Genomic DNA, 56,521 nt, shown 5'->3' with positions numbered 1-56,521 from the left:
GGCTGGCGCTATAACCAGTCTGTGCCGGGAACTGGGCAGCCGCCAGGAAGAAGGCATCGCCTATCTGCTTGAAGCTCATGCCAGATTTGAACTGAGTGATCCAGTAATCCAGGCCGTCCGCATCAGGCACACGGTTGAAGTAAGCCACATACAATTCTTCCAGCGCCTTCAATTCCCCGGTCTTGATGGTGTGGGCATTGTCATACACCGTGGTATTCACGATGTAGTCAGTGAACTGAATTTTTTCTACATTGTGGGCAGCCCAGTAAGCCGCATTCTGATTACCCAGCAACATGGTGTTGTTGCCGATTTCCCAGACAAAATAACTGCCGCCACCTGTACCCAGTTTGGCGTTGATGACCAGGGTGTCGATACCTGCGCCGCCATCAATATAGTCATAACGCACAGACTCAGGCGCACTCAGGCCTATCGTATTGTTGCTGCCATCAAACTGGAAGATAGTGTTGTTGCCATTCAGGCTGCTGGCGGCACCGCTGACATTGACGATAGTTTTGTCCAGCGTGGTGGTTTCAGTCTGCTGCGTGCTGCTGAGGTTTTTGCGTATGTAGCCGGTACTGTCTATGGTCGTCAGGCTGAGGCTGGCGCCAGCCTTGTAGGCACCAGAGCCATAGGCATCAAAATAGACTTTGTCTGTGGTATTGACGGTGTTACCGCCTATCTTCCAGGTATAGGCCAGCAAACTGCTGTCTGGCACCGATGGCTGATAAACACCGGGTATGCTGGAATACAGATCCAGATAGTCACCGATGGCGGCATAATATTTCAGCGCAAAGGCTTCTTTTTCAGGAGCGCTGAACGCCACGCCCAGATGATTCATTTTTGAATCCTGGGTTGCGCGCCAGATACCCGAGCTACGGTAATAACCGCCCTGATAAGTGCCGACGACGCCTAGGTCACCATCCTGGTAACCCAGCCATGCGGACCAGGGTATGCGGCTCAGCGAATCAGTGACATGGGGGCTGGCCAGGAAACCAGGATCTGTCGTTGGGTAGTTGCTGGAAATGGATGTGTCGACGTACTCATCCTGCAGACCGGCAAAGCTGTGGCCAATTTCATGCAACACTACTTCAGCAGACGACAGGTTACCGGCAGATGCCCAGGCAATCGAGCCGCCAGCGCCACCGTACAAGGCGGTATTTACCAGCACCACCACCAGCTCGTGCGCATTGCTGGCGACGGCACTGTTGACGACCGTATCCACTTTGGAAAAGTCACCATACAGCAAACGCCCGTCACTGCCGTGCTGGGTGGCATCGAAATAAGTATTGACGCTGATATTCTGGTTAGGCTGGTCAGTGCCTGATTGTGCAGAGGCGACAAAAATGGCGCTGGCATTGAACAGGTTTTTGTACGATGAGAATGGCGCATTCAGTTTGGCATTCGAATCACCGAGCATACTGTCGAGAAATTTTTGTGCGTCAGTCAAGAACTTGGCACGCTCGGCTGCGGTATAACCTTCGGCAACAAAGACAATATCAACGCGGTTCTTGCTGCTGCCAGTATTGAGTATGGTGGTGACGTCTGCCATGATGGGTGAGCCCTGTTATGAGTACGGATTTCAGCAACACTATAGCGCTATAGCCTAGCATTGCCGTGTCAAAAATAAACCCGTAAATATATTAACAAAAACGGGCAAACGCTATCGTACAACAATGTATATGAAAAAAGACATGAATTTCATGTAGGGAATTGCAACAAGTGTTGCAAAATTGAATTGCGGTACGGACGTTCTATTTCCTGATGATCCCAGTTCAATCAGGAAAAAGCGTCCTGCGCCTAATACACATCCCGTCTGTACAGCCCCAACTCTGCCATGCGTTCCAGTTTATCCAGACCCAGCAGATTACTCAAGGTCTGGTGCACATCTTCTGCCATGCCTTGCAGACTGCCACAGACAAGAATTGCAGCACCTTGTTCCACCCATTTCAGGATGTCTGCCTGCTGCTCTTGTATGGCATGCTGTACATAGCGGCGTTCAGCCTGGTCGCGCGAAAAGCACAGGTTCACTTTATTGAGTACGCCATTGGTTTGCCAGGCCGCAATTTCTTCACGATGGAAAAAATCATGTGCTTCATTTCTTTCACCAAAAAACAACCAATTGTGTAATTGACCATGGGCTGCGCGTGCCTTGATGTGGGCGCGCAAACCCGCCAGTCCGGTTCCGTTGCCGATCAGGATCAGTGGGCAGTCTTGTGCTGGCGTATGGAAGTTGCGGTTCTCGCGTATGCGCAGTTTGATGCGCTGTCCGATTTCAGCATAGGCTGTCAGCCAGCCCGAACCTATGCCCAGGCTGCCATCAGGTCTATGCATCTGGCGTACCAGCAATTCCAGCTTACCATCGGCGGGCAAGGACGAAATGGAATATTCACGATGTGGCAGGGCAGGGCGCTCGGCCATATTATTGACTGCATTAGTCTCTGGCGGATAATCAGGACCAATTTCAGCAATATCACCCGCCTGCCAGAGATAGTCAGCACTGCCAGCATTTTGCGCCGGGATGCAGGCGATCCGATAAGCAGGCCCACCCAGGCTGCCGGGATTGAGCAATTCTCTTTCAGTCAAGATCCAGTCCTGGTAACCAGGCTTGCTCCAGTCTGCCATCTCGGTATGGCCACTGAGCAGACCCAGATAATGCTGCCAATGGCGTAGCGCACCTTCATCGCCATTGTCGACTTCTATCATGTCGAACAGACTATGCGCCTGCTGGTGTTTTAGCCACAGATCTACCCTGTGCGCAAAGGCACAGAATTGCTGATAATGCCTGTCACCCAATGCCAGTATGGCGAAATGCAAATGGGATAAATCGATTTTATGGTTCATGACCAGGCGGGTGAAGGCCGCTGCATTGTCGGGTGCATCGCCTTCGCCGGTGGTGCTGAGAATAAATAATATGCGGCTGGTCTTGCTCAGGCTTTCAGGTTTGATAGTTGCCAGGCTGCTGACGGCAATGCTCATGCCGGCGTCTTGCAAATGCTGTGCAGTTTTGATGGCGATCTGTTCGGCAAAACCGGTCTGGCTTGCATAGGCAATCAGTACACTTTGTGTATTGGCTTGATCCAGCTCAGCACTAAAGCCATGATGTTGGGTGGCTAGTTCATCTTTATGCCTGCGCATGGTTTGCAGGCAAAAACTCAGGTAGCTGATAGCGACCAGTGCAGTGCTGAATTGTTTTTGTGCTGGCAAGGGGAGAAAAAAGCTGGCGACGCATAAGAGCGTCAGGGCCAGGCTGATACGGTTCATCCAGCTTAAAGAAGGCAGGCGCATACGTGATTAATCCAGCATGGCACTCAAAGCCTTGCTCATTTTTTCTTCGAAACCAGCAGCCGTTCTTTGCAGGAACAAGGCAGCGATCTGATGTTGATTGGCATACTCCAGACCTGCTGCGCAACCCAGCACTGTCAACGCAGTTGCCATGGCATCTGCCACCATGCATTCAGGGTGCAATACTGTGACCGAGGCAAGATCACTATCTACCGGATAGCCAGTGCGCGGATCAAGCGTATGCGCATAGCGGCGGCCATCCTGTTCAAAATACTGGCGGTAATCACCGGAAGTAGCAATCGACAAGCCGTGCAGGGCGACCAGATATTCCTTGTCCAGCTTTTCATGAGTATTGGCCGGGCTTTCTATCCTGACCCACCAGGGCGACTGGTCTTTTTTCATGCCCAGTCCGCGTAACTCGCCACCCAGTTCTATCAGGTAACTGGTGATTTTATTCGCATCAAGATAGCGGGCGATCTGATCCAGCGCAAAGCCCTTGGCAATCGACGATAAGTCCAGCGCGATGCTGCTGGTGCCCGTGCCAGTCTGGCGCAGGCGCTGGTTCACATGGTCCAGTTCCAGTGACTTCCAGTTGCCAGCTTGCAGGGCAATGTTGATTTCAGTTTCTGTTGGTGCACTATCGCGCTTGCCTGTGGCACCAAAGCCCCATAGATCAACCAGCTTGCCTGCCGTGATATCGTAAGCCCCGGCAGTCTGTTGCGACAGGTACAAACTGTAATCCACCAGCTTGAAAAATTCCGGCGGCAAGGATTGCCAGCTATGCGCCGGTGTACGGTTGAACTCACATAAATGCGAGGCTGGGTCCCAGGTACTCATTTGCATGACGACCTGGTTCAACTCTGCCTCTATGCCCGCCTGCAATTCCTGTGCGTCGTGATGCGGCAAGAGTAGTAGCTGCACAGTCCAGCTGGTTCCCATGCTTTTGCCACTAAGTACATAGCTGATGGCATGGGCAGGCGGGATTTGTGGTTCCGCCACATCCAGCGGTATAAAAACACGACGCATATTTACAAAGTATTGATAAGGATTATTGCGGCAAGACTTCCAGTGTTACTACATAGCTGGCAACTCTGGATTTAGCCGGAGCTTTGACTTGTTTGTCATCCTTGATTTCTGCTTCCATCCAGTACAAACCGGGATTGGCCCAGGTGATGCTGAACTTGCCGTCGCTGTCAGTGACGAAAGTTTTTTCATCGAGCTTTTGGCGATAACGCAAGCCGCCAGCAATCAGCGTGACATTGACTTTGGCTGCAGGTTTGCCATCCAGCGTCAGGCGGAACTGGGCAGTTTCGCCAGCGACCAGATCGTTAGGATGGGTGGCACCACTCAACTCCAGGCCGTTGCCGGTGATATCCATGGACTTGCCACCGGGTTTGCCATTGGTGACAAAAGTTTCAACGCGGCCACTGCGTTGTGTGACTTGCAGTTCTTCGGCATTGGCGGGCACTTCCTTGGCAAATGTTTCTGCCGTACCGCGCCAGCGTTTGACCTTGCCTTCTTCTTTATAGCTGGCGAACAGGCCTTCATTCAACAGGCCTATCTTGTAGCTGCCAGTCTGGCCAAGCTTGACATCAAAGCTGCTGCGGAATTTGCCTGTGCTGGCATTTTCCGGTTTCAGCGATGTGCCATCTGGTGCGGTGATGAACAGGTTATCGAGCTTCAATGCATTGTGATCAAAAACAAAGACGTCGGTGGCAGCAGCCGCATCAACCGTGACCCATGGCGTGTTGCCAGCAACGATGGTCGACGATGGCACCAGAAACGCACGGTGCGCCTGGGCAGTGAAAGCTGCGCAAGCCAGAGCTGAGAAGAGGGCGATTTTTTTTAAATTTTTCATGACGGTCCTTGAGCCTAGTTTACGTGTCTATGAGCGTGTCTATGGGAGTGTCTATTAGCGCATCTATTATTTAATGGTGACGGCAATCGCGCCCAGTTCACTGGTGCCCTGAGCTTTCAGGTTTTGTTCACCTTTGGCCTGCCACTGGAATGGCAGCTTGACGACTTCACGGCCTCCGCCTTCACGCGCAGCTTCGACGATGAGTTGATAGTCACCAGCTGGCAATTTGGCCAATACACCTTTGTCACCCGCAAAGCTCAGGGTTTGCTCGCCCGTGGTACGGGTAGCACCGCTGACGCCTTCGACCGGCATCTGCAATTCACGGCCACTACGACGCCACCATTGGCGCATGTCCTTCAACCACTTCGTGCCTTCATTGTCGCGTTTTTTCAAGTCATACCAGATCGCCAGGTTGCCAGCAAATGTCTGGTCTGGTTTTTCCAGCCAGATTGCCACATAGGGTTTGTGATATTCAGCCACATTCAGACGCGGTACTTCGACTTTCAAAGTCAGGTCAGCCGCGACTACATTCATGGCCGGGACACCCAGCAAACTGGTGATGGCAAAAGGGAGCAATTTACGCATGGATATACAACCTTATTAAGAACAAAGAGTGAACGGTTTAAATCTTTTAAATAAGCAAGGACTTACGCAAAATTGTCCCAGCAAGGCGCAGCGACGAAGACAGTACTTTTATAGTACGGCTAGGAGCTGCAACGCAGCTGGGGCGGTTTTGCGTAAGTCCCATAATCAGTGGATGAACATCAGGGCGAGTATGAGTGGCAATACCAGGCCAAATACCACCACTGGCCAGGTACTCGGGCGTTTGCCTGCATGCATCTTCAGCAGGAACAGGCCAGTCACACAAAAAATCAGGCAGACCACGGCAAATACATCAATAAACCAGTTCCAGGCGGTGCCGGTGTTGCGGCCTTTGTGCAAGTCATTGAAATATGCAATCCAGCCACGGCTGGTCAGTTCATATTCAATCTCACCATTGTCCAGAGCAATACGCAACCAGGCATCGCCACCGGGGCGGGGCAGGCCGACATACACTTCTTCTGGCGACCATTCTGGTACCTGTCCACTGAGCTTGACACCCAGGTCTTGCGCCAGCCAGTCGCTGACGTCGTCGGGTATAGGCGCATCATCGGTATTTTTCAGTGCATTCAATTGCGACAATAAAGCCAGCGGCAACCTGCCTTCTTTCTTGCTCACCACAGGGTGGGCTTCTATCTGTGCAGAGTGATTCAGAGTGATGCCGGTGGCAGCAAACAGGATCATGGCAATCAGACAAAGTGCTGAACTGATCCAATGCCATTGATGTAAATGGCGCAACCAGAAAGCCCTGCTTTGTTGTTGCGATAAATTGTCCGTACCTGCTTGCATGAATTTATTCTTGCTCATTCTAAATGATAATTATTCTCAATTGTACATGGAGTCGTGCCGGAAAAGCAGTAGGAATTGTACATTTTTGTTTCCAGTACATAGTGCAATAAGCAATTTGGCAAGTCTGAGGTAAATCTTTAGCAAGTCTTTCATAAAGTTCAGCAAAGCTGCACGTGATAAACTTTTGTGGATTTCAACTTATATTCACCTACTATGAACGTCGTCATTCTTGCTGCAGGCATGGGCAAACGCATGCAGTCTTCTTTGCCCAAGGTTTTGCACACGCTGGCAGGCAAGCCTCTGCTGAACCATGTGATCGCCACTGCGCGCCAGCTGCGGGCCAGCAATATTTGCGTGATCTATGGTCATGGTGGCGAACAGGTGCCAACAAGCGTTGCTGCCGCAGACTTGCGCTTTGCACTGCAAGAACCCCAACTGGGTACCGGCCATGCCGTCGCCCAGGCTTTGCCTGTGCTGGATGTCAACCAGCCTACCCTGGTCCTGTATGGCGATGTACCATTGACTACCCCAGCCAGCCTGGCACGCCTGATCGCAGCAGCTGGCAAAGACAAGCTGGGCATATTGACGGTGGACATGGCAGACCCGACCGGTCTTGGCCGCATCGTCAGGGACGAAGGCGTCATCAAACGCATCGTCGAACAAAAAGATGCCAATGAGACTGAGCGCCAGATCACAGAAACCAATACCGGCATCATGTCCATACCAACTGCACATCTGCAAAAATGGCTGGGCAATTTATCCAACAAGAACGCCCAGGGCGAATACTATCTGACCGACATCGTCGCCCAGGCAGTGGCCGATGGCGTGGAGGTCGTTTCAGCCCAGCCAGATGCAATCTGGGAAACCCTGGGCGTCAATAGCAAGGTACAACTGGCCGAGCTGGAACGCACACATCAAAAAAATATCGCCCTCAAATTACTGGAGCAAGGCGTGGGCCTGTATGACCCGGCGCGCATAGATGTGCGTGGTAGCCTGCAATGTGGGCGCGATGTTTCTATCGATGTAGGCTGTGTCTTTATCGGTGAAGTCCATCTGGAAGATGGCGTGACGATAGGCCCGAATTGCGTCATCAAGGATGCGCGCATTGCTGCAGGCAGCACCATCAAGGCCTTCTGTCACATAGAAGATGCGGTAGTCGGTGCCAAATCACAGATAGGCCCTTATGCCAGATTGCGGCCAGGGACTGAGCTGGCAGAGGATGTGCATATCGGTAATTTTGTCGAAGTCAAAAACAGCCAGATCGCTGCGCATAGCAAGGCCAATCATCTGGCCTATATCGGTGACGCCACCATAGGCAGCCGCGTCAATATCGGCGCAGGCACGATTACCTGCAATTATGATGGAGTGAATAAATCCCGTACCATCATCGAGGACGATGCTTTCATCGGCAGTGATACACAACTGGTGGCACCAGTGCGGGTAGGCAAGGGCGCGACACTGGGTGCGGGTACCACACTCACCAAGGATGCACCTGCAGGCAAGCTCACCGTATCACGTGCAAAGCAAATCACCATAGATGGCTGGCAACGACCAGTCAAAATCAAGAAGTAAAAATAGTGGTGTAGCGGCCAGTCGTAAGCTGGCCGCATCCACGAAGTGCATCAAAAAGTCCGTCAAAAAATCAGGACAATGTTTGCAATAACTGCGCAGCTTTCTGGGCTTGCGGTGCATTGTTTTTCAATATCTCATTCAGATATTTTTTCGCTTCATCGGCACGATTTTTCTCTGCTGCCAAAGTTGCAGCACGCATCCACACAGCACCACGGAAGTTCACATCAGTCTGCGCAAACTGCTGGGCATCGATAACATCTTTGAGCAATTGCTCACCCTTGTCATGACGATTCATGGTTTTTGGCACAGCCAGATAAGTGCTTGCTGCAACAAAGCGTACTTCCAATGCAACCGGCACGCTACCATGCATGGCCTGGCTATTGTTGGCCAGTTGCAGTGCCTGCTCGACCAGGGCAGTACCATCTTCCAGTGCCGTGGTTTTTTCACCTTTGGCGAATTTATCCAATGAAGACTTGGCAGTCGCCGCACCAGCATATGACATCAACAAAGGATTACCTGGTTCCTGTTTCAGCAAATTGTTGAAGGTACTTGCTGCTTGCAGGTTGGCTGTTCTGCTGGCATCTATTTCTGCTTGTGCCAGCGAATTGATGTAATCCTGATTCAACCAGGCGCTGACTGCATTGGCGACATATTGTTCCTGGCTGATGATTGGTGTGTTGACCAGTTGTTTGACGGCAGACTTGAATTCAGTTTCCGAGAAAGCCATGGCATTGCTGGCAGTAAGAGTGGCAATACTGGCGGCAAGCAATACGGTTTTGATCGTGGTTGTAGTAAAGAGGTTTTTCATGATGGACTCCATTAAGTTAATAATCTGTGTGTGTTTGTTTGTGTGTTGTCTGGTACGGCAATGTCAGATTAAGGCCTGGTCGCGCAAGTCACCACCGGTATGAGATCAGTGGCAGAAATTTGGCGTGAAGCCTGAAAAAACTGGCGTGAAATGAGTTCTGGAAAAACAGAAAATTTCTGTCTATGGTGTATGAGGGCCGCAGTGAGCCATAGCAAGCCATAGTGAACCGTAGCGAACCATAGCGAGCACACCAGGAGGCAATTTCACAACAGTATAATGCCGATTTGATAAGTGAGTCCGGCTTAGAAAGGCAACTGAAAGCTTGTACTCCTTAGCATGTGAACCGACCACATGACACGCATGTTGTCTGCAAAACAAAAAATTTCTATAGGAGAACACCGATGAAGAAGTTACTCGGCGCGGCCACACTGGCATGCTTGGCAACTGCAGCGCATGCGCAAACCAGCGTCACTATCTATGGCCTCATTGATGCCAATATCACTTACAACAACAACGCTGACGCGAACAAGGGCAGCCAGTTCAAACTCAATAGCGGTGGCATGAACACTTCGCGCTTTGGCTTGCGCGGCAGTGAAGACCTGGGTGGCGGTTTGAAAGCCATCATGCAACTTGAAGGCGGCGTCTTGCTCGACACTGGTGCTTCAGATGGCGATATCTTTGGCCGTCAGGCCAATGTCGGCCTGCAAGGTGATTTTGGCCGCATCATTGCTGGCCGGTCTTACAGCACTACCTATGATTTCATCTTGCCATTTGACCCTATGGGTTATGCACCGCAATATTCCTGGGCAACCTCTGCCGGTGCCACTGGCAACCGCAAAGACGGCATGCTGACTGGTGTATCCAATTTGCTCAAGTATCAATATGACGGCAAAGGCTACAAACTGGGCGCAACCTATGGTTTTGGTGAAGTCGCTGGCAATACCTCAGGCAATGCCAAATACATCGTTGCTGCAAGTGCATTTGATGGCCCATGGGCTGCAGTTATCACTTACGAGCAAAACAATAGCGCACCGATAGCCAATGGTTCTTACGACCAGGCCAAGGTATTGCACCTGGGTGGGTCTTATGATTTTGGCCCTGCCAAAGTATTTGCTGGCTACCGCAATTTCAAGAAAACCCTGGCAACAGGTGCTGCAGATCAACGCAGTGACACACTCTGGTTGGGTGCGAATTATTCAGTCACTCCAGATTGGACTTTGACTGGCGTCTACTACTATCAGGACATCAAGAATGTTGCTGCTGGTGCAGATGCTGATCCGGGCATGCTGGTATTGCGCGCCAAGTATGCGATGTCGAAACGTACTGATATCTATATCGCCACAGGCTATGCCAAGGCCAGCAATAACAAGCTGACTGGCGTGTCACGTGATGATGCAGGTTTCGCGACAAACCAGACATCGGCGACAGTTGGTATACAACATCGTTTCTGATTTTTTGATTTGATGAGAAAAAGCCCTGAACTGCCAAGCAGTTCAGGGCTTTTATGTTTGGACTTGGCCAGATCAGTGTGGCCTGACTTCCTTCTTCAAAGCCGCCATCGCCATCTTTTCGACCAGGCCCGGTGCTATCAGTTTCAGCCAGCGTCCCAGCTTGCCCTTGAAGCTCATGACCACTTCACGGTCGCCACGCTCGTAGCCACGGATGATCAGCGATGCGCATTCTTCTATCGACATGGCATCGTCTTCTTTCAAACCGCTCTTGCCCGCTGCTTCACCCGCCGCGTTATAGCCGTTATAACGGATCTGGGTAGCAACCACGCCTGGATAGGCCAGCGTCACCTTGACGCCAGCTTCTTTCAATTCAGAACGCAGGCATTCAAAAAAACCGCCCATGGCAAATTTGCTGGCGCTATACGCAGTGCGGCCAGGCACACCGATCAGGCCAGCCAGTGAAGATACGGCGACGATGCTGCCACGCGATTTTTTCAAGTGAGGCAGGGCGGCATGGGTACACCAGACACTGCCCCAGAAATTGATACGCATGAGTTCCTGGTACCAGCCCAGGTTATCCACCTCTTCCAGCAGCGCCTGGGCTGACTTGCCAGCGTTATTGATGAGCACATCAATGCTGCCAAATTGTTCTACTGTTGCTTCTATCAGATGGCGGCAATTGGCCTCTACACTGACATCAGTCTTGACGACCAGAGAGACAGCGCCAAAGGCCTTGCATTCGGCAGCGACTTTCTTGAGTGCTTCTTCATTGCGTGCCGCCAGCACCAGTGCCAGGCTGGGGCCATATTTCCTGGCCAGTTGACGCGCTATTTCTGCTCCTATTCCATCTGAACTGCCGGTAATGACAACGACCTTGTGCTTTGCCTTCATAGTTTATAGCTTTCATCCATGCGATCGAGTTTGCGTATCAGGGAGGGCCAGACAAAGGCACCACCCAGTCCACCTGTCTGTACGCGCATGGCTTCTGACACCCCTTTGACAATGAGGGGATTCACATGGACCAGTTCCCCACCCGCCTGCGCTGCCAGTTGTATCTGGCAAGTCGCTTCAAAGGTGTACATGGACAGGAAGGCGTCGGCGATCGACTTGCCCGCTGTCAATAAACCATGATTGCGTAACATCAGGAAGTTAGCCTGTCCCATGTCAGCTTGCAAGCGTGGTTTTTCATCTTCCCTGAAGGCAACCCCTTCATAATCATGGTAAGCCAGCGACGCCAGCACAAAAGTTGATTGTTGCGACAGCGGCAGCACACCACATTTTTGTGCACTGACGGCAACACCGGCCCGTGTATGCGTATGCAAAACACATTGCACATCTTCACGCGCAGCATGCACGGCACTATGGATGACAAAGCCAGCCGGATTCACTGGAAAGGGGGAGTCAATCACCTTATTACACTGCTGATCCACCTTCACCAGAGAGGACGCCGTGATTTCATCAAACATTAAACCATAAGGGTTGATAAGGAAATGATGCTCAGGCCCGGGGATGCGTGCACTGATATGAGTGAATACCAGATCGCTCCAGCCATAAGCAGCAACCAGCCGGTAACAGGCGGCCAGGTCAATACGTAATTGCCATTCTTCTGCGCTGACCTGATCCTTGACTGAGGGAATATGCATATTGTCTCCAGTGTTGTTTTTTTGTGACTTGGGCTTATACAAAACCGCCCCACTGCGTTGCGGCAATTTTGTGTAAGTCCTTGTGATTATTTGTCGTTGTTGGCGCTGACAGCTGCTTTGTAGATGGTATTACGCGGCTGGCTGAACAGCTTGGTCAGCATGGGTTCAAACTCAACCAGCGGAAAAGTCTCTGCATGCGCATCAAAAGAAGGGTTGTCGTACAAGGCGCAAAACTCTGCCGTACGTTCAAAATGCGGGTGCGCCCGGAATTGCTCGCGCATGTCCCTGTCCATGCCTATGTGATGGAAAAAGTAATTACCCTGGAATATGCCATGGTGTTGCACCATCCACAGGTTTTCTTCGCTGACAAAAGGTTTCAGGATGGCGGCGGCGATATCAGGATGGTTGAATGATCCCAGCGTGTCGCCTATGTCATGCAACAGAGCGCAACAGACATATTCATCATCACGGCCTTCCCGCAAGGCACGTGTGGCGGTTTGCAGCGAATGGGTAAAGCGGTCTATCGGGAAACCGCCGTAGTCCCCCTCCAGCAAACGCAGGTGTTGCATGACCCTGTCAGGCAATCCCTGGACAAAATGCTTGAACTCGCCACCAATGATTTGCCAGTCTTCCTGGGTACTGTCCTCCATGCGGACAAATTGCGCGCGTTGTTGCATTTGAATACTCCCTGATTAGACGTATAGACTTAATAGACATACCTTAAACGCAGTTTTCAAGCGTAACTGTCAAATACTTTACAATTCACCTCATCTATTCATACGGGCGACGATTCTTTCATGGCATCACAAGCAAATTTGATGAGCATCCTGCTGGCCGATCCCTGGTTCGCCAGCCTGCCTGTGACAGACCGTAAGACCATGTTAGTCTCTTGTGAACATTTGCGCTTGCGACCCGGTGAAATGTTGTTTCGCCAGGGGGATGAGCCCAGCGGTTTTTATGCCTTGCTCAGTGGCAGCATCAAGATGTCCACCCTCAGCGCAGAAGGGCGTGAAGCCATACTCATCTTTCTGGAAGCAGCCACCTGGTTCGGTGAAATTTCTCTTATCGATGATTTGCCGCGCACCCATGATGCAACCGCATTAACTGAAGTGGAGTTGCTGGTGCTGGAGCCGCAAGTTTTCCGCAGCCTCATGCAGCGCAATTCCTTTGCCACCGCGATTACCCGCATGCTGGCAAGACGCATACGCCTGCTATATGGCATAGTCGAAGATGCTGGCCTGCGTTCGGTACGTGCCCGGGTGGCGCGTCGTTTGTTGCTGCTGGCTGAGGTGGCAAATCGCCAACAAGATGGCCATGCCATGGTACCGGTTACCCAGGAAGCGCTGGCCATGATGCTGGGTATGACACGCCAGACTTTATCGAAAGAATTAAGATTTTTCAGGCAAGATGGTTTGATCCGCCTTGCTTATGGCAAGATAGAAATTCTCTCGGAAAGCAGCTTATTTGCTTTATGTGACAAAGAGTGACTTTTTTGACCGTAATCGTGCTTGCCGTAAAGCATCTTTATGATCTATCGTGTACTGGTTCATGATCAAGGTGAATCTTGATGAGTATGCTGACAAAGTGCCATGCTGTGCGTGTTGTCCTGGTGTTGTTACTGAGCCATTTGTCTTTGCATGCCCAGGCTGCCTGTTCACGTGTTATCAATGCGCCTGTCACATCGCTGGGTTTTAGCGTGATCGTCAATGGTGATAGTGTCACGGGTATTTATCCTGATATCTTTCGCAGCCTGTCTTCCAAAGAAACTTGCCAGTTTCAATTCTCAGCCGTACCCCGTGCGCGCCTGGAAGTGATGTTTGAAAACGGCCAGGCGGATGTACTGTTCCCTGCCATACGCACTCCCAGGAGGGATGAGCTTGGCTTTTTCATTCCCCTGATCTATACGCGTGCCACCCTGGTTTCCCTGCAGTCTGCGCGTCCTGTCATACATAACCAGCAAGAATTGCTGGAACAAAAGAATCTGAAAGTTGTTGTCGTGCGTGGTTTTGACTACGGCGAGGCATATCAGGCCATCATCGCAGAACTACAAAAACAGGGCAGGCTGGTTGTCGAGTCCGATACCGTATCTGCAGCCCGGGTATTAAAAGCGGGCATGGCTGACCTTTCCATCATGGCCCCCTATATTTTTGCCGGTGCGGTGCAAGGAGATGTCAGGGTAGAAGACATGGTCGACAAACTCAGGTTTGACCCCCTGCCTGAATTACCCTGGAGCGATAGCGGCATCTACCTGTCAAAGAAAAGCCTGAGCCAGGATGACCGCAATGCCCTGCAAGACATGATGGAGCGCGCAGCCCGTTCAGGCGTGGTATGGAAAGGTTTTTTACGTTACTACAAACCAGAAGTGCTGAAAGAAGGAAATCGCCCGCGTTAGACAAGTAACCGGCGTTTGGAATGACTGCTTTTATAGTATGAACATGAGTGTGCAAATATTGATGAGGTTGCAGATGCATACTGCTGTAATACGGATAGTATTGTTTGCTGTTCTGCTTGCTTTTGCAGCGCAGACTTTTGCAGCCTGTTCGCGCGTGATCAATGTGCCCGTCGCCCCGACAGGGCGCAGCGTCATCATCAATGGTGAGCAGATTGACGGCATTTATCCAGATATGCTGCGCAGCCTCATGGAAAAAGAAGCCTGCAAATTTGCCTTGTCTGCCGTACCCAGAGCCAGGCAGGAACTCCTGTTTGAAACCGGCCGGGCAGACTTGTTGATCCCCGCTGGCCGCACCCCCAAGCGTGACGAACACGGCATTTTCATCGCCATGATTTATAACCGCGCTACCATTATTTCCATTGATGGTAATCGTCCTGCCATCACATCGGCACAAGACCTGCTTGACAAGAAAGACCTGAAAGTTGCGCTGGTACGGGGATTTGACTATGGCCCCGCCTATCAAGACATTATCAAAGAGCTTACCAGGCAAGGAAGGCTATACCTTGATACCGACGTTGTGTCGGTCGCACGTTTGCTTAAGTCCGGCATTGCTGACCTTACCATCATGGCGCCATCCATCATTGCAGGCAACATCATGGACGACGTGCGTGTGCAGGATATGCTCGATAAATTGCGTTTCGAACCTATTCCAGAGCTGCCCTGGAGCGACAGCGGTGCCTATATTTCCAAAAAATCACTGAGCGTGGAAGACACAGCATCACTCAAAGACATGCTGGAGCAGGTCGCCAAGTCTGGCGCAGTCTGGAAGGGCTTTCAACGTTACTATCCGGCGAGTGTATTAAAAGAAAGCATACGTCCTCGTTGAAACCTTCCCCGGACAATTTCGTATAAGTCCTTATAGAGCGATTGCCGTCTCAAACTTGCTACGCAAGATAGAAAAAAAACTACGCACATTACGCACATTCGCATGCGTAGCAAACAGCCTGTGCGCCAGCGCATGATAAGCCGCCATGTCTGCCACCTGTATCACCAGCACAAAATCCGGCCCCTGCGACACGCGGTAACATTGCTGCACCGACCCCTCCTGCGCCACCAACTGCTCAAATTCCACCAGCTTCTCCGTGGCCTGATGGTCGAGCGTGATTTCGACTATCGCAGTCAGGCCCGCCCCCAGCTTGCTGGCATCCAGCAACGCCACCTGGCGGCTGATAATCCCTTCATCCGTCAGCCGCTTCACGCGCCGCAGGCAGGTAGGTGCAGACGCATGCACCCGCAAGGCCAGCTCATGATTGGTCAGCGAGGCATCTTTTTGCAATTGCTGCAAAATGCGTTTATCCAGTTCATCCAGCTCATTGATGGTCAACATGTGATTGATAATTCCAAATTTTCTTATATATTGAAATAATAGTTCAAATAGAAAATTGATGTCCTATAAATTTCAATAATAAGTAAATTTTGAAAGAAAATATCAAGCTATCTGCTTTAGCATGAACACATATTCATTCTTTATCAGAGGTCACCATGTGCGGTATCGTCGGCGCAGTTGCTCAACGCAATATCACTCCCGTTTTGCTCGAAGGCTTGAAGCGGCTTGAATACCGTGGCTACGATTCGTGCGGCGTTGCCCTGCATGTCGACGGCAACTTGCAACGCTCACGCAGCACCTCCCGCGTGGCCGACCTGCAGGCACAGATAGACCAGTCTGGCCTTGCCGGTTTCACTGGCATCGCCCACACCCGCTGGGCCACCCATGGCGCACCTTCTTCATCAAATGCCCACCCGCATTTCTCGCGCGAACGCATCGCCCTGGTACACAACGGCATCATAGAAAACCATGAAGAACTGCGCGCAGAACTGACACAGGCTGGCTATGTCTTTGAAAGCCAGACCGACACCGAAGTCATCGCCCACCTCATAGACCACCTCTACAGTGGTGACCTGTTCGAGACCGTGCAAATCGCCATCAAGCGCCTGACCGGTGCATTTGCGATTGCCGTATTTTGCCGCGACGAACCCCACCGCGTCGTCGGTGCACGCCAGGGTTCCCCTCTCATCGTCGGCGTAGGCCAGGGCGAAAACTTCCTCGCATCCGACGCCATGGCAATCGCAGGCACCACCGACCAGATCATCTATCTCGAAGAAGGTGATGTAGTCGACCTGCAATTGCAAAAAGTATGGATAGTCGATAGCGAAGGAAAATCCGTCCAGCGCGAAGTAAAAACCGTGCACGCCCACAGCGGCGCAGCAGAGCTGGGCCCATACCGCCACTACATGCAAAAAGAAATCTTCGAGCAACCTCGTGCAATTGCCGATACGCTAGAAGGCGTCATCAGCATCATGCCCGAGCTGTTTGGCGACGGTGCCTACAAAGTCTTCAAGCAGATAGATTCTGTATTGATACTCGCCTGCGGCACCAGCTATTACGCTGGCCTGACGGCCAAATACTGGATAGAAGCAATAGCAAAAATCCCCGTCAATGTAGAAATCGCCAGCGAATACCGCTACCGCGAAAGCGTGCCCAACCCCAATGCTCTCGTCGTCACTATTTCGCAAAGTGGCGAGACAGCAGACACCCTGGCTGCGCTGAAACATGCACGCAGCCTGGGCATGCTGCACACACTCACAGTCTGCAACGTCGCCACCAGCGCCATGGTGCGTGAATGCGCCTTGTCATACATCACCCATGCTGGTGTAGAAGTCGGCGTCGCCTCCACCAAGGCTTTCACCACACAACTTGCAGCACTCTTCCTGCTGGCACTGTCCCTTGCACAAAGCAAAGGCCGCCTCAGTGAGACAGATGAAGCAGAACACATACGCGCCCTGCGCCACCTGCCCGTCGCCATCAGCGCCGTGCTGGCACTGGAACCGCAAATCATTTCCTGGGCAGAAGAATTCGCCCGCAAAGAAAACGCACTCTTCCTCGGTCGCGGCTTGCATTACCCCATCGCCCTCGAAGGTGCATTAAAACTCAAAGAGATTTCCTACATCCACGCCGAAGCCTATCCCGCAGGTGAACTCAAACACGGCCCCCTGGCCCTGGTCACCAAGGAAATGCCCGTCGTCACCGTCGCCCCCAACGACACACTGATAGAAAAACTCAAGTCCAACATGCAGGAAGTCCGCGCCCGCGGCGGCGAACTCTACGTCTTCGCCGACGCCGACTCCCGCATCACCTCCAGCGAAGGCGTACACGTCATCCGTCTGCCAGAACACTACGGTCAACTGTCACCGATACTGCACGTAGTGCCGTTGCAATTGCTGGCTTACCACACTGCACTGGCAAGAGGGACGGATGTAGACAAGCCAAGAAATTTAGCCAAAAGCGTCACGGTTGAATAGGGCAGGACATTGCCATATTAGAGAGTTAAAAAATGTTTAAATGGCTGAATAAACAGGGTGTAGAAAGTGATGAGGGCTTCATTGTTCAAGTGATTGATCGTTATCATGTTGAATATCGAGAGGGAGAAAATGTATTGACTTTGAAAATTGATATCGGTTTTGTGGGAGGCGTGTACCCTTGTGTTCTTTTAGAAAAGAATGTTATTCAACGATGGAATAGCGAGCTTTCTTCATCAAGTTTTTCTGACGAAAAAAAGCAGCAAATTCTCAACAGATTTATTGCTGCGATGATGTTTCAAGATATGGAGGTTTCCATAGAGTAGTAGGGAACCTCGCTCCTATCGTATCGCCTCCCAAATTTCCATTGCACGATTTTTGTAAAATTGAATCGGGATTGGCATGTTCCTGTCAAAAAAAGGGGCATGCTGACCCTTGAATGATACGATGACGTCGGCTAACTTTTCGACCAACTTTATTCGTTGTAGTCATAACCGCAAAATTCTTGGAGAAAGAAGATCATGGCAAAGTATCTCATTTCATTCCCCAGCGCTGCAATGAAGGTACCCGATAGTGAGATGGAGGCGGTGGGGCGAGATGCCCATGCCGTGATACGCGAGACAAAGGAAGCAGGCGTCTACGTTTTCGCAGGTGGCATTGATGAAACAGCACCGCCCGTTCTGGTGTCAGCCAATGGCGCAGTCGCTGAAGGCGGCTATCCGTGGGCACCTCCACTCAATGGCGGCTTCACGGTACTTGAGCTTCCCTCAAGAGAAGACGCCATCGCCTGGGCCGCACGTATCGCCAAAGCCTGTCGATGTGATCAGGAGCTTAGAGTATTTGGGTTTGATCCAGAGTCGTGAGGTCGGAGTGTTGCTGTACATTTTACTGGCTTATAACCCGAAAGCTGGAGTCGGCGATTCATTATTTCGGCTATGGTAGCCAACACACCAGCATTGCCTTTGGCGACCGCTAAATAGGCGTGCGCCCATCAAAGGAGCTCTCGGGGACATCTACCTTACCTGTTAACAGATTAAGCAGCAAGGTTCGTAATCTTCATTGAAATTTCATGTTGCTTTTCACTTGGTAGTTGAATTTTTTTACTAAAAAACATGACTTCAGAACCCTCGTACCTTCGTTGTGCGGTGTAATTCAGACCATACGTTACGGATTGCGCGTATGCGTACATATCATGAATTGCAACTACATTATCATAAGATACAACCCATGGGCGCCGAAAACGTGAACTAGCTAAAAGCTTCGCAATCTTCACATGGTCATCATGCTTATAGAAATTGCGATATAGCCCAGCACCTTTAACGTAGTAAGGGGGATCCAAATAAACTAAGGATCTGAGCGGTAAAAAGCGGTGGCACTCTAGTAGCAACTGATGTGCATCCTGCTCGTAAACGTTTATCTGTTTTGCATGCGACCTGATACGCTCAAGGCGAACACAAAGCTCCTCGCGCATGAATCGTTCCCCTACCTTGTATATGCCAGCTTGATCTTTGCCTCCGATCACCCCGCCTTTCAAGATTCCAGAACGATTCGTTCGGTTCATAAAAAGAGTTGCAAACCCTTTTTCAAGGTCGGAACTTGGCGTTTTGCCTAACATAACGTCACGCCAATGGTGCCAAGCATCCATTGTGACTTGTTCTGTACTTATCATTTTGATTAGTGTTTCAGGCTCCTGTGTGGCAATTCTCCAAAAAATTGCAATGGCCGGATCCGCATCGTTGATGTGGATTTGATCGACGACTCCTTCAAATAATAGGAAGAGAGCGACTCCTGCACCGCCTGCGTAAGGTTCGAGGTAGTGACCGCCATCTAAACCGCTTGCCTTCATTACAGAAGCAATCAGCGGTGCAAAGCGTGCTTTGCCGCCTGGGTAGCGCAGAGGGGTGTATAGCTTATTGGAATACATAGCTTGCGACCTTGAGGTCGCTGGAAAGAATGGTTAACTGTACCATTTTACGTGATTCGCTTAGCGGTAGAGGCAACGGCGGCTTCGAAATTGTCTATAAACGCAGCTACTTCTTTCGGATAGCACTTTGCCCATTGGTCGAGTACTCTCCAGGAAACCAATCTTTCCCAGTGGTCCTTCCACCAACTTTTGCTACTGTCCCGGTTGTTACCCAAATCAATTCCGCTGCCAAAAAAGGTGTTTGTAATTTTATCGCTACTAGGATTTTTTATATTGAAATTTAACATTGCATCGTAAAGTGGACCCTCCGAAGCGTTTGCAGCTTCACGGAGGAATTTCTTGATTGTATTTTCAGGAGACCGATCTGTTCCGCTAGCACCTAAAACACATGGAAGCTTAAGTGTATTTCCCCTCTTAGATGCCTTATTTGGAATAGAAGTATCCGCGTCGACTATGAGTACACGGTCTTTGAATATTGGATCCTTGTCAGGTAATCCGATCAAATTGGAGCCACCAACGCCAAGCGGAACTAACTTTATTTGCACACCATGCTTTTTACCTATGGCACCGCGCTTATGACCAGAAATTAGTGCATCGCAAAACTGAGCGCCTTCAGCGTCTTCGAAGTACACGCACAAAGCAGGTTTTCTTCGTGGTGGTGCGCTAATGTCAGATTGCATTAGCGCCATATCTCCAAGAATTGCATCCAAAGACTGATCTTCTGCCAAACGAGGATGTCTGGTATCTACTAGATAAATCACTTTGTCTGGAGATTTTGCGATTCCCGTTCCTTCAGGGTGGATTGCAGCAATTAGTTTAGGTGAATGAGTTGTGGCTACGATCTGTAGATTAAGTCGGTTAGCAAATGTTTTTAGGGCTTGTGTTAGTCTGTCAATGGCATGGGGATGGAAGCCTACATCAAGCTCGTCAATAATCAATATTCCGCCTTTGTACTCGTCCCCCAGCTCTCGCTTCAATCGATTGAATGAAGCCAGTGCAGTGCCGATGCTTCCTAAGCTATCTTGCCCCATTGATATTGCGAGTGCGGGATGAGATACATATCCTGGCTGTGCGGTTTTTTTGCCAGACCCTTTTATAGTCTGATGAGTTATATTGTTAGTGACGTCGCTGCCTAATATGACAGAACGAACAAAGCCTGCCAGAAGTTCTTTGTCTTCTAGATGCATTGACATTGACTTACTTGTAACATCTTTCTCAGGTGCTTCACCTACGGATGCTAAGCGTTTAACGCCGAGAAAAATTAGTGGAAGAGGTACTTTTGCATCATTTCCCACTGCTTGTGCTTGCTCAGTGTCAGAGCTTCTTAATTTATGATCTTCTACTGTCCTTGGTACAACTCGTGCCCGGTGCCATTCACTTCGATGCGTCATAGCGCACCGTTTGCTGATAGATACTCCAGCATAGGTTGCGGTGACAATTGGGGCTGACGCAGGATGTTCTTTCGCCTTGTCAACTTCACTCATGTCCAAGTATACGATTCGCTCAATATTGGCGTAAAAGGGATCTCCGAAGTAACTCTTAGGACCTCTAGGTAGGCCAAATGTATTTGAGACTAAACCGAGTATTGTCGACTTGCCGATGCCGTTGTGGCCTGCAATAACAGTGAAACGATCTGCGAATACGATAACCGTTTTCGAAAGTTTTCTGAACGGAGGAGCAAAAAATTCAATCGATTCAAGCTTGTTGCGCGACGATACTGGAGGCATAGAGTTTTCCCAAAAAATATGAATTTATCTAGCAATGCGATTTATCATAATCGAAAGTCGGTTCAATCACTGGAGGGGTTTTATTTTTACCCTTGATTTTCGGAGCGACGATGGCCGAAAGATAATTCGTCTTTTTTTGCAAGCACAGTGTTCGGTTGATTTTGGTTTTGGCTCCGCTGAGTTCTTCGTCGAGCCGAATAAATATCCCACAATTGTTCCAGCCAGAGTGAACATCGCGGTAAAGCCTTTGTCAAAAATCTGCTTGCCCGAACCTGTTTCACCACCAACGTAATAAAGCACAGACACGAAAACGAACAGCATCGTAATGCCAGTGAAAGTGGCAGCAGCAAAGCGCAATTTTCGGGCTTCGAGATCGGCACTTTCTGGTGTCTTCAAGATGACCCAGGCACCTACAATCATGACAGCAACAAGAGAAAACAATGCAAAATAGATCAGTAGGTCAAAATCATTTTTCATGCTTCGCTCTCTTAATTTTTTGGCTTTATTATTTGGTTAGCATAAAGACGTGATTGGCAAATATGTGTGGCTAAAAATCGCTACAAAGGCTTCAGAGGAGCAAGGCGGGATACAGTCGAAAAAAGACTTAAGTTCGGTTGGTCAAACTTCGTGTTGAGCTCACTCTAATTCCACACTAACTATTCAGTCAACTTGACAATTCAACATTAACAATTGTTTTCAAAATTGCATGTAAAGTAACTAATGATTATGGATTTAGTGAGTTGGGCAGTGGATTTGAGCGGATTGCGTCGAACGGTTTAGCAGCATCAAGTCAGGCTTAGGCATGTAGCTGGTCAACAATCTATGCTGCATGGCTAAAACAACGGATAATACCGCCTACATGATTTTGAACATTATTTTGGAACTCCCCCATGGAAATTAAAGTTAACTTTCTCGATAAGCTTCGTCTTGAAGCCAAGTTCGATGATTTTACGGTGGTGGCTGATCAGCCTATCCGTTATAAGGGGGATGGTTCTGCGCCTGGTCCTTTTGATTACTTTTTGGCTTCGTCGGCCTTGTGTGCGGCTTATTTTGTGAAGTTGTATTGCAATACCCGCAATATCCCTACTGAAAATATCCGGCTGTCGCAGAATAATATTGTTGATCCGGAAAACCGCTACGCGCAGATTTTCAAGATACAGGTGGAGTTGCCTGCGGATATTGCTGCCAAAGACCGTGAAGGTATCTTGCGTTCCATCGACCGTTGCACGGTCAAAAAAGTGGTGCAGGCCGGGCCGGAGTTTGTCATTGAAGAGGTTGAGAACCTGGATGCTGATGCGCAGGCCTTGTTGACCTTGAACCCGAGCGCGGATGCGGCGACCTATATCCTGGGCAAGGATTTGCCTCTGGAGCAGACCATCGCCAATATGTCTGGCTTGCTGGCGGGGCTGGGTATCAAGATAGAGATTGCGTCGTGGCGTAATATTATTCCTAATGTGTGGTCGCTGCATATACGCGATGCGCATTCGCCCATGTGTTTTACCAATGGCAAGGGCGCGACTAAAGAGAGCGCGCTGGCGTCAGCCCTGGGTGAGTATATCGAGCGCCTGAGTTGCAACCATTTTTATGCGGGCTCGTTCTGGGGTGAAGACATCGCCAATGCGGCCTTTGTGCATTACCCGGAAGAGCGCTGGTTCAAGCCTGGCAAGAGAGATGCGCTGCCTAAAGATATTCTGGATGAATATAGTCGGGAGATTTATGATCCTGAGGGTGAGCTGCGTGGCTCGCATCTGATCGATACCAATTCTGGTAATGCAGAGCGTGGCATCTGTTCGTTGCCTTATGTGCGGCAGTCGGATGGTGAGGTCGTTTACTTCCCTTCCAATCTTATCGAAAACCTGTACGCCAGCAATGGCATGAGTGCCGGTAATACCCTGGCTGAAGCGCAGGTGCAATGTCTGTCCGAGATTTTTGAACGTGCCGTCAAGCGTGAAATCCTGGAAGGTGAGATGGCCTTGCCGGATGTACCGCAAGAAGTGCTGGCGAAATACCCTGGCATCCTGGCTGGCATACAGGGTCTGGAAGAGCAGGGCTTCCCCGTGCTGGTGAAAGATGCATCGCTGGGTGGGCAATATCCTGTCATGTGCGTGACCTTGATGAACCCGCGCACAGGTGGTGTGTTTGCTTCTTTCGGCGCACACCCCAGCCTGGAAGTGGCGCTGGAACGCAGCCTGACAGAATTGTTGCAGGGCCGCAGTTTTGAAGGTCTCAATGATTTGCCCCAACCTACCTTTGTCAGCAATGCGGTGACTGAGCCAAATAATTTTGTTGAGCACTTCATCGATTCCAGCGGCGTGGTGTCGTGGCGCTTCTTTAGTGCCAAGGCTGATTACGAATTTGTTGAATGGGACTTTTCTGGTCAGGGTGAAAACTCGAATGCGGATGAAGCCGCGACCTTGTTTGGCATACTCAAGGAGATCGGCAAGGAAGTTTACATGGCCGTGTATGACCACCTGGGTGCTACTGCCTGCCGTATCCTGGCGCCGGGTTATTCTGAAGTGTATCCGGTGGAAGACCTGATCTGGGATAACACCAACAAGGCTCTATTGTTCCGTGCTGATATCCTGAATCTGCATACGCTGGATGAAGAGCAACTGGAAGACTTGCTGGAGCGTCTGGAGAATAATGAGCTGGACGAGTACAGCGACATCGCTACCCTGATAGGTATAGAGTTTGACGAAAACACGATCTGGGGCCAGCTCACGGTTGTTGAATTGAAGCTGTTGATCAATCTCGCTTTGCAGGACTTTGAAGAAGCAAAAGAGCTGGTCGAAACCTTCTTGCAATACAACGACAATACGGTTGATCGCGGCTTGTTCTATCAAGCCCTGAATGTGGTGCTGGAAGTGACGCTGGATGACGATTTGGAACTCGATGATTACCTCGTTAACTTCCGCCGCATGTTTGGCAACGAGCGTATGGACGCGGTGCTGGGTTCAGTCGATGGTAGCGTGCGCTTCTACGGCTTGACCCCAACCAGCATGAAACTGGAAGGGCTGGACAGACACCAGCGTTTGATAGACAGCTACAAGAAATTGCATGTGGCGCGGAGTAAGGCGGCTGTATCCTAGTGGATGGGAAATTATGCATGCACTGGTCAGTGCATGCATAATCTTAGATCACCTTATAGTTTGTAACTCGCTCGCACATAAAACGAACGACCTATCGGATCTCCGAACCTCGGGTCATAGCCGGTTTGTGCATTCGGCGTTTGATTCGAGAACGGTGGATTGGTGTTGAGCAGGTTCTTGATGCCAGCCGACAGTGTCAGGTTCTTGAAGCCGGTATAACTTGTTGCCAGGGTCCAGATAGAATTGGCTGACACATCTCGCTTGAACTTGTCTTCCACCAGGTTCTGATCGGTATAACCGCCAGAGTAACGCTGGGACAAGGTGGCCGACCATGGACCTTGAGACCAGCGGACAGCGGCATTATGGCGCCAGCGTACCACGCCGTTATAGACGCCTATGTTGTCAGGCGTTTCTCCGTCTATGGTTGTATATGTATCCTTCAATACATACGAGCCATTGAACCAGCCGTCGATAGTGCCGAAGGAGAATGGTGCGAGACGCCATTGCGCTGTCAAATCCAGCACCTGCGTCATGACTTCTCCCGAATTACCTAGCGATGACACATTGATGTAGTCAAGCGCGGTGCCGGCAGCATTGTAGTGATAGCGATCGCGGTACTTGTCGAAGTCATTCAGTATCATCTGTTCGTACAGCACTTCGCCGATTTGATCGCGAATTGAGATCTTGGCATAGTCCAGCGATACAGTCAGTTTTGAATTTGGTTCAAATACCATGCCCAGCGAATACGACTTGGCGCTTTCGGGTTTGAGATCCCGGTTCCCGCCGACGTGTGTGGGCAAGTTCATGTTGCAGGAGATATTGGGATTCACGCCAGCTTTTGCTACACCGCCCGGACACAGCAATGGGTCGTTGTACTGCGTAGACGTAATGCTGCTGACGACAGGACCATTCAACTCGTAGAGCGTAGGCGCGCGAAAACCTGTATTCATAGAGCCGCGCAAAAGCCACATTTTGGAAGGCTGATAGCGGAAACCAATCTTGGGATTGAAGCTGTTGCCCGCATCGTTATAGCGATCATAACGCGCAGCGACCTGTGTTTCAAGTTCACGGGTGATGGGAATATTGACTTCTGCAAAGACCGCTGAAAGACTGCGGGAACCGCTGGTATCCTTGGCTGCAACCAGGCCGCTGGCACGGGATATCATCATCTGGTCCAGGGGGCCACGCTTGACAATAAATTCCGAAGTCTCGCGCCGTCCCTCAACTCCTACAGAAAAGCCCAGTGGACCGGCAGGAAGCTGCAGCAGGTCGCGCGTTGCACGCATGTCGAAACCGGTATTGCGGGCAGTTGCGGCAATGACCTGGCCGCGTACCTGTGAGCTTGCCAGCAAGCTAGCCCCGGCAGCATCTTGCGGCCCGAAGGGATTCAAGACGCCGTTATTGATGCCGTTTTGTATCGCCTGGTCATTCAGATAGCCTGCGCTTAAATCTTCGGTCACTCTGGTGCGCGCAGTGGTGATGGAACCACTGAGTTCCCATCCTGCTACCGTACCTGAGAGAGATGCCACCAGACGATCAGAAACACCGAGATTGGTCGCTTCACGACGGCCACCTTCGACCGTGCGCCAACTGACGGTCAGGTCTTCGCCAGTGAGGCCAGCAACGGCTGGCGTACCACCTGTGCCGCCTGGGTACCATTTGCTGCTGGAATGCATGATCAGGCCAGTCATCGGTGGTGGCGCGATGCGATTGATATTGGTACTTTCGCTATGGAGCAGCTCCAGGCCGACTATGCCATCCTCGCCGATTTTCAGTGCAGCCTTGCCGAGAAAGCTGCTTTGCTTGGTTTCTGGAATGTCATCGACAAAGCGCGCGTAATCCTCGCGACAGGTCTGGTTTGTCGTGCTCTTGATGGCATCGGGCAGCAGGCAACCAGACGCAAAACTTGGGTTGCCTGAAATGCCTGCGGTGGAAAAGAAGTTGGCCGGAAAGGTCGTGCCGCTGGTCTTGCTGATACCTTTGTCGGGCAAGATTCCGGTTGCTGAAAATGCGCGCTCCGTCGCCATCAACCGCGCCTGTTCATGATGATCAATCGCGCCGAATACATTGTAGCCATCTTTGTCGAGATCACCGAAACCAGAAGTGATGCTGAAGCGCTTTTCCCTGGCGCCGCTTTGTTGTGGCGTGACCGCTTCCAGCGTCACGGTCGTGCCCTTGACCGAGCGCTTGGTGATAAAGTTGATGACCCCGGCAATCGCATCGGTGCCATAGATATGCGAAGCTCCATCGCGTAACACTTCTATCCTGTCGATGGCCGCAAAGGGGATGCTATACAAGTCTGCGCTGCTGCCGTCATAGGGGTGATTGGGCAGACGATGGCCATCCAGTAAAATCAGCGTGCGCCCATCGCCAAGGCCACGCATATTGGCAGAAGATTTACCGCCGGTTTCTGCGCCGACGTTACCAGCAGCTACCGTGGTTTGCTGGTTCATCGACAATGAGGTCATTACTTCTTCTATTGTCGTCATTCCTTTTTTAACGAATTCATCTGCCTTGATCACAGTCACTGGTAGTGCTGTCTCGGCATCGATACGTTTGATTGACGATCCGGTGACGGTAACGCGCTCAATCTTTTCTTCTTTTGGCTTGTCGGCTTCCTGTGCTGATGCGTTGACAGTCATGCCGCCCAATAGCAGAATTGCACTGCCATAATGTAAACTTTTCTTAATCACTGCGTCTCCAGTCTTCTTGCTATTTGAGTGAATCACCGGCACCTCTTGGTGTGCCGGGATATCGCTGCGGTGATGAAGACGATGGTGATGCCAATGATTATTTTGCCGATTGAATGCATCGATCAAAAATTGCGATTCAACATCACGATTCAACATCATTTACGCAGATACGATGGAGTCGAGTATTGCCGCGGGAAAAATTTTCTGCTTCACATTTCTTGCTGAAGTTATCGAAACCTGCTCAAAAAGCTTTAGTCAATTTATAGAGTTACTTGGCAGTGATGTGATGCGAGTTTGGTAGGGTGCGCCATGCGCACCATTTATTAACGCAGGCATGAGCATTTGTGGATAAAGCCATACATCTCCAGGGATGTTTGACGAGCAGGGCGGTGCGCGCGGCGCACCCTACACATTCAACTCGCTATTTTGCTTCAATACTATCTGTGATGTCGGCGCTTGCTTATTTTAATTTCGTTACATCCTGTGCGCGTTGCATAAAATAGTCCTGTCCCATCGCGCCACCACTCTGCTCCTGTAGAAAACGGATCATGAAACGGTGCTTGCTGGCGAGGGCAGCGTCATTGGCAGTCCATTGCAGCACGCGATGGGCATAGCCTGGGGTCATCATCCAGCCAAACATTTCTGCCTTGTCTTCTTCCGGGCCATACAGCGCATAGCGGCTCACCATGCCAGCGGCAGGATGCCCGAGGTTGATGAAGCCTTTGCCATACGCCGTTGCGCCGCCATTGCCATATGACACGTCAGCAGGATTAAGGGCTAGCCAGAAAGGATCGCGGTAGTAAAAGTCAGCGTATGTGCGGTGTTCGATAAAGTGATAGAACTCGTGATGTATGCGTAACTCCATCCCCGCGAGGCAGATGTCTTCATCGTTATCAGAATAAACCACACTGGCAGTCTGTGGTGCTGGCATGGCACGCCGCCGCTGACCGTCCACGCTCAGGTTCTTGACCAGGGCGATATCACTCAAACGCATGCGCTCAAACAGAACAGCAGGATAACGTTCCAGCGCAGGCAGCACGACACTGAGCAGGCGTTGCAGGCGCAGCCTGTCAGCTTCGCTATCGATGAAGGTTTCAGCTTCAGGTATGGTCCATACAGCCTTTAAATGCAAGGCTGCCAGACGTGCTTCTGCCAATGCTTTTAACTCGGCCAGCGTGGCTGCCGCTGGGGCAGCCGCGCCATAGCGAACTTCGATAGGGCACTCGGCACGCAAGCTGTCGGTTTCTGGCTGGCTGGAATTGCCAGCCGTTGTTGCCAGCGAGCTGCAGCCTGAGATAAAAAGCGAGGCGACAGCAGCATAAAAAATTGGCAAGCGATGGCGCATAGGGTTCATTCTTTCTTCGGGCGTTAGTGCTGGACGAGGAAGATCTTATCCGGAAAGCAGTAGCGAAATGCTCAGCTTTGCAGCGTGAGAATTTTATCCGAATAAACAGCCTGCCGCATTGTGCAGGGGCAAGCTCGCTGCCATGCTACAAATCCTGCCAAAATTGCACAATCCTGTTGCAATAAGCGCACCATGAGTCCCCCGTGCCTGTCAGGCGCAGCTGGAATGATTGCGCCGGAAATTGGCAGGGGGGATGCCATAGCGCATGGCAAAAGCGCGCGAAAAATGACTGACATTATTGAAGCCCTGAGAAAAAGCAATATCAATGATGCGGGCGTCGCTTTCGAGTAAAGCCAGGCTGGCGCGTTCCAGTCGTAATTTCATGACGTACTGATGAGGCGGAAGCCCGACAGCTTTGCGGAACTCCCGCGAGAAATGCGATTCGCTCATGGAGCAGGAGTCAGCCAGGGCGGCAATCGATACATCCTCGGCCACACACTCAGAAATATGCGCAAGCACTTTTTGCAAACGTGTGCCGCAAAGGCTGCTAGGCTTTTGCCCAGGCAGGGGTTGGGAATAATTCTCCAGCAAATAGCTCGCCAGTGCGGTAATCATGCTGTCGCAAAACTGTTGCGCCAGAGGCCCGGCCAGCATCTGTGCATTGAGCAGCTTCCAGACCAGATCCAGGACCATGCGGTCTGGCGTGAATGGGATGTCTGCCAACGCGGATGGTGTTTCGGAATCACGCAAGCGACCCAGGGCGCTGATGGCGTTGGTGGGGATGAAGATATTGACTATGTCGCAGCTACTCAAACGACGCCAGCGCCCTTGCGAATCAGGCGGGCAGATACGAAAACGATTCGCACCTATCATGCCACCGCAGACTGCGCGTTCACCATTCCAGATCTGTGATTCCAGGGGTTCCAGCAAGACCGCAATGCGATAATTGTCCGCGTGCGCGCCTATGGTCTGTATCGACGTATCTGGCGTGTCGGAAGACCAGCGCACGATGGATGCTTTGGACATAGGCAGAGGCCCAATGCAGTTGCGCAAGGGGCCTGTGACGCCACCACGCCGGAACCAGTCAACCAGACCTTCTGGGTTATCAATAGTTGGTTCTGACATGTTAAGACCCCCTCTCAGGTATCAATTGCGGCAAGTCTGATCATTTCTAAAAACACGCTGAATAAGAACTTTCTTGCATTGCAAGGCGTTTTTCATGTGCTGAACCAGTATTGCAGCAGCATTGCCGCACGTCTTGATTATTCCCGATAGTTTCGATGACGAAATCAGCATAGTGATGCCACTGGCCGGGATGGTGCAGTGATTGTGCCGATTTCCCGCAAATATGTGCGAACAAGCATCAAGCCCTTTTTCACGCCCGATGGTTAACTTTGCTGCATTTAAGGAATGCAAGCGATTTGCGCTCTCCATTATTAAGCCATCATCAGGAAATATTTCAATGACAATAGAAGCAGTTCTCGACGTACTTGCCAGCTTGCGCTTTGCTTCCGACCTTTCTTTTAATAAAAATGGCGATGCCGTGTTCGCCAGCATACGAAACGCCAGCAGCGAGGCCGGAGTGCCTAATCCCAGCCGTATCTGGCGATTTGATGCGGCAGGTGCGCAGCAACTCACCGATGGCCCGCACACTGCCATACTTGTCAGGCCTTCTCATTGCGACGACAGGCTGGCATTCGCTTCGGATCGTGATTGCGCAGGCAAATTTGCGCTCTTCCTGCTGGATACTTCCGGCGAAGTAAAAGGTATAGGTCAGGTCCCAGGTACGATCGAGGATTTACGCTGGTCTGCAGATGGCAGTTCTATCGTCGTCCTTGCTGCCGACCGTGGCTTGAATGGCGGTGCGACGCGTGCCGCCACCAGGATTTGGTGGGGCGATGCGCAAGAGCCTGAAATCACGCCGGGTGATACGATACGCCGTCGGCTATTTCAGGTCAGACTAGCTTGCGGCACAACCGAAGAAGTCGGGCCGTGCGAACACAGCGTATGGGAATTTGATCTGGTGCCAGGTGGCGCAGTCGCCATTGCTTCGCGCGATGCCAGCGAACGTGGCTGGCATCATGCGCAGTTGCTGCAGGTTGATTTTGACAGCCGTGAGGTGACAGTCTTGCATACCCCTGTCTGGCAATTGCAGGGACTTGCGGCCAGCCCCGACGGCAGCAAGCTCGCTTTTGTGGAAGCCTGGGCCAGTGATCGTGGTCTGGTGGCAGGTGAAATGCGCATACTTGATCTTGTGACTGGACAGGTGACAGTTCATGGCCACGACCAGCAATCCAACCTGACTTCTATCCATTGGCTGTGTAATAACAGACTCTGGTTTACCGGCTGGCAACGGTTGGGAACAGTGTATGGCGTGATGTCAGTTGATGGTGATATAGAGTGGCAACAGCAAGAAGATGCAACGCTGGGTGAAAATAGCTATACGGCCCGCATTGCAGTATCCGCCGATGGCAAGATGATTGCTACCATGCGCGAAACTACTGGCATGCCGCCGGAAATTTACTGGAAGCGTTTGCATGAACCTGAATGGACGCGCATCAGTGACTTGAATCAACAAGTGATTTCTGCGCTCCCTGATTATCCGGCAGTGCATCACGTCGCATGGCGTGGCAAGGATGGTCTGGCGCTTGAGGGGCTGGTTTTATTGCCGCGTAATCGTGGTGATCAAGCATCGGCACCTTTGCCGATGATAGTCGATATCCACGGCGGCCCCAGCTATGCAAACAAATACAGTTTCAATCCCGGCAGTGCTTTGCCTTATGTGCTGGCTGGTTTTGCAGTTTTCCTGCCCAATTATCGTGGCAATGCTGGCTGGGGGCAAGAGTTCGCCCGCATGAATCTGGGTGATCCAGCCGGTGCCGAATTTGATGATATTCAAGCCGGTATCGATCATTGCATCGCACTTGGGTTTGCCGATGCAGAACGTCTGGGAGTTACCGGTAGCAGTTATGGTGGCTATCTCACAAATTGGGCGGTGGCGACCACCCAGCGTTTCAAAGCTGCCGTGCCGGTTTCGTCGATTTCCAGCCATGTCAGTTGCCACTATACCTGTGAACATGATTTTCACAACTTCATCAATGGTGGACCATTGACGGAAAAAGCCAATATGCATATCGCCCTTGAGCGCTCTCCGCTAATGCAAATACGTGATTCTATAACCCCCACATTATTGATACATGGTAGCGATGACCGTTGCACGCCAGTGAGCGAGGCGCAACAATTTTACGCAGCCTTGCGCGAACGTGGCGTCACCGCAGAGCTGGCGATCTACCCGCGTGAAGGCCATGGCAGCTTCCGTGAACGTGCTCACCGCATCGACAGCTGGTTGCGTCGCATTGCCTGGTTTGAAAAGTATTTGAAATTGGATGGGGTAGCTGCATGAGCAGGATTTTGCAGATGTTGAAGCACATGCAGATCGCGCGCGTGCTTGCGCTGACTGTGTTAACCATGCTATCGCTATGCTTGCCTTCGGCCGCATCCGCACAATCGACATTAAATGTGAAGCTGGAGCAGGCTGTATTCCAGGGGCTTACTGGCATCAAGCTACGCAGCAGCGTGCCATTGAGCGGCATCACTGCTGCCGATATCCTGGTCAGGCGCGCCGATGGTTTGATCGTCGCTGCCAATGATATTCTTGATGTCAAGATCAAGGGTGACGAGTTAACTATCTCGCTCAGTGCCTCTGTTTTTGCCCGCATCAGCGCTAAAGGTACAACCGTCGCGAGTCGCTCATTTGGCAAGTTCGCGGCGACCAGGCCTATACCGGTATTGAAGACAGGTGAGCCAACTGAAAACGGCTATCTCATAGGCACCAGTGGCTGGACTGATGAAGGTTGGAATACTGTCGTCACTGATCCAACATATGTTGATACGCTGACCGGGCAACGCGGCATGTATCGCTTCAGCAATACCAGGCCAGATCGCGACACTGGCGGACACCTCGTCGCAAAAAATGCTGCAGCGACAAGCACACCCACCCTGCGCACGAAAACCATGCTGGTCTTGTTTGTGGAATTTCCCGACCGCAAAGCTGCCGATGCAGAAGCACAATACAAGCAATTCAGCCAGTTCGGCCCCTACCTGAATTATTTGCAACCGGCAGCTAACTGGTTCAACACTTCGTCTTATGGGCAGTTGCAACTTAAACTGGTTTCACCTCAGCATAACCGCAAGCTGGACTGGCTGATGCTGGGGAAGAACGCAAAGGACTATAAATGGGGCGGCAATACGGAGGACACCGGTGACATGTTTCACTACGCCCACGATGTTGCGCAACTCGCCTATGAGCGCTACGGTATTCGTGTTGATGCCTATGATTTGCTGTTGATCATACCCGCGCAAGGCAAGTCCGGTTTACCGAACGGACCAGCCACGATCAACGACCAGTATATGGGACAGACGCAAGTGCCGTCGCGTGTGGTAATGGTCGAGCGTGATGGCAAGGCTCACACTCTGGGCACCTTCGTCACAGCCGGGAATGATCTGTTCATCTGGGGTTATCGCTGGCTTATCCACGAGACTGGCCACACTTTCGGCCTGCCTGATTTATATATGTACAAGCCTGAGATCAATGGCAAAGAAGTTGATCGTTTCTTCTATGTCGGTGGATGGGACATGATGGGCAATATAGGGGGACAGTCTCCGGATTTTCTTGCCTGGCATAAGTGGAAAATGCACTGGATACGTGACGATCAGGTGGATGTTGTCAGCCATGCCAGCGAGCTACCCAGTCATCATGTCATCAGTCCGGTTGAAATGCCAGGTGGCAGCAAGATGGTCGTGATACGCACAGGTTTGGCGACAGCTTACGTTGCTGAATTCCGTACCAGACTAGGTGTGAATAGTGAGAACTCGCAGGCAAAGCAGGCAGGCGTGTTGCTGTACAGGCTAGATGCATCGCTGCCTGAAAGTGGTGAGAAGCCCGTGTTACAGATCATATCGAGGCAGTATTACCATAGCCCTGAGGTAGGTGGCGAACGTAATCTGACGGGCGTATGGCGTCCGGTCAACAAGAGTCTGGATGGCTATGAGCAGGGGGCGACCTGGCAAGCTGGCGATGTTTTTTCTGATCCGGCAACGGGAGTAACTATCCGTATAGACAGTATTGCCAATAGCACAGACACGTCGAAAGCTGATGGCCGTATTTATACGGAAGAAGATACGGCATCAATAACTGTCATCAAGCGCAGCAGTGCTCAATTGAACCGGAAGATGATATTGGCAAATGCGACTCTGCGCAAGCTCAGGCATTTGCATTTTACGGTTGACGTGGAGCAGGCGGCAGGTGAGCCAAACTGGTTTGTTCTTCAGCGTTCACGCCTGAGTGCAGAGCATGTCTTGCTCAGGCAAGCCAACGGAAAAGTCATCCCTGCTGATCAGATAAAATCATTGAAGATCACAGATCAGGAAGTAGCCATTGAATTTAAACCCGGGACTTTCACCAATCCAAAGATGGCCCGTGGCTTGCAGTTGGCGACCAGGCCTTATTTCAATATCGGCGCTGCTATCGGCATACCTGTGCGGATGGAGCCTTAAAGCTGCAATGATAGAAAGATGAGACATGGTTTATGTCTTGTAGGGTGCGCCATGCGCACCTTTTTTTGACGTATATGTATGTTACTGTGCATGAAACCTTGCACCTCTGGAGTTTTTTCAGGAGGTGCGGTGCGCACGGCGCACCCTACAAATATTCAGTCTGGACTCAGTTCAAGGCTCTTTCCCCGGCGCGCAGTGTCAGAACCTGCACGCCGTTTTTTGTGACCGCCACGGTATGCTCGAACTGGGCGGATAATTTCCCATCTATGGTAACTACTGTCCAGCCATCATCCTCGGTCTCGACGTCATGACGGCCCTGGTTGATCATGGGTTCTATGGTGAACACCATGCCTTCCTTTAATATCATGCCTGTGCGTGGCCGTCCCCAGTGCAGCACTTGCGGTGGTTCATGCATTTCACGGCCTATGCCATGCCCGCAATATTCTCTCACGACCGAGTAACCGTTTTTTCTGGCATGGCTTTCAATGGCATGGCCTATATCCCCCAGCCTGGCGCCAGGCCGCACGGCCTTGATGCCTTTCCACAGGGCTTCATAAGTCACTTGCACCAGCCGTTTGGCAGATGCTGTCACTTCGCCGACCAGATAGGTTTTGCTGGAGTCGGCGATAAAACCATTCTTTTCCAGGGTGATATCGAAATTGACGATATCACCATCCTGCAGGATTTCTGTTGCCGATGGTACGCCATGGCACACCACGCTGTTGCGCGATGAGTTCAAGGCATAGGCATAGCCGTACTGACCCTTGCTCGCCGGGCGAGCCTTGAGTTCATTGACGATGAAGCTGTCGACCAGGTCATTCACCTGCATGGTGGACATGCCGATCAGGTTCAATTGATCCAGGTGGGCAAATACAGTCGCCAGCAGCTTGCCTGATTCTGCCATCAGGGTGATTTCTTCTGGTCGCTTGGTCAAGTTAAGGCTCCTCTGAATGCCAGCGGTTCTACACCTGCGGCCCTCAGTTCGTGTACCACAATCTCATTGAAAGACATGGTCGGGTTCATTTCGCACAACATGCCTATCTTGATCCAGAAGGCAGCTTGCGCATTGATGGAGCGGCAGGCCACAGAGCTGGCTTTGCGCAACTGGTCGTGCAGGTCATCATCAATGTTGACTATGCCCATATGATATCCTTATATACGAAACGTATACGAATTATATAGTCACTTTATGTGGTCGCGCAAGGGACTTTGTTGGAGTCGGGTTTTGCTGTCTTTGTAAAGTCACGGCGTTTGGGAATGCTGCTCCCTCTGCCGTGTTGTCGAACACGCACCAAATATGCTTTCCCTTTTTTAATAAAGTAGCAATACGCAGAGACAAGTTTTCCAGATAGGCTTGGTTGTAACTGGATTTATACATGTGTGGACTGCCATGAAGCCGCAAATAGACAGTGGACGCTGTGATGGGGAAGTTATCCTGTAGCACTTCATATCCTGCAATACCTGGATCTGCTGCGACAAGGCAAATTTCATTTTCAGTTAGCAAGTCGAATGAAGCAGGCTCAAACCAGCTTGCATGACGTGGTTCCAAGGCAAGCGGGGTTTCACAGAGCTGCTTTATCTGACAAAGAAATTTGTGCACAATTCCATAGTCGAATGGCAAGCTGGGAGGAAGCTGTATCAACAAACATCCTAATTTTTCTTCCAGTCTGGAAGTTTCGAGAATAAATTTTTGTAATTCATATTCACAGTTCTTTAAGCGCAGAACATGAGTAATGGCTTTGGGCACTTTGACTGAAAAACGAAATTCTGCAGGGACGCTATTTCGCCATCGTGCATAGGTCGATGGCAGATGTGAGCGATAAAATGAAGAGTCGATCTCAACGCCCATCAGGAATTGTGCATATCGCTCTAAATGCGTCAGTGTAGATTCCGTATCTTTTGAGAAATTTATTTCGTCCTGCACCTGAGCTAATGATGGAAATTGCTCTAATAATTCCTTATTTATCAGACTTGGTACATTCCAGCCTGCACAAGCGCAAATAAGGGACGGCGTTAGCGGTTGGCTCATATAGGCGCATGAATGAAATAAATAATTAAAAATGGTAAGACGAAGGTGCTGCTTGTATAAGCAGCCGTGTCTGAAAAATATGTAAGAAAACAAGCCGTCTCAGTTTTCGATATTTTGCAGAGACTGAACTGGGCGATGCAAAGGCTGGATTCTTCGCTTATCAAGTTTTCAATGCGGTTACTCAGGCCAGTGACTGATAGATAGAAAACAGATTGCCACTGATGTGCAAAATGATGGGCGGCCAGATTGATCGTGTTTTATAGCGTGCCATGCATAAGAATATGCCATCGATGATGAGTATGATTTGCGTCGAACTATCATATTGAAGGTGTAATGGTGCCCATATGAGTGATGGCAGGATGATAGCTGCGGCGGCTCCCAGCTTCTTGTTAATCCAGCTAAAGAAAATGCCTCGCCAGGCCATTTCTTCAGATACTGGTCCTATCACCCCAATTGCCAGTGTGCGTATCAGCACTACAGACAACGGCATTGCGGGCCAATGCCTGGCCTGGGCGAGATTGAACAGGCCACTTATCACTTCTTCCAGAATGATCAGCAATACCCACAGAACCAAGAATACAGCGGCAGTGGATATGTTGAAGCCCCGAAAACCAAAATCTTCACGCAATGAAAATTGACGGTAATGTGCAATCAGCAGCATGGCCAGGATGCCTGTAACAGGAATGGCCAGCTTTGTCAGCGCCGACATCCAGGTTTGATCAATCATGGGAAGTGCCTGGAAAAGTGAAGAACTATGGATTTAAGTGTGGCTATAACCAGCCTGCATCACTGGCAATCCTGTAGGCCTCACCACGGTTCCTGACATGCAGTTTGCCTATGGCATCCGACAGGTAATTACGCACTGTGCCTTCGGATAAATGGATTTGTCTGGCGATGTCGGCATTGCCAGCGCCAGAGCCTGCCAGGCGTAGTACCTGGCGTTCGCGTTCCGATAAAGGATCGTGCGGGCCGTTCCAGCCCTCCATGGCGAGTTCTGGTGCAATCACGCGGCCACCTGCCTGCACAGTGCGGATTGCGGCTGCCAGGCTGTCTGAGGGCGTATCTTTCAGGATATAGCCGCGCACGCCGCTGGCAGTGGCGCGGCGCAAGTAGCCAGCGCGGGCGAAGGTGGTCAGCATGATGACTTTGCAAGGCAATTCTTGCTCTGCAATACTGGCAGCCAGTTCAAGTCCTGTCATGACAGGCATTTCTATATCGGTCAACAAGATGTCAGGGCAATCTTTGTAGCAGACTTCCAGCGCCTGCTGTCCATTCTTTGCCAGCGAGATGACTTGCATGTCTGGCTCAAAGCGCAGCAGGGCAGCAAGCGCGCCTGATACAAGTGCATGGTCTTCTGCAATCACGATGCGTATCATGCCGTACCTTTGATGGGGAGCAGTATTTCTATACTCAGGCCATTTGCATGACGGAGGTTGATTATGCCTTGCAGGGCATGAACGCGTTCTGTCATGCCATTCAAGCCACTGCCTTTCCTGATACCTTTATCTGCTTCTTTGGCAAGTCCATTGTCAGCAACGATCAGTCTGATATGGCGGGAATCAGAAGACAGTGTGATTTTGCATTGGCTGGCTTTGGCGTGCCGGATAATATTGGTAACGGCTTCTCTTAAAGACAGCGCGATAACATTTTCTAGTGGCTGTGGAATGTGGCATTGTTCTATCAGTGAAATCATGTTGATTTCTGCCGCGTGCAATGCTTTTTTTGCAGTACTCAATTCTGCATTTAAATTACTTGCACGGCAGTTGCGTACGGTGGTGCGCACTTCTCTCAAAGTGTTGCGGGCACTGTGTTCTATATCGATTAATTCATGGGCGCAGGCGCTCAGGTCAGTCTTGATCAGCTTGCGTGCCAGGTCAGCCTTCAAGGCGATGACTGATAGCGTATGGCCAAGCACATCGTGGATGTCGCGTGAAATTCTTTCGCGTTCGGCGAGACGGGCATGGTTTGCTATCTCTTCCTGTGTACTTAGAAATTTTTCATCTGTGCGTGCATATTTTTCCAACAGTATGCTGGCCAAGCCAACCGGTATGCAAAACAGCAGTGTGGGTATAAGAAAATCAGCGGGCAACTGCCACGCAGCGTTGGCCATCAATAGCATTGCGCAAACTATATACAAGACTGCATAGGCAGTGCGAGGATTTTTAATGCGCGAGCACATACCGACACCGACTATGACAAATGCGGCAGCACCTGCATTGCAGGGTGCCCACAATATGCCCGTGATAGTGGCAGCGATAATGCAGCTCATCAGACGGCGGTCATCACCTCTTAAGCTGTATTCAAACAATAATATGAAGCTGGCCAGTGTCGCGATCACCATCAGCAGCTCGCCAGTGTGTGGAATGGTTTTTGTATATTTCAACAAAAACCAGGCTAGCAAAATCAACCAGAAAAAAGACGTGGTGTTATCTCTGACATTATCCCTGGCATTTCCATCATCCCCTGCACGGTTTGATAGTGTCATTGACGCAGGGATAAAATCACCAGTCTTTCCAGATGCAAAGTTCACTTTGACGTTCCTCTTAAAAAGAGTACAAGATTTTTCTTCAAGCGGCGACAGTGGCTCGTGATGCCGTAATCATCACATTTGCCATCACACCATACACCGTTGCCCAGGCATCTTTGGTCTCGTTGGTGAAGCGATCGCCCAGACCTTGCCCCAGTGTTTTTAACAAGGCAGCACCGACTGTCTGATAGTGGGATTCTTTGACTCCGTAACCATCATGACGCACAGCCAGGCCCTGCAGTACCGGCACCAGATTATCCAGGTCATTGAGTTTGCCAACAGCTGCACCTATCATTTGCATGAGCTTTTTCCCCTGCTCTGTCATGTCACCTCTGAACATTGGTTTGAGTGATGGATCTGCTGCAAACAGATTCTGATAAAACAGGGCAGCCGCCTGTGGGGCGATAGTGGCGACTTGTTTCCAGGAGTCTTGTACGAGTGTGACAGTTTGTTGGTTCATTTTAAATCTCCGGTTGAAAAAGCTTGGTATGGTTTACTAAAAATTTGCGCTTAGTCTGCAGTGGCAGCTTTGCTTTGGTACATCTGCAAGTCAGCAGCTTGCAGCCAGGCCTTGGGTGGGCCAAGGGCGGCATTCACTTCTGAAAAGCCGAGAGCGAATTCCAGTGGGATGGATATGTGTTGCTGCTGCCAGCTTATCTGCAAGACAGGGATGGCTTCGAGGAGTTTGCCGACTATCTGCTGCGTTTCTTCAGCGTTTGTGTGCGGCAAAATCACGGCGAATTCATCACCACCAAGACGACCGAGAATGTCAGTAGAACGCAAATTTTTTTGCAGATAGACCGCGACCAGCTTCAATGCCTTGTCACCGACATCATGCCCATAAGTGTCGTTGATTTGCTTGAACCGGTTCATGTCCAGCATGATCAGCGTGGTCGGCACTGCATAACGCACCCATCTGTCCCAGGCCATATTCAATTCTGCAATGAAGCCGCGACGATTCAATAATCCAGTCAGGATGTCAGTGCGGTTTTCAATTTCCAGGTCAGAAATGAAACGCTTCAGGCGTGAAATTTCTTCCAGCAATACAGCTGTAGTCTTGTTTTCATTTTTGCCAGTCGGCACGGCAGATACGAAATCTTCTTGATATCTTTTGTAAAATATTTTTTGTGAGGTTTGCATAAAAATCTTTTTTCATAAACAGATAAATATTAGTCTGCATAGTATTGCTTACAGATGGACGCATTGTTAGATACAAGGCAGCGCTTTCTGCATGAATACAAGAGTGTTCAGAAAGTACGACATGCTCAGATGCTCTTAAGCAGTATCAGACAATGGTGTATAAGTGCGCCTGATCATGTCTTAGCACGGGAAGAAGTATGTTGGAGGCGAGATTTTGCAAATAGATACAAGCAGAGCTCTTGTCGGTAGATACAAAATAAAAAAAACGGGTAAGTACCCGTTTTTTTTCTGCGTCACTCTTATGAGAAAGTGCTAATAAAATCCACGCAGATAAAAACAAAATGCAGTCAGTGACTGGCGCAGGGGATCGGTCAGTGCGATTGAGGTATTCACGCAGACACCATTCGAGACCAGTGCAATCTGTGGTGTCTCGGCTTCATCCAGCAAAGGCCAGTTGGCGCGGATTTGTGTTTGTATTTCTTCTGCACTGATCTTGCCTGGAAGAGGTAACCAGTAACTATAGCCGCCAGGCATATCGGCCAGTTTGACGGTGTTGCCCAGCACCAGGCGAAGTATGGATAGATATTCACCTGTGCGTGTTTTTAATTGCTGGCGGTATTTGCGCAAGTGCGGTACATGGCTGCCCTGGGCCAGAAATTCTGCCAGGACGAGTTGTGATAATTCATTGACGCTGCTGGCCGATGCGCTTTTCAAATACTCTATGCGTTCACGCCAGCTACCGGCGGCCAGCCAGCCTATGCGCAATCCGGGTGCCAGGGTTTTGGAGCAAGAGTTGACGTAGATAACATTGCCTTTGAGGTCAAAGGATTTCAATGTCAGTGGACGTGCACCATCATGTTGCAGGTCACCATAGACATCATCTTCTATGATGGTGACGCCATGTTTTTCTGCCAGCCGCAAAAGATTGCGCTTCACTGGCAATGGCATCAGGGCACCAGTGGGGAAATGGTAATTGGCAACCAGCATAAAAACCTTGGGCGGATCATCTCCTTCCAAGATAGCCTGTACCTCTGCCAGAAATTCCGGCGCATCTACACTGCTGTGCACAGTCACTGGTGTCAGGGTAAAGGTTTCCAGCAGGCGGCTATACAGGACGCTGACCGGTGCCTGTACCAATACCTTGCTGCCAGCTTCGCTGGTTGCCCGCAGGGCCAATAACAGGGCTTCTGTCGCGCCCTGTGTGACGATTAATTCTTCCTCTTTCAGGAAGCAGCCGTTCTCAGCACTACGTTTTGCCAGCTCGGCACGCAGGCGTGGATGGCCATAGGCCTGGGCATGGCGGGTGGACAGAAATGGGTGACGGCGTATCACGCTGCCCAGCAGGCTTTGCCAGCGTTGTTCGGGGAACAGGTCTTCAGCCGGCCCCCACTTCAGTACACTGGCAGACATGTTTTGCAAATCTGCCTGGGTATGTGCTTGAGGTGCCGACATCTCTTGCCGGGCTGGTGGTTTAACAAAATAGCCAGCCTTGCCACGTGGTTCAACCAGGCCTTTTTCTTCCAGGGTATGCAGGGCATTAGTGACGGTAGCCAGGCTGAGCTGGTGTTGCTGCATGAGTTCACGTACCGAGGGGAGGCGTGCATTGACAGCCAATTTTTTGCTCAATATCGCATCAGCCAGTTCATCTGCCAATATTTGATACTTGTTCTTTGTCACAAAAAATCCTCAATTTTGCAAGAATTTACCAGGCCATCCGCTGATGTAATAAGGGAAGGCAATAGAATCTGATGAAACTCGCAGTGCAACATTGCCTCCAATACTTATAACATATCCGGTACGGGCTTGAGTACCAAATAGTGATACTGCCCATGCATACTGAAGTATGTATTTGTCTGCATAGCCAGTTTCTTCTACGCCAGTGACGATACCGGATATACTGAACATCTATTCATTCCAAAGTCCAAAGACTGCTAATTCTGAAAGCAAGAGCCCTACCGATGACCAAGGCACCATCAGCACCATCTTCTCGCGCACCCAGTAAAGCCCAGCTAGCCGCAGCTGAGCAATGGTTGATGACTATTCAAGACGAAGTCGCCGCGCTGATCACATCGGGCTGGGATGCGGCAATTGCAGCGCCGGGTGATCTGGCGGTTGATTTTTATCGCAAGCTGTTTGCTGCTGCACCGGCAGTAATCGAATTATTTTCCGGTGACATGACAGAACAGCAGGGGCGCTTGACCCATACCTTGGAAGAAACCGTGGCACTGGTACATCAGCCTGAGCATTTGCTATTGCTGTTGCGTGCATCCGGGGTGCGCCACCACCATTATCAAGTGCAGCAGGCTTACTTTGGCGTGATGCGAAATATCCTGATTGATACGCTGGCAGAACGCGGCGGTGCCAAGTTTACTGCCGCGCATCGCAGTACCTGGGAAGACTTGTTTGATAATATGGCGACGGTCATGCGACATGGCATGGCTAGTGCTGCAAAAAACTAAGCAGCATAGTAAAAAGTAGCGCGCAGGACTCTTATGGTGATGCCTTGACGCGTTCCCCTGCACTGTATTGCCCGGTTTTGTCTGCCGCGTCAAAATTGCCGTTGAAGCGTTCGACCATGGCAAAACTGGGTGCGTCTGCGCCCTTTAGTAATTTTCCATAATAGAAAACCTGACGCGAAGTTTTTGCATATCCCATCGCCAGATACTGCAATGAGACTACATCGTCTTTGCTGATGACATCGCCATGGTAATAGGCTTTGTTACTATCAAGGGCATAGCCTTCTTCCATTACTTTGAATGTTTCGTAGCTGACGTTCCTGAGGCTGCCGCCTATGTTGAATCCATCGACGTAGTAAATTTTTGTCCGGTCTTTGGCATAGTGTGCATCCAGCGCTGTGAAAGTAAGCCCATCACTGCCGGCAATCTCGGTTTCACGGTAGTAGCCACGTAACTTGTCTTTGGCGAAGAAATGTTCCAGCAAGACGAAGCTGTCAATATCCTGCACAGGCACGATCTTGTCTTGCCTGAAAAGATGTGATTTATCCCTGGCCAGATAGCCATCGCTCATCATGCGAAAGCTGGCAGGGTCAGCGTCTCTGATTTTTTTGACGACGGTGCGTTTGATGCTCCAGTATTCCTTGCTGTCACGCTCAGTGTCGCAAAAAAATACCATGGACTTGTCCTTGGCATAGTATTTACTCAGCACCTGGAAACTGGCACTGTCACTCGCATCATTGCCATTAAAAATGGGCATGCCCCTGTAATAAGCGTAACGCGCATCTTTGGCAAAATAATCATCTATGGGGGTGAAATTGACGAGGCCATTCTGGCTGTCCATGACTATGCCGTCGTAATGCCATTTGCCATTTTTTTTATAATAGGCTGATTCATTACCGCATCCGAACAAGAAGGAGATGATGCCCATCAATATGATGCAGGGTGGGTATTTTCTGATTTTCCTTAACATCTGTCTGAGCCTGGATTCATCAAACTGCGCAGATAGCTTGCATGCTTTGCCAGACTGGCGATACCGCCGTAGCCATGCGTTGGTGTCTGGCTAATACTGTTTGTATAGGAAGCCTGCAATTGTGCAAGTACGGTATCAGGGTCAATCTGGCAGCGATAACGGAAGAACAGATTAGCTTGCTGACCCGCAAAGTGCTGTGCCACATCTACTGCTGCATCTATGATGACACAGGGTTCTTGCCATTGCTGAGCCAGTACACCTATGGTCTTGAACGGGCTTCCTGACGATTCTATCATCCACGTTGCTTTACCACCGCTGATGGATGGCAGGAAATTGCCCACGCGTATTTGCTCAAGCAAGCTTGCCAGGCTGGTGTTGGCAGGGACGGCAATGTTTTCAGCATGTGACACCGTGTCATCGCCAGCATGTACACTGTCTCTGTCTATACGTATGTGCAGCATGGGTGATTCATGCTTGTTGCTATCACTGCTATCGTTGTGATTGTTATGTTGATTGCGCTGGGCCAGCAACGCACCGGCTGCATTGCCTGCGATGAACAGGATAGCCAGCGGCCACACAAACATCAGTGACAAGCCAAAAATCCAGCCCAGTACAGCACTGCCAAACAGGTTTGCCAATAGCAGGCTACCTATTGGTGCGGCGAATATAAAAGCCATGATCCAGCTAAGGTAAGAGCGCTTGCCCGCGCCAGGCGGCTTGCGCCACCAGCCATACACAAAGCCAGCTAGGGCCAGGCCCGTTGCCACAAATGCCCAGTCAGACATCGTAATTCTCCTTGAATAGTGCGCTTCGTTTGACGATGCCTGACTTTGGCAACATGGATCAGAATGCTGCAGAGACGCCGTCTATACGGTCCAGACGGATGACGATACGGCTGGCTTGCTGGTTGCGTCCAATCACATATTTTTCTTCCAGCGCAGTGACTACCATGGCGACATTGGTGCCGCTGGCATGTATGGTGACGCCCTTGTTTTTCTCTTTGCTTTCAAGCAGGGTAGAGCGCAGCTGGTCTTTTTCATTGGCGGAACTCGGATCGGCAGCACCTGCGCTGCCGGTGGCTACAACAGAGGTCAGCACCAGTGCCTGTATCAGGTGTGTCAGTTTCATTCGGGTCAGTTCGATCATGATGTATGTCTCTTTCTGGAGGGATTGAAATTAAGATTGGATAAGTTTGCACCTGCGCTGTCGTCTCGAATAGATACAAGTCTTGCTCTAGTGCATAGATACAGGGTAGATACAAGCGCGATACAAGGTAAATGCAAGGTAGATACAAGTTAAAAAGAAAGTTTCCTCAGATTTTACTTTCCAGCATCCTTTCAGACGAATCAGTAAGGAAGCCTGTCTGTGAATAAACTATTTTCCATATGAAATTTTTCACAAACGGAGTCTGTATTCAATATGCTAAATGTCATATAAAAACCTGACGACCGACACTTACTTTTTGAATGCAGACTTGTGATGATACTCGCCAGATTTGAAATCCGTATCTTCAATTTTTTGCGACAGCATACATTTGATTTCATTTACTTTCATTTTTAGCTGTCGCATCGTCAGGAGGAATAGTATGAAAATTCATCAAAAACTGTATCAAAAGCTGTATCAAAAGCTGACCCGGGCACTGGTTTTTGGCTTTTGTCTTGTCCTTGTTTCAGTGACCGCAATTTCACTGTCTGCACAGACAGCAAACGCCGTCACTACCCCGGCTCGTATAGGGTTCTCATCCAAAACCGTGGGTTTTGAAGCCAGCAATGCGCGCAATGCCGGTTCCATGGAATATGCGCTCATCGAATTTATAAGCGAGACCGGTGCGACAGACCCATCAGTAGCTATCACGGTCAGCAGCAGTAATCCTGCGCTGATTACAGCCAACAAGGTCGCTGTCGCTAATGCACTAGGCAATTATTTGCTGGCAGTGCCCGCCAATGCACCTTCAGGCAGCGCCACTATTACGGCCAGTGCGACGGTGGCGGGGGTGACTTATACCCGTTCAAGGGTGTTTGTCATTACGGTGGCCAGCACCGGCATACCGCCTGTTTCCGGTTCATCCACCATCATCAGAGCGACCACGCCGACCATGAATGCAGACCAGTCGGGTTGTGCTGCCATCAACTACTATGATGTGGGCGTGGGCAAGATCTATACTGCATTGGGCCAATTGCCATGGAGCCAGTTGAAAGGCTGCGACACTGTCAGGATTTATGCCAAGCCAAATAATGTGCCCTACCATGAAATGATCTTGATTTCAGCAGGTACCAATCTGGCACCGACTGCACCGAATAAATTCATGCGTGTTATCGGCGTACCTGATCCGGTGACCGGTGCGCGACCCATCATTGATGGTGCACCAGATGCCCAGGGCAAGTTGGCAACCCAATTGGAGACATTGCCAGGCCAGGCTGCCCGTACCCTGCAATATCATGACAATGCCAGCAACACGCGCGCACTGTATAAACTGGGTCTGGTCATGGTGGGGCCGCAGGCTGGCTACAACTACAATAATGGACCGGTGGGTTATATCGGTATCGAGAATCTCGACATACGCAACTCTGTCTATGGCAATTCCTTTTCAGATGCACAGGGCCAGAAAACAGATAGCTATGCTGCCTTCGGTACTTGCCTGTTTGTCGAAGCTGCGGCACATCTGGTGGTGAAAAATAATGTCATGCACAATTGCGGTAACGGCCTGTTCATTAATTCCAAAAACGGTACTCTGTTTGAGTTGTCGCAAGATGTGCTGATCGAAGCTAATACCTTCTACAACAACGGCAATGCACCTGTCCCCAATGTGACTAATGGTTACTCCGAACACAATAGCTATACTGAAGCACGCGATATCATCTTCCAGTACAACTATTTTGGTGATGTGCGTCCAGGTGCGTTTGGTGATTGCTTGAAAGACAGGTCATCTGGCCTGATCGTCCGCTACAACACCTTTGCATCAAGCTGTGGATTGCAACTGCACCTGATGGACTCTACTGGCGGCAATGCGCTCATCTATGGTGAACCTGCTTATGCCTCTACCTACGTCTACGGCAATCTGTTTGATGTGACGCCGGGTAGCAATAGCACCAACCTGGTCAATTATGGTGGTGACAGTGGTCTGACAGCAAATTACCGTCAGGGTACCTTGTTCTTCTACAATAATACGATGGTGGTAAGAGGTGACGCTACCCATGGTATTTATCCAGAGACACTGATGTTTAATCTGGGCATGCCCAATGCTGTTGCTGATGTCAGGAATAACCTGTTCTATGCATTGCCAGTCACCCCGGGCTCGCCAGGCAAAGTGCAGGCCATGGCGCTGGGCAAGGGTACTGTCAATATGACGAATAACTGGGTCTCGCCAAATGCCGCGCAGTATTGGGTGGGGCATCTGACAGGTGCAGTCGTGAACGGCTGGAATACCAATCTTGGTGCCAATAATAATCCGGTATTGGCGAACGTGGCACAGCATGATTATCGCCCGGCAGTTGGCTCGCCCCTGATCAATGCGGGCAATGGACTGGGTAACCTGACATCCAATTTGCTGCCAGTGGCACAACCTGGTGCTGTGATATTGCGCAAGCAGGATGGCATGATAGACATTGGCGCATTTGAATTTTGATGCATCGATGATCCAGTCATAGTTGAAATCGCAGATGTAAAAAAGCCCGCTGCTTGCTTTATGATTGCAAGCGGCGGGCTTTTAACTTGCGCTTATTTTATGAGCAGGTCGTCACAGGATTACCGCAATATGATCCAGGCTGCATCCATCCCTTCGTGTTTTTATACTGTATTTCCAGCCATTCGCCATTACAGCTTTGTACCGATGCGCCTGCATCGGCAGGGATTTTTCCGGTCATGGCGCTCTGCGCCGTCGGGCTGGCACGCAGGCTGACGCTTGCTCGCGCATTGATACCAGTCAAAGGTGCAAATACCCAGCCCTCACCTTTGAAATACATCTCACCACCCACGCCGCTGACCTGGCGAACTCGCAGCCATTTTCCGGCAGAGCCTGTGATTTCCATTTGTGAATCACTATCTTTGATGGTGGCCAGCACCTTGTGTTCAGAGCCCGGGCCGCTGCGGATATTGCTGCCCCTGGTATCAGGATCAATGGAGAAAACTTTGAGTTTGCATGCGGTCACTTCAGGCTCAGCATGCGCCACATTGCAGTACAGCGCGCTGATCATGAGCAGCAAGCTGCAAAAACTGCAGTTTGCAGTTTTGGATAGATGGAATGGTGTATTCATGGTCACCGCGATCGGGTGTAAAGAGATTAAGTGGATGGGGTACCAGCTTAAAAAGTCTAACACGCTTTATTCAAGGCAAGAGAGCGATTGAGACAGATAAGTGAATTGAAATTATGCGAGGCTATTTCATCAAAGAGTGAAGTGGCAAGTAATTGCTGCTACGCCAGTGTCTTTTCCTGATGACCGCTTATACTATGCGTCATCACCAAATAAATAGATGCCTGCGCAATGACAACCACGAGCAACCAGAAAAACATTATCCTGCATGCGACCGATCTGACTTTCCATTATCCTGGCCAGCCTTTGTTCAGCAACTGGTCTTGTGACATACTCGCAGGAATTACGCTGGTGCTGGGCGGTGATGGCCGTGGCAAGACCAGTTTGCTGCAATTGCTGGCAGGTGAATTGCCTGCACAAAGCGGGCAATTACAGCTTGAAGATGCATCTTTGCCTGGGCAGCCTGACGCATACCGCAGCCAGGTATTCTGGGTAGATCCGCGTACTGATGTTTATGATCAAATGCCTGTGCCTGACTATTTCGCTACCGTGCGCAAGGCATATCCCCGCTTTGATGATGGCATATTGACGCAAGCCATAGCGGGTCTTGGTTTGACACCGCACGTCAACAAGCAGATGTTCATGCTGTCGACAGGCAGCAAACGCAAGGTCTGGCTGGCTGCGGCTTTTGCTGCCGGTGCCACAGTCAGCTTGCTTGATGATCCCTTTGCTGCGCTGGACAAATCATCGATAGAATTTATCACCGCCATGCTGAATCAGTTTGCGTCAGATGTATCAAAGGCCTGGGTGCTGGCCATGTATGTCACACCGCAAGGCCTGCCTTTGTCCGGGCTGATAGAGCTGGGTGATTGATCAAGCTTTAATGAGTGACATTCGGATAGCTGACGATGATGCTTAGCGGTTCAGACCCTACTTGTTTTATACCTACCACAGCACCCTTGTATAAATAAGCAGTCATGCCAGCTTTTAAAGTCGCAGTCTTGCCGTCAGAAGTGACATTGCCTTCGCCAGAAAGCACGTAATAAATTTCGTCATGCGTAATTGGATGCAAACCTATCTCTGCCTTGGGATGCAGGATGCGTTTCCTGAACTCCATGCTGCGCGGTGTGGGTGCGGCATCACTGATGCGGTAAGCGGTTGACATGCCAATTGCGCCGTGCGGTGGCGCTTCTTCTCGTTTGACATCCTCTTCATTGATGATCACCATGGCGTGTGCGGTGTCAACTGCTGCAGCCTTGCCTGCGTAAGCGCAAGTGAAAAGTATGCTGCAAAATAATGTAGTGGATATTTTCATTTGTTCCTCTGTGGATGGTTCTTGTTTTCTGCCTCGGCAAATTCTGCTACCAGCAAATCTATGAACAAGCGTGTGCGCATCGGTAAATAGTGGCGCGATGGATACATGACCTGTATCGGTGCGCTGATGTCTGCCCATTCTGACAAAACTTCAATCAATTCGCCGCTTGCCAGTGCTGCTGCCACATCCCAGACAGATCGCCTGACCAGGCCCAGGCCTGCTATCGCCCAGTCATGTGCCTGCTCGCCATTATCGGTGAGCCAGTTACCGCGTACCCGGATGGTTTGTTCTTCTTGTGATGTGAGCGAATGAAAATGCCAGTCTGCATGCATGGCACTGGATGATTGCATGAGTATGCAACTGTGTTGTAATAAATCGGTTGGCATTTCTGGTTTGCCATGTTTGGCGATATACGCGGGAGCTGCGCAAATGACGCGGCGGTTGGCGGCCAGTGTGCGTGCAACCAGGCGTGAATCATTGTTCGCGCCTATCCTGATAGCACAATCAAATCCAGATGCCAGCAGATCAATCAACTGGTCACTCAGCGAAAGCTGTACTTGCAGTTCTGGATATCGGCTGGCAAATTTTGCCAACGCCGGGCCTATGTAGTGCCGGCCCAGGGCGACTGGCGAAGATACCCGGAGCATGCCACGCGGCTCTGCCTGGCCTTGTCCCAACTCAGCTTCTGCATTGGCAACATCCAGCAAGATGGCCTGGCAGCGCTCGAAATACAGTGCTCCTTCTTCCGTCAGGCTCAGGCGGCGTGAGCTGCGTTGTAGCAGTCTGGTACCCAAGGCTGCTTCCAGCCTGCTCATGCGCTTGCTGCCTACGGCTGGCGAAAAGCCCAGTTCACGTCCCGCTGCAGACAGACTGCCGCTGAGTACAGCCTGCACAAACAACTTCATATCAGCCAGTTCAATCATGCACCAATCACCTTATCTGTTCTAAATTGGAATAGATACTATGCTTATTAAGTCTATTTTCAATTAATTGGAATGGTAGCACAGTAGTGTTCAGGCGAATTTCGCTTTACATATCAGTATTAACCATACAGGAAGGAATATCATGCATGCCAAATTCTTAGCAAGCCTAAGTCTATTACTGGCCATTAACTCGTACGCAAACACAGCTTGTGCGCAAGACAACTTGCCGCAGCCGCGCAACATCATTGCCGACAAGTCCCTTCCGGCAGCGCAACAGCAAGGCATGGCACTGGCAGCGCGGCGTTACTACGCTTTCTGGAATACTGGTGAGACACAGTTTGCGCAAGCCGCACTGGCCGATAATTTTATGGACAGAAATTTACCCGCAGGCCGGCCACAAGGGCCGCAGGGCGCTTTGTTTGCATCAAAAAATTTCCGTGCTGCCGTACCGGACCTGAAGCTGGAAGTGGAAGAGATGTTGCTGGTGGGTGACCGCGTGATAGGTCGCCTGCATTTTAGCGGTCACTTCAGTGGCAGCTTTCATGGACAGCAAGGAGATGGCCGCAAGGTCGATTTCATCGCAACCGATATTTACCGCATCGCCGATGGCCGTATCGCAGAGAACTGGCATCTGGAAGATAAGCTGACTTTGCTGCAGCAATTGGGCATCATCAAACAATGATATAGGGAGTTTGAAATGAAAAACAAAATCAATCCGCCTGACGGTCAATTTTGGCCAGGTGGCATGCGCATGGTTGTCTCTGTTTCCATGCAGTTTGAAGCCGGTGCACAATCAGAACACCAGAATGGTTCACCTTTCCCTGCCATGGAAGACACCAGCCTGCCTGATTTGCCTGCCCGTACCTGGTTTGAATATGGCGCACGTGAAGGCATACCGCGCATGCTGGATTTGTGGGACAAATTCAAAATACCCGTGACTTCACACATGGTGGGACAGGCTGTGTTGCAAAGACCCGAACTTGCCCGGGAGATCGTGCAACGCGGCCATGAAGCGGCAGCACATGGTCACAGCTGGACGCCACACTGGACCATGAGTGAAGCCGAAGAGCGCGCATCGTATATCGCCAATATCGCGGCAATAGAAAAGGCAACAGGCACGCGGCCAGTAGGTTTTAATGCCTTCTGGTTACGTGGCACGCCACGCACCCTGGGGATATTGCAGTCACTGGGTTTCACCTATCACATTGATGATCTCGGCGCAGATGAACCGATGACGACCATAGTCAATGACAAGGCCTTTGCGATTGTCCCCTACACCTTGCGCAATAATGATATTGCCCGCTTTGGTGCGGAGGGGCCATTGACGGCGCAAGCCTTTGGTCAGGAATTGCGCGATGAATTTGATCAGTTATATATGGAGTCAGGGTACAGGCGGCGCATGATGTCGGTCTCCCTGCATGACCGCATAGGCGGCACCCCGGCACGCGTTAAGATCATGGGAGAATTCTTGCAGTACGCGTTACAACATCCGGGTGTGGTCTTCATGCGCAAGGACCAGATTGCTGAGCTGGCTTTGAGTTTGCCAGGTGTACCAGTGAAATAATTTGACTGTGTCAGGTCGGGGCGGGATGCACGTACTATCTAGAACTCATTTCATAAATAGGATGAGTGCGAACAAGACGATTTGGGATGCAGTGCAAGGCCTAAGGTGTGTACCCTGTGCAGCTAAGGCTCATGCCTTAGCAAAGGAGGGGTGGCATACTAAGCGCAGCAATGCGCCCAAATCGTCAGTTCCTGAAGGGTTTGCCTCATAACGCGCGCTGGACTGCAGGTATTGACAATTCGACTCGTTGTCAACAGGCAAAGCTATTGACGGCCTCGTCCATAGTTTTACCATTGGCCAGCCCACGTTATGAGGCAAACGCATCTCACCCTATTTATGAAATGAGTTCTAGTACGGCATCCTCATCAGTTTTTGTGATCGCGCAGACTATATCAGCCGCCAACACCACCAAAAAAACGTACCCAACTGGACACTTCATCGTCAGAACCTATGCTACGTTCAGTACAGATATTCCTTCTGCCCGCACCATTGTCCTTGAGTTCACCAGTGTCAGTAATGTAATACGCCGTGCGATACCATTCTTCTTCTTTTTTGAAGTTGGGCTTGTGGATGATGATGGTTTGTATCATGGTCGGCATTACCTGGCCTTCTTTGGTTTTGCAATTCCATTTGACTGCTGAGCCTGTGTCGTCGCCGACTATGCCACCAATGTGATTGCCTTTGAATTGTTCCCATCGTATCTGATAAGTCACATACGGCAGTTTGCTGGCACCAGCCTTGAATTCTGCATTGTCTTTATTTGCTGGCACTGTGTCGACTACGACTAGCAGCACATGAGCATTACGCTTGAATGGCATCTTGCGGAAGTTAGGACTTTCCCTGATCCAGTAAGAGACAAAATACTTGCCTGCTTTGGATTCATACACCTTGCGCAAACTATTATCTGCGAACAATGCCTCGCGTGACTCAAGTACTAGTTTATAGCCAAGTTTTTCGCCTTTGATATTGATGGCAGAGTAGGCAAATTCGCGATATTTTTTATCGGTGGCCATGCGGCTGTAGATCGGGCTGTCTGCGCGTTGCGTGATGACATTGGCATCCTGGTCCATCTTTGGCAGGTCAGTCCATATTTGCGCCTGTGCGACAGTGCTCAGGCAGCAAAAAACAATTGCAGTCAACTGGTGGGATATTTTCATTCGGTATCTATCAAAAGCGATTATATTTTACGACCTATCGTCAACGAAAAATGTTCCAGTTGATCCACGAACGCTGCTTTGGAAACATAGACACTGACGATGCTGCGCTCAGCATCATTGATCCAGAACTTGATAAAGCCTATGTCTTTGCGTTTGATGAACATGTGGATCAGGACATGAAATATCCCGGCACCCATGGCTGCCCCCAGCACTGCCTGCCCCTGGGGGGTACTGGTTGATCCTCCAACCACGACACCCGTGATTTCCCCTCCGCCTGCAGGGGTCATTTCCCAGCGCAGGAATTGGCTGGCAGGTACCGTCTTCCTGGTTTTTCCATCGATCAGGAAAAGCGTATTGGTACTGTAATTGATGGCCATGGCATTGTCGCCACAGATATCTATGCAGGATTCATTGGTGACTTGCGACATGTCACGTATTGCTTTGATCATGTCCTGATGAGCTTGTCTTGCTTTACGATAATTGGAATAGAAGCTGTAGGGTATCCAGAGTAACACTGGGAGCCCTAAAATATTGCGCATATATTGCAAGCTGGTAATTTGCCCTATCAGATAAAACAAAACCAAAGCAATCAATATCGTGCGGATATTGGGACGTTTAAACAAACTCAGCAAGACCATAATGACTCCAACGTGCTACATGGGCAGAACTTGCGCCATATTTTGCGTGTAGATTACCCGCACTGGCTGACCTATGTAATAGGAATCGCGTCCCTGTTGTTCCTGAGTGACAGTGATCAGGCTGCCGTTGCTGCGCAGACGGACCACAATTTCCAGACCCGGCACATTCACCATGGAATTTTGCTCCGCGATGGCATTACCAACCACGCCACCGACGACGCCACCTAATACCGTGCTGACTTTTTTGCCGTTACCCTTGCCAATCTGATTGCCCAGCGCTGCGCCTGTGACCGCGCCTACCACTGCACCGGTGGCACCTGTCCGGCCCTGCTTTTGCAGCGTCGTCCTGCGCATGTCCTGGATGTCACCTACTTCGGCATTCTGCTGATCTTGAAAACCACCCGCCCTGACATTGCGGGGCTCATTTTGTGCAGGCGTGGTTGTACATGCCGATGCAGCGAGAATAAACATTGCCAGCGGGATAAATTTTTTCATTTATATAGCAGCCTCATACAGGATTTCATGGGATTTCACGGAAATTTGATTGTGTTTTCCCGACCTATTATAAATATCAAACTATAAATAATTGTCGTTTTATATTGTAAGTTTGTATTTCAAATTCAAACTTAATGAAGTTTTTGATAATGTTTTTATTGTAATATGATTCACTTTTCTTGCTTGCTTATATGCTGTTTTTTTAGCTGCTACCGAGTAAGCACAAGTACAGGCAAAAGAACAAATAGCCGTCTTTTTATGCAGTTTTCAGACGACAAACATGCGGCCCGAATGAAACCTGTTTCATTTGCCTGGATTTTCTTGAATTTTCTAGATAAGCAAACTCGAAATGCTTCCTTGTTATTTAGAAGCAGTATTTTTATGATCAATTTTATTATTCAAACTTATTATTCAAACTCATTATTCAAATAAAGGACATCTTGATGAAGCTGGAAACCATAGCCGTACACGGTGGCTATACACCTGATCCGACCACACGCGCAGTTGCAGTACCTATCTACCAGACAGTCGCCTATGCGTTTGACAATACCCAGCATGGCGCTGACCTGTTTGATTTGAAAGTGCAAGGCAATATTTATTCACGCATCATGAATCCTACCAATGATGTGCTGGAAAAACGCGTTGCTGAACTGGAGGGCGGTATCGCCGGTCTGGCGCTGGCTTCTGGCCAGGCCGCAATTACCTATGCGATACAGACGATTGCCGAGGCAGGTGACAATATCGTCTCTGCCTCTACCCTGTATGGTGGCACTTACAATCTGTTTGCCCATACACTTCCGCAATTTGGCATAGAAACCCGCTTCGCCGATTACCATGACCCTGAATCCTTTGCCAAACTCATTGATGCTAAAACCAAGGCGGTGTTTGTCGAGTCTATCGGTAATCCGTTAGGTAATATCACTGATATCGAAGCCATCGCCAATGTCGCTCACAGGCACGGCGTGCCGCTGATAGTCGATAACACCGTGCCATCACCGTATTTGTTGCGCCCCATAGAATTTGGTGCAGACATCGTGGTTCATTCATTGACCAAATACCTGGGTGGGCATGGCAATTCCATAGGTGGCATCATCGTTGATTCTGGCAAGTTCCCCTGGGCTGAACATAAAGAGAGATTCAAACGCCTGAATGAACCTGATGTTTCTTATCATGGCGTGGTGTATACCGAAGCACTGGGTGCTGCAGCTTATATAGGCCGTGCCCGCGTCGTACCTTTGCGTAATACCGGTGCTGCCTTGTCCCCTTTCAATGCCTTCCTGATCTTGCAGGGTATAGAAACCCTGGCCCTGCGCCTGGACAGAATCACTGAGAACACCATCAAGATTGCTCATTATCTGGATAAACATGCCAAAGTGAAATGGGTCAATTACGCTGGCCTGCCTGAGCACAAAGACCATGCGCTGGCGCAGAAATACCTGGGGGGCAAGCCATCCGGCATCCTGACTTTTGGCCTGGGAGGTGGACGCGATGCCGGTGGACGCTTCCAGGATGCCTTGCAATTATTCACCCGCCTGGTGAATATTGGTGATGCCAAGTCCCTGGCTTGCCATCCGGCAAGCACCACGCACCGTCAATTGAATCCTGAAGAATTGGCAAAAGCCGGTGTCACTGAAGACACCGTACGTTTATCGATAGGCATAGAGCATGTTGATGACCTGATTGCTGATCTGGAGCAGGCACTGGCAGCAGCTTAGCTTGCTTCAATACCGCTGGCGGCATTAGTTGTCATTAGTTGTAGAGGTTCCTGCCAGCGGCAATTCAAAAAAGAACTGGCTGCCGACATCCACCGTGGAGGTGAAGCCTATGCTTCCCTCCATTTTTTCTATGATGGTTTTGCAGATATTCAGGCCCAGGCCAGTGCCGCCTTTCTTGCGGGTGTTGGAACCATCAACCTGGCTGAATTTCTGGAATATCTTGCTATGGAAGTTGGGAGGAATGCCGCAGCCATGGTCGGTAACGATGACCTTGATTCTTTGCCTGGCCAAATTCATTTCCACGGTCACTTCCACCTCGCCACCCTTGTGAGAGAACTTGATCGCGTTTGACAATAGATTGGCCAGTACCTGGGCGACGCGGTGGCGGTCAACATTCACTATCATCCCGGCATAGGCCTCATGCCAGTGGATGCTGACGCCGTATTGATCGGCATACGATTTATTGGCACTGATGGCATCCTGTATCAAAGGGCCAATCTGACTGGGCTGGAAATTGAATTCCATCTTGCCTGAGGCGATTTTTTCCAGATCGAGAATATCGTTGATCAGGTGTAGCAGGCGGTCACCATTGCGCATGGCCACCGTGATCAATTCATGGGCTTTTTCCGGCACCTGACCAGCAACACCGGCTGCTACCAGACGGAGCGCGCCGTTGATGGATGTCAGTGGTGTACGCAATTCATGGCTGACCATGGAGACGAACTCATTCATCATCATCTCTACCCGTTTGCGGTCAGCAATGTCAAAGCTCATCGCATAAAAACCAGTGACTTGCCCGGCATCGTCATAAGCAGGTACATACACAGACTGGTAATAGTAAGTACGTTTGTTTAATTTGCCTTCACCTTCAAAACTGACACGTTCACCTGCCAGCACGGTTTGCACTTGCTGGGCGTGGGTTTTATAAAACTCATCGCCGACGACTTCACGTAAAGTCTTGCCCAGCAATTGCTCGGGCTTGACCCCAAATTCTGTCGTCACGAAAGCATTCACGAATAAATAGCGTTCTTGCCTGTCCATGAAGGTGATGATGCAGGGCAGGTTGTCGGCTATGGCTTGCAAACGGCTTTGTACACTGCGTTGCTCTTGCAAGGCATCTTCCAACTGGCTGGCTTTCAGTTCAATTTCACGCGTACGTTCGACGACAGTTGCTTCCAGATCCTGGTTGCTGCGCTCAATTTTTGTCAGGTACTGCTCTTCTTTTTCCAGCATCCCGGCTATCGTGGTTGATAACA

The 56,521-nt window shown here is 50.4% G+C and carries 54 protein-coding genes (2 of these 54 only partly in view); 17 read left to right on the top strand and 37 right to left on the bottom strand.

Annotated elements, in window-relative coordinates; genetic code table 11:
- The 6 genes from ACO0LD_RS14045 to ACO0LD_RS14020 form a co-directional block, all read right to left on the bottom strand.
- On the bottom strand, positions 1 to 1,549 hold the 5' portion of the coding sequence (locus ACO0LD_RS14045; RefSeq protein WP_423007779.1) for a M64 family metallopeptidase. It extends 374 nt beyond the left edge of the window; the window shows 1,549 of its 1,923 coding nt (coding positions 1-1,549); it begins with the start codon at positions 1,547 to 1,549; the stop codon falls past the left edge of the window.
- A 248-nt stretch (positions 1,550 to 1,797) separates the two neighbouring features.
- The gene (locus tag ACO0LD_RS14040; RefSeq protein ID WP_423007777.1) at positions 1,798 to 3,285 is read right to left on the bottom strand and encodes a sulfite reductase subunit alpha; all 1,488 of its coding nucleotides are present in this window, start codon (positions 3,283 to 3,285) and stop codon (positions 1,798 to 1,800) included.
- 6 nt (positions 3,286 to 3,291) lie between these two features.
- A complete protein-coding gene (locus tag ACO0LD_RS14035) occupies positions 3,292 to 4,308 on the bottom strand; it encodes an FAD:protein FMN transferase (protein ID WP_423007775.1) in 1,017 nt (338 codons plus the stop codon).
- Positions 4,309 to 4,330: 22 nt separating this feature from the next.
- Positions 4,331 to 5,140: a DUF4198 domain-containing protein gene (locus ACO0LD_RS14030; protein ID WP_423007773.1), complete on the bottom strand. Its 810-nt coding sequence runs from the start codon at positions 5,138 to 5,140 to the stop codon at positions 4,331 to 4,333.
- Between the two features lie 66 nt (positions 5,141 to 5,206).
- Positions 5,207 to 5,725 (bottom strand): DUF2271 domain-containing protein, encoded by a 519-nt coding sequence (locus ACO0LD_RS14025; RefSeq protein ID WP_423007771.1) that lies wholly within the window; start codon positions 5,723 to 5,725, stop codon positions 5,207 to 5,209.
- A gap of 165 nt (positions 5,726 to 5,890) precedes the next feature.
- On the bottom strand, positions 5,891 to 6,547 hold the full coding sequence (locus ACO0LD_RS14020; protein ID WP_423007769.1) for a PepSY-associated TM helix domain-containing protein: 657 nt from the start codon (positions 6,545 to 6,547) through the stop codon (positions 5,891 to 5,893).
- A 195-nt stretch (positions 6,548 to 6,742) separates the two neighbouring features.
- On the opposite strand from ACO0LD_RS14020, the gene glmU reads away from it, so the two are divergent.
- Positions 6,743 to 8,101, top strand: coding sequence for a bifunctional UDP-N-acetylglucosamine diphosphorylase/glucosamine-1-phosphate N-acetyltransferase GlmU (gene glmU, locus ACO0LD_RS14015; protein WP_423007767.1), 1,359 nt, complete (start codon positions 6,743 to 6,745; stop codon positions 8,099 to 8,101).
- A 70-nt stretch (positions 8,102 to 8,171) separates the two neighbouring features.
- On the opposite strand, the gene ACO0LD_RS14010 is transcribed toward glmU, so the two are convergent.
- On the bottom strand, positions 8,172 to 8,909 hold the full coding sequence (locus tag ACO0LD_RS14010) for a hypothetical protein (protein WP_423007765.1): 738 nt from the start codon (positions 8,907 to 8,909) through the stop codon (positions 8,172 to 8,174).
- A 401-nt stretch (positions 8,910 to 9,310) separates the two neighbouring features.
- Between ACO0LD_RS14010 and ACO0LD_RS14005 the strand changes: the two genes are divergently transcribed.
- Positions 9,311 to 10,360, top strand: a complete 1,050-nt coding sequence (locus ACO0LD_RS14005) for a porin (RefSeq protein ID WP_423007763.1) — start codon at positions 9,311 to 9,313, stop codon at positions 10,358 to 10,360.
- Between the two features lie 72 nt (positions 10,361 to 10,432).
- On the opposite strand, the gene ACO0LD_RS14000 is transcribed toward ACO0LD_RS14005, so the two are convergent.
- The 3 genes from ACO0LD_RS14000 to ACO0LD_RS13990 form a co-directional block, all read right to left on the bottom strand.
- The gene (locus ACO0LD_RS14000) at positions 10,433 to 11,251 is read right to left on the bottom strand and encodes an SDR family oxidoreductase (RefSeq protein ID WP_423007761.1); all 819 of its coding nucleotides are present in this window, start codon (positions 11,249 to 11,251) and stop codon (positions 10,433 to 10,435) included.
- A complete protein-coding gene (locus ACO0LD_RS13995) occupies positions 11,248 to 12,003 on the bottom strand; it encodes a class II aldolase/adducin family protein (protein ID WP_305263242.1) in 756 nt (251 codons plus the stop codon). Before ACO0LD_RS13995 ends, ACO0LD_RS14000 begins: the two co-directional genes overlap by 4 nt.
- Before the next feature lie 86 nt (positions 12,004 to 12,089).
- Positions 12,090 to 12,680 (bottom strand): HD domain-containing protein, encoded by a 591-nt coding sequence (locus ACO0LD_RS13990; RefSeq protein WP_423007759.1) that lies wholly within the window; start codon positions 12,678 to 12,680, stop codon positions 12,090 to 12,092.
- Positions 12,681 to 12,821: 141 nt separating this feature from the next.
- On the opposite strand from ACO0LD_RS13990, the gene ACO0LD_RS13985 reads away from it, so the two are divergent.
- From ACO0LD_RS13985 to ACO0LD_RS13975, 3 genes are all read left to right on the top strand, one after another.
- Complete coding sequence (locus ACO0LD_RS13985; RefSeq protein WP_423007757.1) at positions 12,822 to 13,490, top strand: Crp/Fnr family transcriptional regulator; 669 nt, start codon at positions 12,822 to 12,824, stop codon at positions 13,488 to 13,490.
- 80 nt (positions 13,491 to 13,570) lie between these two features.
- Positions 13,571 to 14,395, top strand: coding sequence for a substrate-binding periplasmic protein (locus tag ACO0LD_RS13980; RefSeq protein ID WP_423007755.1), 825 nt, complete (start codon positions 13,571 to 13,573; stop codon positions 14,393 to 14,395).
- Positions 14,396 to 14,468: 73 nt separating this feature from the next.
- On the top strand, positions 14,469 to 15,281 hold the full coding sequence (locus ACO0LD_RS13975; RefSeq protein ID WP_423007753.1) for a substrate-binding periplasmic protein: 813 nt from the start codon (positions 14,469 to 14,471) through the stop codon (positions 15,279 to 15,281).
- Between the two features lie 30 nt (positions 15,282 to 15,311).
- Here the strand turns inward: ACO0LD_RS13975 and ACO0LD_RS13970 are convergent, their stop codons facing one another.
- The gene (locus ACO0LD_RS13970) at positions 15,312 to 15,782 is read right to left on the bottom strand and encodes an Lrp/AsnC family transcriptional regulator (protein ID WP_423007751.1); all 471 of its coding nucleotides are present in this window, start codon (positions 15,780 to 15,782) and stop codon (positions 15,312 to 15,314) included.
- Between the two features lie 155 nt (positions 15,783 to 15,937).
- Here ACO0LD_RS13970 and glmS point away from each other — a divergent pair, with 155 nt between their 5' ends.
- The 3 genes from glmS to ACO0LD_RS13955 all read left to right on the top strand — a co-directional run bounded on the left by glmS (position 15,938) and on the right by ACO0LD_RS13955 (position 18,615).
- Positions 15,938 to 17,755, top strand: a complete 1,818-nt coding sequence (gene glmS / locus ACO0LD_RS13965; RefSeq protein ID WP_423007749.1) for a glutamine--fructose-6-phosphate transaminase (isomerizing) — start codon at positions 15,938 to 15,940, stop codon at positions 17,753 to 17,755.
- Positions 17,756 to 17,787: 32 nt separating this feature from the next.
- Positions 17,788 to 18,078, top strand: coding sequence for a hypothetical protein (locus ACO0LD_RS13960; RefSeq protein WP_423007747.1), 291 nt, complete (start codon positions 17,788 to 17,790; stop codon positions 18,076 to 18,078).
- A 195-nt stretch (positions 18,079 to 18,273) separates the two neighbouring features.
- Positions 18,274 to 18,615, top strand: coding sequence for a YciI family protein (locus ACO0LD_RS13955; protein ID WP_423007745.1), 342 nt, complete (start codon positions 18,274 to 18,276; stop codon positions 18,613 to 18,615).
- Positions 18,616 to 18,785: 170 nt separating this feature from the next.
- Here ACO0LD_RS13955 and ACO0LD_RS13950 read toward each other — a convergent pair whose 3' ends face one another.
- The 3 genes from ACO0LD_RS13950 to ACO0LD_RS13940 all read right to left on the bottom strand — a co-directional run bounded on the left by ACO0LD_RS13950 (position 18,786) and on the right by ACO0LD_RS13940 (position 21,880).
- Entirely contained in the window at positions 18,786 to 19,676 is an 891-nt protein-coding gene (locus ACO0LD_RS13950) for a DNA adenine methylase (RefSeq protein WP_423007743.1), read from the bottom strand.
- Between the two features lie 47 nt (positions 19,677 to 19,723).
- Positions 19,724 to 21,403, bottom strand: a complete 1,680-nt coding sequence (locus ACO0LD_RS13945) for an AAA family ATPase (protein WP_423007741.1) — start codon at positions 21,401 to 21,403, stop codon at positions 19,724 to 19,726.
- A 66-nt stretch (positions 21,404 to 21,469) separates the two neighbouring features.
- The gene (locus ACO0LD_RS13940) at positions 21,470 to 21,880 is read right to left on the bottom strand and encodes a hypothetical protein (protein WP_423007739.1); all 411 of its coding nucleotides are present in this window, start codon (positions 21,878 to 21,880) and stop codon (positions 21,470 to 21,472) included.
- A gap of 413 nt (positions 21,881 to 22,293) precedes the next feature.
- On the opposite strand from ACO0LD_RS13940, the gene ACO0LD_RS13935 reads away from it, so the two are divergent.
- The gene (locus ACO0LD_RS13935) at positions 22,294 to 24,492 is read left to right on the top strand and encodes an OsmC domain/YcaO domain-containing protein (RefSeq protein ID WP_423007737.1); all 2,199 of its coding nucleotides are present in this window, start codon (positions 22,294 to 22,296) and stop codon (positions 24,490 to 24,492) included.
- 53 nt (positions 24,493 to 24,545) lie between these two features.
- Here ACO0LD_RS13935 and ACO0LD_RS13930 read toward each other — a convergent pair whose 3' ends face one another.
- From ACO0LD_RS13930 to ACO0LD_RS13920, 3 genes are all read right to left on the bottom strand, one after another.
- Positions 24,546 to 27,185 carry a TonB-dependent receptor plug domain-containing protein gene (locus ACO0LD_RS13930; protein ID WP_423007735.1) on the bottom strand — a complete coding sequence of 880 codons (2,640 nt, stop codon included), beginning with the start codon at positions 27,183 to 27,185 and terminating at the stop codon, positions 24,546 to 24,548.
- 460 nt (positions 27,186 to 27,645) lie between these two features.
- Entirely contained in the window at positions 27,646 to 28,539 is an 894-nt protein-coding gene (locus ACO0LD_RS13925) for a hypothetical protein (RefSeq protein WP_423007733.1), read from the bottom strand.
- Positions 28,540 to 28,740: 201 nt separating this feature from the next.
- Positions 28,741 to 29,655 carry a helix-turn-helix domain-containing protein gene (locus ACO0LD_RS13920; RefSeq protein ID WP_423007731.1) on the bottom strand — a complete coding sequence of 305 codons (915 nt, stop codon included), beginning with the start codon at positions 29,653 to 29,655 and terminating at the stop codon, positions 28,741 to 28,743.
- Positions 29,656 to 29,992: 337 nt separating this feature from the next.
- On the opposite strand from ACO0LD_RS13920, the gene ACO0LD_RS13915 reads away from it, so the two are divergent.
- Complete coding sequence (locus ACO0LD_RS13915; protein WP_423007729.1) at positions 29,993 to 31,933, top strand: prolyl oligopeptidase family serine peptidase; 1,941 nt, start codon at positions 29,993 to 29,995, stop codon at positions 31,931 to 31,933.
- Entirely contained in the window at positions 31,930 to 34,086 is a 2,157-nt protein-coding gene (locus ACO0LD_RS13910) for a hypothetical protein (RefSeq protein WP_423007727.1), read from the top strand. Before ACO0LD_RS13915 ends, ACO0LD_RS13910 begins: the two co-directional genes overlap by 4 nt.
- A gap of 166 nt (positions 34,087 to 34,252) precedes the next feature.
- Here ACO0LD_RS13910 and map read toward each other — a convergent pair whose 3' ends face one another.
- The 10 genes from map to ACO0LD_RS13860 form a co-directional block, all read right to left on the bottom strand.
- Positions 34,253 to 35,020, bottom strand: a complete 768-nt coding sequence (gene map, locus ACO0LD_RS13905) for a type I methionyl aminopeptidase (protein ID WP_423007725.1) — start codon at positions 35,018 to 35,020, stop codon at positions 34,253 to 34,255.
- On the bottom strand, positions 35,017 to 35,229 hold the full coding sequence (locus ACO0LD_RS13900) for a ParD-like family protein (RefSeq protein ID WP_423007723.1): 213 nt from the start codon (positions 35,227 to 35,229) through the stop codon (positions 35,017 to 35,019). Before ACO0LD_RS13900 ends, map begins: the two co-directional genes overlap by 4 nt.
- Before the next feature lie 31 nt (positions 35,230 to 35,260).
- Positions 35,261 to 36,115: a DUF72 domain-containing protein gene (locus ACO0LD_RS13895; protein WP_423007721.1), complete on the bottom strand. Its 855-nt coding sequence runs from the start codon at positions 36,113 to 36,115 to the stop codon at positions 35,261 to 35,263.
- A 181-nt stretch (positions 36,116 to 36,296) separates the two neighbouring features.
- Positions 36,297 to 36,842, bottom strand: coding sequence for a lysostaphin resistance A-like protein (locus tag ACO0LD_RS13890; protein ID WP_423007719.1), 546 nt, complete (start codon positions 36,840 to 36,842; stop codon positions 36,297 to 36,299).
- Positions 36,843 to 36,885: 43 nt separating this feature from the next.
- Positions 36,886 to 37,491 carry a response regulator transcription factor gene (locus ACO0LD_RS13885; RefSeq protein WP_423007717.1) on the bottom strand — a complete coding sequence of 202 codons (606 nt, stop codon included), beginning with the start codon at positions 37,489 to 37,491 and terminating at the stop codon, positions 36,886 to 36,888.
- Positions 37,488 to 38,645, bottom strand: coding sequence for a sensor histidine kinase (locus tag ACO0LD_RS13880; protein WP_423007715.1), 1,158 nt, complete (start codon positions 38,643 to 38,645; stop codon positions 37,488 to 37,490). The genes ACO0LD_RS13885 and ACO0LD_RS13880 overlap by 4 nt, the downstream gene beginning before the upstream one ends.
- 37 nt (positions 38,646 to 38,682) lie before the next feature.
- On the bottom strand, positions 38,683 to 39,102 hold the full coding sequence (locus ACO0LD_RS13875; protein ID WP_423007713.1) for a globin family protein: 420 nt from the start codon (positions 39,100 to 39,102) through the stop codon (positions 38,683 to 38,685).
- Positions 39,103 to 39,152: 50 nt separating this feature from the next.
- The gene (locus ACO0LD_RS13870) at positions 39,153 to 39,782 is read right to left on the bottom strand and encodes a GGDEF domain-containing protein (RefSeq protein WP_423007711.1); all 630 of its coding nucleotides are present in this window, start codon (positions 39,780 to 39,782) and stop codon (positions 39,153 to 39,155) included.
- Between the two features lie 312 nt (positions 39,783 to 40,094).
- Positions 40,095 to 41,459, bottom strand: coding sequence for a PLP-dependent aminotransferase family protein (locus ACO0LD_RS13865; RefSeq protein WP_423007709.1), 1,365 nt, complete (start codon positions 41,457 to 41,459; stop codon positions 40,095 to 40,097).
- Positions 41,460 to 41,468: 9 nt separating this feature from the next.
- Positions 41,469 to 41,687 carry a hypothetical protein gene (locus ACO0LD_RS13860; RefSeq protein ID WP_423007707.1) on the bottom strand — a complete coding sequence of 73 codons (219 nt, stop codon included), beginning with the start codon at positions 41,685 to 41,687 and terminating at the stop codon, positions 41,469 to 41,471.
- A 128-nt stretch (positions 41,688 to 41,815) separates the two neighbouring features.
- Between ACO0LD_RS13860 and ACO0LD_RS13855 the strand changes: the two genes are divergently transcribed.
- The gene (locus ACO0LD_RS13855) at positions 41,816 to 42,241 is read left to right on the top strand and encodes a globin domain-containing protein (protein ID WP_423007705.1); all 426 of its coding nucleotides are present in this window, start codon (positions 41,816 to 41,818) and stop codon (positions 42,239 to 42,241) included.
- A gap of 31 nt (positions 42,242 to 42,272) precedes the next feature.
- Here the strand turns inward: ACO0LD_RS13855 and ACO0LD_RS13850 are convergent, their stop codons facing one another.
- The 3 genes from ACO0LD_RS13850 to ACO0LD_RS13840 are packed head-to-tail and all read right to left on the bottom strand — an operon-like array spanning position 42,273 to position 44,354.
- The gene (locus tag ACO0LD_RS13850) at positions 42,273 to 43,166 is read right to left on the bottom strand and encodes a DKNYY domain-containing protein (protein ID WP_423007703.1); all 894 of its coding nucleotides are present in this window, start codon (positions 43,164 to 43,166) and stop codon (positions 42,273 to 42,275) included.
- A gap of 35 nt (positions 43,167 to 43,201) precedes the next feature.
- The gene (locus ACO0LD_RS13845) at positions 43,202 to 43,993 is read right to left on the bottom strand and encodes a hypothetical protein (protein ID WP_423007701.1); all 792 of its coding nucleotides are present in this window, start codon (positions 43,991 to 43,993) and stop codon (positions 43,202 to 43,204) included.
- 58 nt (positions 43,994 to 44,051) lie between these two features.
- Positions 44,052 to 44,354: a hypothetical protein gene (locus ACO0LD_RS13840; RefSeq protein WP_423007699.1), complete on the bottom strand. Its 303-nt coding sequence runs from the start codon at positions 44,352 to 44,354 to the stop codon at positions 44,052 to 44,054.
- Between the two features lie 439 nt (positions 44,355 to 44,793).
- On the opposite strand from ACO0LD_RS13840, the gene ACO0LD_RS13835 reads away from it, so the two are divergent.
- Positions 44,794 to 46,833, top strand: coding sequence for a hypothetical protein (locus ACO0LD_RS13835; protein ID WP_423007697.1), 2,040 nt, complete (start codon positions 44,794 to 44,796; stop codon positions 46,831 to 46,833).
- Positions 46,834 to 46,930: 97 nt separating this feature from the next.
- On the opposite strand, the gene ACO0LD_RS13830 is transcribed toward ACO0LD_RS13835, so the two are convergent.
- On the bottom strand, positions 46,931 to 47,461 hold the full coding sequence (locus ACO0LD_RS13830; protein ID WP_423007695.1) for an SH3 domain-containing protein: 531 nt from the start codon (positions 47,459 to 47,461) through the stop codon (positions 46,931 to 46,933).
- Between the two features lie 228 nt (positions 47,462 to 47,689).
- Between ACO0LD_RS13830 and ACO0LD_RS13825 the strand changes: the two genes are divergently transcribed.
- Entirely contained in the window at positions 47,690 to 48,331 is a 642-nt protein-coding gene (locus ACO0LD_RS13825) for an ABC transporter ATP-binding protein (protein WP_423007693.1), read from the top strand.
- Between the two features lie 7 nt (positions 48,332 to 48,338).
- On the opposite strand, the gene ACO0LD_RS13820 is transcribed toward ACO0LD_RS13825, so the two are convergent.
- Both ACO0LD_RS13820 and ACO0LD_RS13815 read right to left on the bottom strand, forming a co-directional pair.
- Positions 48,339 to 48,773 (bottom strand): cupin domain-containing protein, encoded by a 435-nt coding sequence (locus ACO0LD_RS13820; protein ID WP_423007691.1) that lies wholly within the window; start codon positions 48,771 to 48,773, stop codon positions 48,339 to 48,341.
- Positions 48,770 to 49,696 (bottom strand): LysR family transcriptional regulator, encoded by a 927-nt coding sequence (locus ACO0LD_RS13815; protein WP_423007689.1) that lies wholly within the window; start codon positions 49,694 to 49,696, stop codon positions 48,770 to 48,772. Before ACO0LD_RS13815 ends, ACO0LD_RS13820 begins: the two co-directional genes overlap by 4 nt.
- Positions 49,697 to 49,838: 142 nt before the next feature.
- On the opposite strand from ACO0LD_RS13815, the gene ACO0LD_RS13810 reads away from it, so the two are divergent.
- The gene (locus ACO0LD_RS13810; RefSeq protein WP_423007687.1) at positions 49,839 to 50,378 is read left to right on the top strand and encodes an ester cyclase; all 540 of its coding nucleotides are present in this window, start codon (positions 49,839 to 49,841) and stop codon (positions 50,376 to 50,378) included.
- A 15-nt stretch (positions 50,379 to 50,393) separates the two neighbouring features.
- Complete coding sequence (locus ACO0LD_RS13805) at positions 50,394 to 51,260, top strand: polysaccharide deacetylase family protein (protein WP_423007685.1); 867 nt, start codon at positions 50,394 to 50,396, stop codon at positions 51,258 to 51,260.
- 392 nt (positions 51,261 to 51,652) lie between these two features.
- Here the strand turns inward: ACO0LD_RS13805 and ACO0LD_RS13800 are convergent, their stop codons facing one another.
- The 3 genes from ACO0LD_RS13800 to ACO0LD_RS13790 are packed head-to-tail and all read right to left on the bottom strand — an operon-like array spanning position 51,653 to position 53,550.
- On the bottom strand, positions 51,653 to 52,417 hold the full coding sequence (locus ACO0LD_RS13800; RefSeq protein WP_423007683.1) for a hypothetical protein: 765 nt from the start codon (positions 52,415 to 52,417) through the stop codon (positions 51,653 to 51,655).
- A gap of 20 nt (positions 52,418 to 52,437) precedes the next feature.
- The gene (locus ACO0LD_RS13795; protein WP_423007681.1) at positions 52,438 to 53,055 is read right to left on the bottom strand and encodes a hypothetical protein; all 618 of its coding nucleotides are present in this window, start codon (positions 53,053 to 53,055) and stop codon (positions 52,438 to 52,440) included.
- A 15-nt stretch (positions 53,056 to 53,070) separates the two neighbouring features.
- Positions 53,071 to 53,550 (bottom strand): glycine zipper 2TM domain-containing protein, encoded by a 480-nt coding sequence (locus ACO0LD_RS13790; RefSeq protein ID WP_423007679.1) that lies wholly within the window; start codon positions 53,548 to 53,550, stop codon positions 53,071 to 53,073.
- Positions 53,551 to 53,993: 443 nt separating this feature from the next.
- Here ACO0LD_RS13790 and ACO0LD_RS13785 point away from each other — a divergent pair, with 443 nt between their 5' ends.
- Positions 53,994 to 55,265, top strand: a complete 1,272-nt coding sequence (locus ACO0LD_RS13785) for an O-acetylhomoserine aminocarboxypropyltransferase/cysteine synthase family protein (RefSeq protein WP_423007677.1) — start codon at positions 53,994 to 53,996, stop codon at positions 55,263 to 55,265.
- Positions 55,266 to 55,289: 24 nt separating this feature from the next.
- Here ACO0LD_RS13785 and ACO0LD_RS13780 read toward each other — a convergent pair whose 3' ends face one another.
- Positions 55,290 to 56,521, bottom strand: the 3' portion of a protein-coding gene (locus ACO0LD_RS13780; RefSeq protein WP_423007675.1) for a sensor histidine kinase. 1,078 nt of this gene lie beyond the right edge of the window; only the last 1,232 of its 2,310 coding nucleotides appear in the window; its start codon lies beyond the right edge, outside the window; it ends in the stop codon at positions 55,290 to 55,292.

Source organism: Undibacterium sp. Ji83W (assembly GCF_049340385.1).
Lineage (GTDB): Bacteria > Pseudomonadota > Gammaproteobacteria > Burkholderiales > Burkholderiaceae_D > Undibacterium.
This window is presented reverse-complemented; position numbering and strand designations above follow the sequence as displayed.

Excerpts from the sequence above, each read along its gene's own strand:
- ACO0LD_RS13980 (WP_423007755.1), top strand. The coding sequence starts at position 13,571 with ATGAGTATGCTGACAAAGTGCCATGCTGTGCGTGTTGTCCTGGTGTTG.
- ACO0LD_RS13940 (WP_423007739.1), bottom strand. The coding sequence starts at position 21,880 with ATGAAAAATGATTTTGACCTACTGATCTATTTTGCATTGTTTTCTCTT.
- ACO0LD_RS13945 (WP_423007741.1), bottom strand. The coding sequence starts at position 21,403 with ATGCCTCCAGTATCGTCGCGCAACAAGCTTGAATCGATTGAATTTTTT.
- ACO0LD_RS13975 (WP_423007753.1), top strand. The coding sequence starts at position 14,469 with ATGCATACTGCTGTAATACGGATAGTATTGTTTGCTGTTCTGCTTGCT.
- glmU (WP_423007767.1), top strand. The coding sequence starts at position 6,743 with ATGAACGTCGTCATTCTTGCTGCAGGCATGGGCAAACGCATGCAGTCT.
- ACO0LD_RS13850 (WP_423007703.1), bottom strand. The coding sequence starts at position 43,166 with ATGGGCATCATCTCCTTCTTGTTCGGATGCGGTAATGAATCAGCCTAT.
- ACO0LD_RS13870 (WP_423007711.1), bottom strand. The coding sequence starts at position 39,782 with ATGCAAACCTCACAAAAAATATTTTACAAAAGATATCAAGAAGATTTC.
- ACO0LD_RS13820 (WP_423007691.1), bottom strand. The coding sequence starts at position 48,773 with ATGAAAATATCCACTACATTATTTTGCAGCATACTTTTCACTTGCGCT.
- ACO0LD_RS13985 (WP_423007757.1), top strand. The coding sequence starts at position 12,822 with ATGAGCATCCTGCTGGCCGATCCCTGGTTCGCCAGCCTGCCTGTGACA.
- ACO0LD_RS13860 (WP_423007707.1), bottom strand. The coding sequence starts at position 41,687 with ATGTTCAGTATATCCGGTATCGTCACTGGCGTAGAAGAAACTGGCTAT.
- ACO0LD_RS13810 (WP_423007687.1), top strand. The coding sequence starts at position 49,839 with ATGCATGCCAAATTCTTAGCAAGCCTAAGTCTATTACTGGCCATTAAC.
- ACO0LD_RS13835 (WP_423007697.1), top strand. The coding sequence starts at position 44,794 with ATGAAAATTCATCAAAAACTGTATCAAAAGCTGTATCAAAAGCTGACC.
- ACO0LD_RS13920 (WP_423007731.1), bottom strand. The coding sequence starts at position 29,655 with ATGTCAGAACCAACTATTGATAACCCAGAAGGTCTGGTTGACTGGTTC.
- ACO0LD_RS14040 (WP_423007777.1), bottom strand. The coding sequence starts at position 3,285 with ATGCGCCTGCCTTCTTTAAGCTGGATGAACCGTATCAGCCTGGCCCTG.
- ACO0LD_RS13955 (WP_423007745.1), top strand. The coding sequence starts at position 18,274 with ATGGCAAAGTATCTCATTTCATTCCCCAGCGCTGCAATGAAGGTACCC.
- ACO0LD_RS14010 (WP_423007765.1), bottom strand. The coding sequence starts at position 8,909 with ATGAAAAACCTCTTTACTACAACCACGATCAAAACCGTATTGCTTGCC.
- glmS (WP_423007749.1), top strand. The coding sequence starts at position 15,938 with ATGTGCGGTATCGTCGGCGCAGTTGCTCAACGCAATATCACTCCCGTT.
- ACO0LD_RS13855 (WP_423007705.1), top strand. The coding sequence starts at position 41,816 with ATGACTATTCAAGACGAAGTCGCCGCGCTGATCACATCGGGCTGGGAT.
- ACO0LD_RS13900 (WP_423007723.1), bottom strand. The coding sequence starts at position 35,229 with ATGGGCATAGTCAACATTGATGATGACCTGCACGACCAGTTGCGCAAA.
- ACO0LD_RS13875 (WP_423007713.1), bottom strand. The coding sequence starts at position 39,102 with ATGAACCAACAAACTGTCACACTCGTACAAGACTCCTGGAAACAAGTC.
- ACO0LD_RS13825 (WP_423007693.1), top strand. The coding sequence starts at position 47,690 with ATGACAACCACGAGCAACCAGAAAAACATTATCCTGCATGCGACCGAT.
- ACO0LD_RS14005 (WP_423007763.1), top strand. The coding sequence starts at position 9,311 with ATGAAGAAGTTACTCGGCGCGGCCACACTGGCATGCTTGGCAACTGCA.
- ACO0LD_RS13950 (WP_423007743.1), bottom strand. The coding sequence starts at position 19,676 with ATGTATTCCAATAAGCTATACACCCCTCTGCGCTACCCAGGCGGCAAA.
- ACO0LD_RS13935 (WP_423007737.1), top strand. The coding sequence starts at position 22,294 with ATGGAAATTAAAGTTAACTTTCTCGATAAGCTTCGTCTTGAAGCCAAG.
- ACO0LD_RS13890 (WP_423007719.1), bottom strand. The coding sequence starts at position 36,842 with ATGATTGATCAAACCTGGATGTCGGCGCTGACAAAGCTGGCCATTCCT.
- ACO0LD_RS13960 (WP_423007747.1), top strand. The coding sequence starts at position 17,788 with ATGTTTAAATGGCTGAATAAACAGGGTGTAGAAAGTGATGAGGGCTTC.
- ACO0LD_RS14030 (WP_423007773.1), bottom strand. The coding sequence starts at position 5,140 with ATGAAAAATTTAAAAAAAATCGCCCTCTTCTCAGCTCTGGCTTGCGCA.
- ACO0LD_RS14000 (WP_423007761.1), bottom strand. The coding sequence starts at position 11,251 with ATGAAGGCAAAGCACAAGGTCGTTGTCATTACCGGCAGTTCAGATGGA.
- ACO0LD_RS13845 (WP_423007701.1), bottom strand. The coding sequence starts at position 43,993 with ATGTCTGACTGGGCATTTGTGGCAACGGGCCTGGCCCTAGCTGGCTTT.
- ACO0LD_RS13785 (WP_423007677.1), top strand. The coding sequence starts at position 53,994 with ATGAAGCTGGAAACCATAGCCGTACACGGTGGCTATACACCTGATCCG.
- ACO0LD_RS13840 (WP_423007699.1), bottom strand. The coding sequence starts at position 44,354 with ATGATCGAACTGACCCGAATGAAACTGACACACCTGATACAGGCACTG.
- ACO0LD_RS13805 (WP_423007685.1), top strand. The coding sequence starts at position 50,394 with ATGAAAAACAAAATCAATCCGCCTGACGGTCAATTTTGGCCAGGTGGC.
- ACO0LD_RS13885 (WP_423007717.1), bottom strand. The coding sequence starts at position 37,491 with ATGATACGCATCGTGATTGCAGAAGACCATGCACTTGTATCAGGCGCG.
- ACO0LD_RS13910 (WP_423007727.1), top strand. The coding sequence starts at position 31,930 with ATGAGCAGGATTTTGCAGATGTTGAAGCACATGCAGATCGCGCGCGTG.
- ACO0LD_RS13925 (WP_423007733.1), bottom strand. The coding sequence starts at position 28,539 with ATGAACCCTATGCGCCATCGCTTGCCAATTTTTTATGCTGCTGTCGCC.
- ACO0LD_RS14035 (WP_423007775.1), bottom strand. The coding sequence starts at position 4,308 with ATGCGTCGTGTTTTTATACCGCTGGATGTGGCGGAACCACAAATCCCG.
- ACO0LD_RS13915 (WP_423007729.1), top strand. The coding sequence starts at position 29,993 with ATGACAATAGAAGCAGTTCTCGACGTACTTGCCAGCTTGCGCTTTGCT.
- ACO0LD_RS13800 (WP_423007683.1), bottom strand. The coding sequence starts at position 52,417 with ATGAAAATATCCCACCAGTTGACTGCAATTGTTTTTTGCTGCCTGAGC.
- ACO0LD_RS13895 (WP_423007721.1), bottom strand. The coding sequence starts at position 36,115 with ATGAGCCAACCGCTAACGCCGTCCCTTATTTGCGCTTGTGCAGGCTGG.
- ACO0LD_RS14020 (WP_423007769.1), bottom strand. The coding sequence starts at position 6,547 with ATGAGCAAGAATAAATTCATGCAAGCAGGTACGGACAATTTATCGCAA.
- ACO0LD_RS13795 (WP_423007681.1), bottom strand. The coding sequence starts at position 53,055 with ATGGTCTTGCTGAGTTTGTTTAAACGTCCCAATATCCGCACGATATTG.
- ACO0LD_RS13990 (WP_423007759.1), bottom strand. The coding sequence starts at position 12,680 with ATGCAACAACGCGCGCAATTTGTCCGCATGGAGGACAGTACCCAGGAA.
- ACO0LD_RS14025 (WP_423007771.1), bottom strand. The coding sequence starts at position 5,725 with ATGCGTAAATTGCTCCCTTTTGCCATCACCAGTTTGCTGGGTGTCCCG.
- ACO0LD_RS13970 (WP_423007751.1), bottom strand. The coding sequence starts at position 15,782 with ATGTTGACCATCAATGAGCTGGATGAACTGGATAAACGCATTTTGCAG.
- ACO0LD_RS13790 (WP_423007679.1), bottom strand. The coding sequence starts at position 53,550 with ATGAAAAAATTTATCCCGCTGGCAATGTTTATTCTCGCTGCATCGGCA.
- ACO0LD_RS13815 (WP_423007689.1), bottom strand. The coding sequence starts at position 49,696 with ATGATTGAACTGGCTGATATGAAGTTGTTTGTGCAGGCTGTACTCAGC.
- ACO0LD_RS13830 (WP_423007695.1), bottom strand. The coding sequence starts at position 47,461 with ATGAATACACCATTCCATCTATCCAAAACTGCAAACTGCAGTTTTTGC.
- ACO0LD_RS13995 (WP_305263242.1), bottom strand. The coding sequence starts at position 12,003 with ATGCATATTCCCTCAGTCAAGGATCAGGTCAGCGCAGAAGAATGGCAA.